Annotated in this window: 56 protein-coding genes, 3 tRNA genes and 1 pseudogene; 28 read left to right on the plus strand and 32 right to left on the minus strand. The window is 70.5% G+C overall.

Translation table 11 applies throughout. The annotated features are described in order from the left end of the window. Positions 1-534: 534 nt before the first annotated feature. Complete coding sequence (locus AB0O15_RS00005) at positions 535-1,002, plus strand: ATP-binding protein (RefSeq protein WP_364311840.1); 468 nt, start codon at positions 535-537, stop codon at positions 1,000-1,002. Between the two features lie 181 nt (positions 1,003-1,183). Here the strand turns inward: AB0O15_RS00005 and AB0O15_RS00010 are convergent, their stop codons facing one another. Beyond that, positions 1,184-2,551 carry an NAD(P)/FAD-dependent oxidoreductase gene (locus AB0O15_RS00010; RefSeq protein ID WP_364311842.1) on the minus strand — a complete coding sequence of 456 codons (1,368 nt, stop codon included), beginning with the start codon at positions 2,549-2,551 and terminating at the stop codon, positions 1,184-1,186. A 23-nt stretch (positions 2,552-2,574) separates the two neighbouring features. Between AB0O15_RS00010 and AB0O15_RS00015 the strand changes: the two genes are divergently transcribed. After that, positions 2,575-3,621 carry a serine hydrolase domain-containing protein gene (locus tag AB0O15_RS00015; RefSeq protein WP_364311845.1) on the plus strand — a complete coding sequence of 349 codons (1,047 nt, stop codon included), beginning with the start codon at positions 2,575-2,577 and terminating at the stop codon, positions 3,619-3,621. Between the two features lie 70 nt (positions 3,622-3,691). Then, positions 3,692-4,531, plus strand: a complete 840-nt coding sequence (locus AB0O15_RS00020; protein WP_364311848.1) for a hypothetical protein — start codon at positions 3,692-3,694, stop codon at positions 4,529-4,531. A 111-nt stretch (positions 4,532-4,642) separates the two neighbouring features. Here the strand turns inward: AB0O15_RS00020 and AB0O15_RS00025 are convergent, their stop codons facing one another. Together AB0O15_RS00025 and AB0O15_RS00030 are read right to left on the minus strand one after the other, a co-directional pair. Next, positions 4,643-5,980, minus strand: coding sequence for a deoxyribodipyrimidine photo-lyase (locus tag AB0O15_RS00025; protein WP_364311850.1), 1,338 nt, complete (start codon positions 5,978-5,980; stop codon positions 4,643-4,645). Further along, complete coding sequence (locus AB0O15_RS00030; RefSeq protein WP_364311852.1) at positions 5,977-6,864, minus strand: phytoene/squalene synthase family protein; 888 nt, start codon at positions 6,862-6,864, stop codon at positions 5,977-5,979. The genes AB0O15_RS00025 and AB0O15_RS00030 overlap by 4 nt, the downstream gene beginning before the upstream one ends. 127 nt (positions 6,865-6,991) lie before the next feature. Here AB0O15_RS00030 and AB0O15_RS00035 point away from each other — a divergent pair, with 127 nt between their 5' ends. The 7 genes from AB0O15_RS00035 to AB0O15_RS00065 all read left to right on the plus strand — a co-directional run bounded on the left by AB0O15_RS00035 (position 6,992) and on the right by AB0O15_RS00065 (position 11,433). Further along, positions 6,992-8,053, plus strand: coding sequence for a polyprenyl synthetase family protein (locus tag AB0O15_RS00035; RefSeq protein ID WP_364316893.1), 1,062 nt, complete (start codon positions 6,992-6,994; stop codon positions 8,051-8,053). Positions 8,054-8,061: 8 nt separating this feature from the next. Next, positions 8,062-9,501: a phytoene desaturase family protein gene (gene crtI / locus AB0O15_RS00040; protein WP_364311855.1), complete on the plus strand. Its 1,440-nt coding sequence runs from the start codon at positions 8,062-8,064 to the stop codon at positions 9,499-9,501. Beyond that, positions 9,498-10,118 (plus strand): isopentenyl-diphosphate Delta-isomerase, encoded by a 621-nt coding sequence (gene idi, locus AB0O15_RS00045; RefSeq protein WP_364311856.1) that lies wholly within the window; start codon positions 9,498-9,500, stop codon positions 10,116-10,118. The genes crtI and idi overlap by 4 nt, the downstream gene beginning before the upstream one ends. Next, positions 10,108-11,046: a MerR family transcriptional regulator gene (locus tag AB0O15_RS00050; RefSeq protein WP_364311859.1), complete on the plus strand. Its 939-nt coding sequence runs from the start codon at positions 10,108-10,110 to the stop codon at positions 11,044-11,046. Before idi ends, AB0O15_RS00050 begins: the two co-directional genes overlap by 11 nt. 135 nt (positions 11,047-11,181) lie before the next feature. After that, a tRNA-Glu gene (locus AB0O15_RS00055) sits at positions 11,182-11,254 on the plus strand. Positions 11,255-11,271: 17 nt separating this feature from the next. Next, a tRNA-Asp gene (locus AB0O15_RS00060) sits at positions 11,272-11,348 on the plus strand. Between the two features lie 11 nt (positions 11,349-11,359). Next, positions 11,360-11,433, plus strand: a tRNA-Phe gene (locus AB0O15_RS00065). 312 nt (positions 11,434-11,745) lie between these two features. Here AB0O15_RS00065 and AB0O15_RS00070 read toward each other — a convergent pair. Continuing rightward, positions 11,746-12,099, minus strand: coding sequence for a hypothetical protein (locus tag AB0O15_RS00070; protein WP_364311862.1), 354 nt, complete (start codon positions 12,097-12,099; stop codon positions 11,746-11,748). A 306-nt stretch (positions 12,100-12,405) separates the two neighbouring features. On the opposite strand from AB0O15_RS00070, the gene AB0O15_RS00075 reads away from it, so the two are divergent. After that, positions 12,406-13,074 carry a hypothetical protein gene (locus tag AB0O15_RS00075; protein WP_364311865.1) on the plus strand — a complete coding sequence of 223 codons (669 nt, stop codon included), beginning with the start codon at positions 12,406-12,408 and terminating at the stop codon, positions 13,072-13,074. A gap of 4 nt (positions 13,075-13,078) precedes the next feature. Here the strand turns inward: AB0O15_RS00075 and AB0O15_RS00080 are convergent, their stop codons facing one another. After that, positions 13,079-13,327: a hypothetical protein gene (locus AB0O15_RS00080; protein ID WP_364311867.1), complete on the minus strand. Its 249-nt coding sequence runs from the start codon at positions 13,325-13,327 to the stop codon at positions 13,079-13,081. A gap of 75 nt (positions 13,328-13,402) precedes the next feature. Between AB0O15_RS00080 and AB0O15_RS00085 the strand changes: the two genes are divergently transcribed. Both AB0O15_RS00085 and AB0O15_RS00090 read left to right on the plus strand, forming a co-directional pair. Beyond that, the gene (locus AB0O15_RS00085; RefSeq protein WP_364311869.1) at positions 13,403-13,795 is read left to right on the plus strand and encodes a hotdog fold thioesterase; all 393 of its coding nucleotides are present in this window, start codon (positions 13,403-13,405) and stop codon (positions 13,793-13,795) included. Between the two features lie 38 nt (positions 13,796-13,833). Continuing rightward, positions 13,834-14,226: a hypothetical protein gene (locus tag AB0O15_RS00090; RefSeq protein WP_364311872.1), complete on the plus strand. Its 393-nt coding sequence runs from the start codon at positions 13,834-13,836 to the stop codon at positions 14,224-14,226. Here the strand turns inward: AB0O15_RS00090 and AB0O15_RS00095 are convergent. The 7 genes from AB0O15_RS00095 to AB0O15_RS00125 form a co-directional block, all read right to left on the minus strand. Then, a complete protein-coding gene (locus AB0O15_RS00095) occupies positions 14,223-14,537 on the minus strand; it encodes a hypothetical protein (RefSeq protein WP_364311874.1) in 315 nt (104 codons plus the stop codon). The two genes, AB0O15_RS00090 and AB0O15_RS00095, sit on opposite strands and share 4 nt — an antisense overlap. A 286-nt stretch (positions 14,538-14,823) precedes the next feature. Continuing rightward, a complete protein-coding gene (locus tag AB0O15_RS00100) occupies positions 14,824-15,258 on the minus strand; it encodes a DUF4429 domain-containing protein (protein WP_364311876.1) in 435 nt (144 codons plus the stop codon). 34 nt (positions 15,259-15,292) lie between these two features. Next, on the minus strand, positions 15,293-15,826 hold the full coding sequence (locus tag AB0O15_RS00105; protein WP_364311878.1) for a TIM barrel protein: 534 nt from the start codon (positions 15,824-15,826) through the stop codon (positions 15,293-15,295). Between the two features lie 8 nt (positions 15,827-15,834). Beyond that, positions 15,835-16,212, minus strand: coding sequence for a phosphotransferase (locus tag AB0O15_RS00110; protein WP_364311880.1), 378 nt, complete (start codon positions 16,210-16,212; stop codon positions 15,835-15,837). A gap of 70 nt (positions 16,213-16,282) precedes the next feature. Then, positions 16,283-16,417 (minus strand): hypothetical protein, encoded by a 135-nt coding sequence (locus tag AB0O15_RS00115; protein WP_364311883.1) that lies wholly within the window; start codon positions 16,415-16,417, stop codon positions 16,283-16,285. Positions 16,418-16,480: 63 nt separating this feature from the next. Further along, on the minus strand, positions 16,481-17,020 hold the full coding sequence (locus AB0O15_RS00120) for an RNA 2'-phosphotransferase (RefSeq protein ID WP_364311886.1): 540 nt from the start codon (positions 17,018-17,020) through the stop codon (positions 16,481-16,483). Next, positions 17,017-17,757 (minus strand): methyltransferase domain-containing protein, encoded by a 741-nt coding sequence (locus AB0O15_RS00125; RefSeq protein ID WP_364316896.1) that lies wholly within the window; start codon positions 17,755-17,757, stop codon positions 17,017-17,019. The genes AB0O15_RS00120 and AB0O15_RS00125 overlap by 4 nt, the downstream gene beginning before the upstream one ends. A 54-nt stretch (positions 17,758-17,811) precedes the next feature. Between AB0O15_RS00125 and AB0O15_RS00130 the strand changes: the two genes are divergently transcribed. Beyond that, positions 17,812-18,192 (plus strand): PPOX class F420-dependent oxidoreductase, encoded by a 381-nt coding sequence (locus AB0O15_RS00130; RefSeq protein WP_364311888.1) that lies wholly within the window; start codon positions 17,812-17,814, stop codon positions 18,190-18,192. A gap of 58 nt (positions 18,193-18,250) precedes the next feature. Here the strand turns inward: AB0O15_RS00130 and AB0O15_RS00135 are convergent, their stop codons facing one another. Both AB0O15_RS00135 and AB0O15_RS00140 read right to left on the minus strand, forming a co-directional pair. Next, positions 18,251-18,460 carry a BldC family transcriptional regulator gene (locus tag AB0O15_RS00135; RefSeq protein ID WP_014687221.1) on the minus strand — a complete coding sequence of 70 codons (210 nt, stop codon included), beginning with the start codon at positions 18,458-18,460 and terminating at the stop codon, positions 18,251-18,253. Positions 18,461-18,732: 272 nt separating this feature from the next. Further along, complete coding sequence (locus AB0O15_RS00140) at positions 18,733-19,572, minus strand: hypothetical protein (protein ID WP_364311890.1); 840 nt, start codon at positions 19,570-19,572, stop codon at positions 18,733-18,735. A 136-nt stretch (positions 19,573-19,708) separates the two neighbouring features. On the opposite strand from AB0O15_RS00140, the gene AB0O15_RS00145 reads away from it, so the two are divergent. After that, positions 19,709-20,788 carry a Glu/Leu/Phe/Val dehydrogenase dimerization domain-containing protein gene (locus tag AB0O15_RS00145; RefSeq protein ID WP_364311893.1) on the plus strand — a complete coding sequence of 360 codons (1,080 nt, stop codon included), beginning with the start codon at positions 19,709-19,711 and terminating at the stop codon, positions 20,786-20,788. A 147-nt stretch (positions 20,789-20,935) separates the two neighbouring features. Next, the gene (locus tag AB0O15_RS00150) at positions 20,936-21,157 is read left to right on the plus strand and encodes a DUF3073 domain-containing protein (RefSeq protein ID WP_364311896.1); all 222 of its coding nucleotides are present in this window, start codon (positions 20,936-20,938) and stop codon (positions 21,155-21,157) included. A gap of 142 nt (positions 21,158-21,299) precedes the next feature. On the opposite strand, the gene amcA is transcribed toward AB0O15_RS00150, so the two are convergent. The 5 genes from amcA to AB0O15_RS00175 all read right to left on the minus strand — a co-directional run bounded on the left by amcA (position 21,300) and on the right by AB0O15_RS00175 (position 26,035). Beyond that, positions 21,300-21,551 carry a multiple cyclophane-containing RiPP AmcA gene (gene amcA / locus AB0O15_RS00155; RefSeq protein WP_364311898.1) on the minus strand — a complete coding sequence of 84 codons (252 nt, stop codon included), beginning with the start codon at positions 21,549-21,551 and terminating at the stop codon, positions 21,300-21,302. After that, positions 21,520-22,623 carry a cyclophane-forming radical SAM peptide maturase AmcB gene (gene amcB / locus AB0O15_RS00160; RefSeq protein ID WP_364311901.1) on the minus strand — a complete coding sequence of 368 codons (1,104 nt, stop codon included), beginning with the start codon at positions 22,621-22,623 and terminating at the stop codon, positions 21,520-21,522. Before amcB ends, amcA begins: the two co-directional genes overlap by 32 nt. Positions 22,624-22,800: 177 nt before the next feature. After that, positions 22,801-23,952, minus strand: a complete 1,152-nt coding sequence (gene purM / locus AB0O15_RS00165) for a phosphoribosylformylglycinamidine cyclo-ligase (protein ID WP_364311904.1) — start codon at positions 23,950-23,952, stop codon at positions 22,801-22,803. A 47-nt stretch (positions 23,953-23,999) separates the two neighbouring features. Beyond that, positions 24,000-25,553, minus strand: a complete 1,554-nt coding sequence (gene purF / locus AB0O15_RS00170; protein WP_364311907.1) for an amidophosphoribosyltransferase — start codon at positions 25,551-25,553, stop codon at positions 24,000-24,002. Positions 25,554-25,672: 119 nt separating this feature from the next. Continuing rightward, on the minus strand, positions 25,673-26,035 hold the full coding sequence (locus AB0O15_RS00175; RefSeq protein ID WP_364311909.1) for a sterol carrier family protein: 363 nt from the start codon (positions 26,033-26,035) through the stop codon (positions 25,673-25,675). 160 nt (positions 26,036-26,195) lie between these two features. On the opposite strand from AB0O15_RS00175, the gene AB0O15_RS00180 reads away from it, so the two are divergent. Then, on the plus strand, positions 26,196-28,121 hold the full coding sequence (locus tag AB0O15_RS00180; protein WP_364311912.1) for a carboxypeptidase-like regulatory domain-containing protein: 1,926 nt from the start codon (positions 26,196-26,198) through the stop codon (positions 28,119-28,121). A gap of 681 nt (positions 28,122-28,802) precedes the next feature. Here the strand turns inward: AB0O15_RS00180 and purL are convergent. From purL to purS, 3 genes and pseudogenes are all read right to left on the minus strand, one after another. Next, positions 28,803-31,145 (minus strand): annotated as a pseudogene (gene purL, locus AB0O15_RS00185) (phosphoribosylformylglycinamidine synthase subunit PurL); the annotation flags it as partial. Continuing rightward, on the minus strand, positions 31,142-31,855 hold the full coding sequence (gene purQ / locus AB0O15_RS00190) for a phosphoribosylformylglycinamidine synthase subunit PurQ (RefSeq protein ID WP_364311915.1): 714 nt from the start codon (positions 31,853-31,855) through the stop codon (positions 31,142-31,144). The pseudogene purL and the gene purQ, both read right to left, overlap by 4 nt. Continuing rightward, the gene (purS, locus tag AB0O15_RS00195; RefSeq protein WP_364311918.1) at positions 31,852-32,112 is read right to left on the minus strand and encodes a phosphoribosylformylglycinamidine synthase subunit PurS; all 261 of its coding nucleotides are present in this window, start codon (positions 32,110-32,112) and stop codon (positions 31,852-31,854) included. The genes purQ and purS overlap by 4 nt, the downstream gene beginning before the upstream one ends. A 286-nt stretch (positions 32,113-32,398) precedes the next feature. On the opposite strand from purS, the gene AB0O15_RS00200 reads away from it, so the two are divergent. After that, complete coding sequence (locus AB0O15_RS00200; protein WP_364311920.1) at positions 32,399-33,085, plus strand: trypsin-like serine protease; 687 nt, start codon at positions 32,399-32,401, stop codon at positions 33,083-33,085. 55 nt (positions 33,086-33,140) lie between these two features. Here AB0O15_RS00200 and purB read toward each other — a convergent pair whose 3' ends face one another. The 3 genes from purB to AB0O15_RS00215 are packed head-to-tail and all read right to left on the minus strand — an operon-like array spanning position 33,141 to position 36,336. Then, positions 33,141-34,562 carry an adenylosuccinate lyase gene (gene purB, locus AB0O15_RS00205; protein WP_364311923.1) on the minus strand — a complete coding sequence of 474 codons (1,422 nt, stop codon included), beginning with the start codon at positions 34,560-34,562 and terminating at the stop codon, positions 33,141-33,143. Then, entirely contained in the window at positions 34,559-35,815 is a 1,257-nt protein-coding gene (locus AB0O15_RS00210) for an MFS transporter (RefSeq protein WP_364311926.1), read from the minus strand. Before AB0O15_RS00210 ends, purB begins: the two co-directional genes overlap by 4 nt. Then, on the minus strand, positions 35,812-36,336 hold the full coding sequence (locus tag AB0O15_RS00215) for a helix-turn-helix domain-containing protein (protein ID WP_364311929.1): 525 nt from the start codon (positions 36,334-36,336) through the stop codon (positions 35,812-35,814). The genes AB0O15_RS00210 and AB0O15_RS00215 overlap by 4 nt, the downstream gene beginning before the upstream one ends. 135 nt (positions 36,337-36,471) lie before the next feature. Between AB0O15_RS00215 and AB0O15_RS00220 the strand changes: the two genes are divergently transcribed. Then, positions 36,472-36,924, plus strand: coding sequence for an SCP2 sterol-binding domain-containing protein (locus tag AB0O15_RS00220; protein WP_364311931.1), 453 nt, complete (start codon positions 36,472-36,474; stop codon positions 36,922-36,924). Positions 36,925-36,959: 35 nt separating this feature from the next. Here AB0O15_RS00220 and purD read toward each other — a convergent pair whose 3' ends face one another. Continuing rightward, positions 36,960-38,207, minus strand: coding sequence for a phosphoribosylamine--glycine ligase (gene purD, locus AB0O15_RS00225; RefSeq protein ID WP_364311934.1), 1,248 nt, complete (start codon positions 38,205-38,207; stop codon positions 36,960-36,962). A gap of 84 nt (positions 38,208-38,291) precedes the next feature. Between purD and AB0O15_RS00230 the strand changes: the two genes are divergently transcribed. From AB0O15_RS00230 to AB0O15_RS00240, 3 genes are read left to right on the plus strand one after another with little or no spacing between them, the layout of a single operon-like run. Then, positions 38,292-39,575: an adenylosuccinate synthase gene (locus tag AB0O15_RS00230; RefSeq protein ID WP_364311936.1), complete on the plus strand. Its 1,284-nt coding sequence runs from the start codon at positions 38,292-38,294 to the stop codon at positions 39,573-39,575. A 29-nt stretch (positions 39,576-39,604) separates the two neighbouring features. Further along, the gene (locus AB0O15_RS00235) at positions 39,605-40,540 is read left to right on the plus strand and encodes a hypothetical protein (protein WP_364316898.1); all 936 of its coding nucleotides are present in this window, start codon (positions 39,605-39,607) and stop codon (positions 40,538-40,540) included. Positions 40,541-40,578: 38 nt separating this feature from the next. Further along, positions 40,579-42,420 carry a chromosome partitioning protein gene (locus AB0O15_RS00240; protein ID WP_364311939.1) on the plus strand — a complete coding sequence of 614 codons (1,842 nt, stop codon included), beginning with the start codon at positions 40,579-40,581 and terminating at the stop codon, positions 42,418-42,420. 72 nt (positions 42,421-42,492) lie between these two features. On the opposite strand, the gene AB0O15_RS00245 is transcribed toward AB0O15_RS00240, so the two are convergent. Continuing rightward, positions 42,493-43,125, minus strand: coding sequence for a TetR/AcrR family transcriptional regulator (locus AB0O15_RS00245; RefSeq protein WP_364311941.1), 633 nt, complete (start codon positions 43,123-43,125; stop codon positions 42,493-42,495). Positions 43,126-43,236: 111 nt separating this feature from the next. On the opposite strand from AB0O15_RS00245, the gene AB0O15_RS00250 reads away from it, so the two are divergent. Beyond that, complete coding sequence (locus AB0O15_RS00250) at positions 43,237-44,259, plus strand: medium chain dehydrogenase/reductase family protein (protein WP_364311943.1); 1,023 nt, start codon at positions 43,237-43,239, stop codon at positions 44,257-44,259. A gap of 86 nt (positions 44,260-44,345) precedes the next feature. Continuing rightward, positions 44,346-45,122 carry an alpha/beta hydrolase gene (locus tag AB0O15_RS00255; RefSeq protein WP_364311946.1) on the plus strand — a complete coding sequence of 259 codons (777 nt, stop codon included), beginning with the start codon at positions 44,346-44,348 and terminating at the stop codon, positions 45,120-45,122. A 28-nt stretch (positions 45,123-45,150) separates the two neighbouring features. Here the strand turns inward: AB0O15_RS00255 and AB0O15_RS00260 are convergent, their stop codons facing one another. Next, a complete protein-coding gene (locus AB0O15_RS00260; protein WP_364311949.1) occupies positions 45,151-45,573 on the minus strand; it encodes a DUF3151 domain-containing protein in 423 nt (140 codons plus the stop codon). A 19-nt stretch (positions 45,574-45,592) separates the two neighbouring features. On the opposite strand from AB0O15_RS00260, the gene AB0O15_RS00265 reads away from it, so the two are divergent. Beyond that, positions 45,593-46,771, plus strand: coding sequence for a hypothetical protein (locus AB0O15_RS00265; RefSeq protein ID WP_364311952.1), 1,179 nt, complete (start codon positions 45,593-45,595; stop codon positions 46,769-46,771). A 69-nt stretch (positions 46,772-46,840) separates the two neighbouring features. On the opposite strand, the gene AB0O15_RS00270 is transcribed toward AB0O15_RS00265, so the two are convergent. Continuing rightward, the gene (locus AB0O15_RS00270) at positions 46,841-47,359 is read right to left on the minus strand and encodes a hypothetical protein (RefSeq protein ID WP_364311954.1); all 519 of its coding nucleotides are present in this window, start codon (positions 47,357-47,359) and stop codon (positions 46,841-46,843) included. Between the two features lie 111 nt (positions 47,360-47,470). After that, positions 47,471-48,496 (minus strand): class II fructose-bisphosphate aldolase, encoded by a 1,026-nt coding sequence (gene fbaA / locus AB0O15_RS00275; protein ID WP_364311956.1) that lies wholly within the window; start codon positions 48,494-48,496, stop codon positions 47,471-47,473. A gap of 210 nt (positions 48,497-48,706) precedes the next feature. Between fbaA and AB0O15_RS00280 the strand changes: the two genes are divergently transcribed. The 3 genes from AB0O15_RS00280 to AB0O15_RS00290 are packed head-to-tail and all read left to right on the plus strand — an operon-like array spanning position 48,707 to position 53,539. Continuing rightward, positions 48,707-50,101 (plus strand): 3' terminal RNA ribose 2'-O-methyltransferase Hen1, encoded by a 1,395-nt coding sequence (locus tag AB0O15_RS00280; protein WP_364311958.1) that lies wholly within the window; start codon positions 48,707-48,709, stop codon positions 50,099-50,101. A 59-nt stretch (positions 50,102-50,160) separates the two neighbouring features. Beyond that, positions 50,161-52,614 carry a polynucleotide kinase-phosphatase gene (locus AB0O15_RS00285; protein ID WP_364311961.1) on the plus strand — a complete coding sequence of 818 codons (2,454 nt, stop codon included), beginning with the start codon at positions 50,161-50,163 and terminating at the stop codon, positions 52,612-52,614. Positions 52,615-52,669: 55 nt separating this feature from the next. Further along, the gene (locus AB0O15_RS00290; protein ID WP_364311963.1) at positions 52,670-53,539 is read left to right on the plus strand and encodes a DedA family protein; all 870 of its coding nucleotides are present in this window, start codon (positions 52,670-52,672) and stop codon (positions 53,537-53,539) included. On the opposite strand, the gene AB0O15_RS00295 is transcribed toward AB0O15_RS00290, so the two are convergent. Together AB0O15_RS00295 and AB0O15_RS00300 are read right to left on the minus strand one after the other, a co-directional pair. After that, on the minus strand, positions 53,510-54,196 hold the full coding sequence (locus AB0O15_RS00295) for a class II aldolase/adducin family protein (RefSeq protein WP_364311966.1): 687 nt from the start codon (positions 54,194-54,196) through the stop codon (positions 53,510-53,512). The genes AB0O15_RS00290 and AB0O15_RS00295 overlap by 30 nt on opposite strands. Positions 54,197-54,286: 90 nt before the next feature. Continuing rightward, the gene (locus tag AB0O15_RS00300) at positions 54,287-54,664 is read right to left on the minus strand and encodes a metalloregulator ArsR/SmtB family transcription factor (RefSeq protein WP_014440216.1); all 378 of its coding nucleotides are present in this window, start codon (positions 54,662-54,664) and stop codon (positions 54,287-54,289) included. Between the last annotated feature and the right edge of the window lie 1,045 nt (positions 54,665-55,709).

The raw sequence follows: 55,709 nt of genomic DNA on the forward strand, positions 1-55,709 counted from the left end.
CCGCCAGCGTTCGTCCTGAGCCAGGATCAAACTCTCCAACAAAATCTAGAGATATTTCAAATCCCAGCAACAAACAATCTTGTTGCCAAAGGAATCGCGAGGCAAAACAAAACCTCGCCATAAATTGGCACTGGCTTATCAAGCACCCTGTTGAGTTCTCAAAGAACAACCACACACCGAAGATTTGCCGCCTTGGTAAGCGGCCCGCCCTCGGGGCACTCGTTCAACTTTACTGTCTCGTCCTGGCCCTGTCAACCGGTATCTCCCGGTTCGTGCCGTTCCGTTCCAGTACGTCCTTCCAACCCGCAGCGCGCAGCAAAGCCCCGCACCGTGAACTAGGAGGACTGGCAGGACGGCCATCGCGACTTGCGCCGCGCTCTCGCCCGTTCCCCTGCCGAGAGAGAACATTACCCGGTCGTCCGCCCGCACTCCAAATCGGGGACCAGTGTTCCTCATAATCGCAGGTCAGCGCCGGGTTTTCCTAAGGTTCACCGGGTCGCATGCCCACGGTGGCCAGCGGGTACTAGCGCTCCCATGGCGGTCTTACCGGAGCAACTGAGCACTCCCTACGTACGGGAGCGTCGTAACCGCCCGCCTTCCGCAGCCGGCTGGACCACCCCACGCGCCTCCCTGGACCTGCCCTTCGGCGTGGGCGATCTCGCCGGCCTGAGGGCGGCCGTGGCCGCACATGTCTCGGAGCTCGGGCTCGAGTCACAGCGCCTGGAGGACGTGGTCCTCGTCGTCCACGAGCTCTGCGGCAACGCGATCAGGGACGGCGGCGGCGCCGGCCACCTGACCCTTCGACGCGAGGGCGCCCGCCTGATCTGCCAGGTCAGAGACAACGGCCCCGGCATGAGCGAGGCCGCCATGGCCGCCGGCGGTCTGCCATCACCCCGTACCCCCGGTGGTCGAGGTTTGTGGTTGGCCCGACGTTTCGCGACGGTACGCATCTCGACCGGCCCCAGCGGCACGACCGTCACCGCCGACCTGTCCCTGCGCTGACCCGCCCACCGCACAGCGTGTGACCACCGCGGCCGGGACGCCCACCTCGGTGGGGGGTGGGTTGCGCTGCGCGACGCGCCGCCTCCTCCCCCACCCCGGCACTGGGTGGGCCTGAGAGTAGGCCGGAAATCGGGTGGGGAAGTCGGTTATCCACAGGGCCTGGGTGGCTGTGGATAAGTGGTCAGGCCAGGGCGCGCAGGGCGTCGCCCAGGCCCCGGTGGAACGTGGGGTACGCCCAGATTGTGCTGCTCAGCGTCGCGATCGGGACCTCGGCGTGGACGGCGACCGACAGTGCCCCGAGCGTTTCGCCGCCGGCCGGACCCGCGGTGGTTCCGCCGATCAGGACTCCTCGTTCGCGGTCGGCGATCAGCTTGATGAAGCCGTCGTTGCCGGGGCCGTGGATGAAGCCACGGGACGTCGAGGGCAGGGCGGCGTGTCCGACCTTGATGTCCACGCCGGCGGCGCGGGCCTGGGCCTCGGTGGGGCCGACCGCTCCGATCTCGGGGTCGGTGAAGGTCACCCGGGGGCGGGCTCGGTAGTCGGCGTCGGGGCCGCCCTGGTCGAGGATGTCCCGGACGGCGATGTCGGCCTCGTACATGGCCATGTGGGTGAAGGCGCCGTTGCCGGTGACGTCGCCGACCGCCCAGACGCCGGCGGCGGCGCGCATGCGGGAGTCGGTGGTGAGGAACCGGGTGGCGGGGTCGAGGCCGATCGCCTGCAGGCCGAGGCTCTGCAGGCGGGCGGCTCGGCCGGTGGCGATGAGCAGGCGGTCGCCGGTGACCACGGTCTCGTCGGAAAGCGTGACCGTGAAGCCGGACGCGTCATGGTGGACGTGCTTCGCGCGTACCCCGGTCAGGACTTTGACCTGGTCTCGGGTCAACGCCTCCAGAGCCGTCTGGGAGGACTCGGGTTCTTCGGCCGACAGGATGCGCGGCGCGCCCTCGATGATGGTTACGGCGACGCCGAAGCGGGCCATGACCTGCGAGAGTTCGACGCCGATGGCGCCGCCGCCGAGGACGATCATGCGGTCGGGGAGGGTGCTGGCCTCGATGGCCTGGCGGTTGGTCCAGTACGGGGTGCCGGCCAAGCCGTCGATCGGCGGGATGACGGCGGACGTGCCGGTGGCGATCACGATGCCGCGGGCCGCGGTGAACTCCTGGTTGTCGACGCGGACGCGGCCGGGGGCGGTCAGGGTGGCAGTTCCGCGTACGAAATGGCCGCCTTTGCCGGTGAACCGGTCGACCGCGACCTTGTCGTCCCAGCTGTCGGTGGCTTCCTCGCGGATGCGGCGGGCGACCGGCGCCCAGTCGGGTCGCACGGTGGCCGACCCGGCGACCTGGGGGATCCGGCGGGCCTCGGCGAGCGCGTTGCCGGCCCGGATCATCATCTTGCTGGGGATGCACCCCCAGTACGGGCATTCGCCGCCGACCAGCGTGTGTTCGATGCCGACGACGTTGAGGCCGGCTTCGGCGAGCCGCCCGGCCACCTCCTCGCCACCGACGCCGAGCCCGACCACGACAACGTCCGCTTCGCGCACCTCAGCAGCCATGGGGCTCAGGTTAGGTTACGGAGATGTCGATCGGAGGCGCGCTGCGAGAGGCGTTCGACCAGGATCCGCGGGGCGGTTCGGCGCTGGCTGTGGTCAAGGACGGGCAGGTCGTGGTCGATCTGCGCGAGGGGTGGCGGGACTCGGCCCGGACCGTGCCCTGGGACGCGGACACGCTGGTCAACGTCTATTCGGTGGGTAAGCCGGTGATCGCGCTGGCGGTGCTGATGCTGGTGGAGCGGGGGCGGGTCGGCCTCGATGACCCGATCGCCCGGCATTGGCCGTCCTTCAAGACCGAGGCTTCGGTACGCCAGGCGCTGACGCACACCGCGGGCCTGCCGGCGTTCCCGGTGCCGCGGCCGGCCGAGTCGTGGGCCGAGTGGGACGTGCTCTGCGCCGACCTGGCCGCCGCGTCGCCGGAGTGGCCGCCGGGCACGGTCGCCGCCGAGCACGCGCTGACCTACGGCCATCTGCTGGGTGAGCTGGTACGCCGGGTCGACGGCCGGTCGCCGGCCCGGTTCGTGGCCGAGGAGATCGCCGGGCCGTTCGGCGCCGACCTGGCCTTCGGGCTGGGCCCCGCCGATCGGGCGCGGTGCGCCGAGCTGGAGTTCGACGCGCCGGACTGGCCGGAGCGCAACGCCGGTGAGCCGGGTTCGGTGAAGGAGCGGGCGGTCGGGAACCCGGCCGGCGCCCGCGACCTGGCCGTGGTGAACGGTGAGCTGTGGCGGTCGGCGACCGTCCCGGCGGTGAACATGCATGCGACGGCGCTGGGTGTGGCCCGGTTCTACGACGAGCTGATGCGCCGGCGGGTGGGGGCGATGATGGCGACGGGGCAGTTCACCGGCGTCGATCGCTTCATCGGCGGCGACCCGTTGACGTGGGGGCTGGGCGTGCAGCTCGAGGCGGACGGGACCTGGGGCATGGGTGGGCTGGGCGGCAACGCGGGCTGGGCCGACCCGGGGCGTGGGCTGGCGGTCGCGTACGTGACCAGGCGGTTGGGCGACTTCGCGACGGTCGACCGGATCGAGGCGGCGCTCAACTCCTCAACCGACCGGTCCGACATCCGATTCTGAACCTCCGCGGAACGACGGAACACCAAGCGCGGGGGGACGATTCATGCGAGGGCGATGGCGGTCCGGGCTGGTGGCAGCCGTGCTCATGATGGTCGCGGCCGCGCTGGCGGTGCCCGAGGTGTCGACCGCGGGCAAGGTCAGGATGACCGCGATGCCAGCGGCGACGCGCGCGATGTGGCTGTGGGGCGACAACCCGGCCACCGAGGTGGTCACCTGGGCGGCGCAGCAGGGCGTGTCCGAGATCTTCGTCCACGTCTCGCCGTCGGTCCTGGTGAACGGCGACCTGGCCCGGCTGCAGGACATGCGTGCGCAGGCCGGGGCCCAGAAGATCAAGTTGTCCGCGCTGGGCGGCGACACGTCCTGGGTCACCGACCACCGGGCGGCCCTGGCCTGGCAGAAGACGGCGCTGAAGACCGGCCTCTTCGCCGGCGTGCACCTGGATGTGGAGCCGTACCTGCTCACCGCCTGGTCGACCGACCAGCAGGCGACGCTGAAGTCGTTCCTGAGCCTGCTGGACAAGATGCGCGCGGCGACCTCGCTGCCGTTCGAGGCGGACGTGCCGTTCTGGTACGGCGAGTACCAGGTCGGCAACAAGAACTTCGCGGACGAGGTGCTGCGCCGGGTCACCGCGGTGACCGTGATGAGCTACCGCGACTCCGGCACCGGACCGAACTCGATCATGGCGGTCGGCGAGGACTGGCTGGACCGCGGCGCGGTGCAGGCCAAGCGGGTACGGCTGGGCGCCGAGACCGAGACGCTGCCGGACTGCGCGCACTGCACCTTCCACGAGGAGGGCGCGACCGTGCTCGCGGCCGAGCTGGCCAAGGTCGACGCCGCGACCCGGACCGAGCCGGCCTTCGGGGGGATCGCCGTGCACCGCTACGGAACCTGGCGCACCCTGCCGCAGTGACTGGGAGCGTTTCCACGCCGGTCGGGTGGGAAATACAGCGCGGGTCCCGCCGGCCGAACGGACGAACGCAACGTCGGCGGGACCCGCTTCCCGCCGGCGAACCGACGGAAACTACGGACGCAACCAGACCGCCTCGTCGCGGTGGGACTCCAGCGGTTCCGGGTAGTCGAGGGCACGCCGCTGGGCGTCGGGCAGGCGCCACGGCTGATGCACCGCCTTGCCCTCGATCGAGGCGAGTTCGGGTACGTAGCGACGAACGTACACGCCGTCAGGGTCGAAGCGCTCGCCCTGACGGATCGGGTTGAAGCGACGGTACGGCTTGGTGTCATTTCCGGTCCCGGCCACCCACTGCCAGTTGCCCGAGTTGTTCGGCACGTCGCCGTCGTTCAGCCAGCGGAAGAACCACGCCACGCCGGGCCGCCAGTCGAGGCCGAGGTGCTTGGTGAGGAACGACGCGGTGATCAGCCGGGCGCGGTTGTGCATGTAGCCCTCGGCGCGCAGCTGGCGCATCCCGGCGTCCACCACCGGCACCCCGGTCAGCCCGTCCTGCCAGTGTTGCAGGGCGTCCGAGTCGTCCCGCCAGCCATGGGATTCGCCGGTTCTCCGGAGCGCCTCGGTGGACAGCTTCGGGAAGGCGTACGCGACCTGGTAGTAGAAGTCGCGCCAGCAGAGCTGCCGGACAAAAGCGTCCGGACCTGGGCCGTTCTGCTTGCGCACGGCGTGGGCGAGCGCGAGCGGAGAGACACAACCGAAGCGGAGGTACGCCGAGAGCCGCGACGTTCCGTCGGCCGGCATGTCGTTGTGCCGATCGTCGTACGGCTCGGTGTGCTCGAGCCAGGTGGTGGCCCGGCGGCGCCCGGCCGTCTCGCCGCCGGGCAGCGCGTCCGGTGACTCACCCGTCGGGATGGGGGGCAACTGGCCGGTCGTGAGGCCGTCCGGCAGCGTGACGCTGCGCGGGGTGGCTACCTCGTCCCGCCACTTCGCCCCAGCCCAGGCGCGGTGATACGGGGAGAACACTTTGTAGTGGTCGTTGCCGCCGCCGGGCTTCACGTCACCGGGATCAATAACGGTCACGCCGGGGAAGAGCCGCAACGAGATCCGGTGCTGGGCCGCCTCCGCCTCGAACTTGTCCTGGCGGCGCCGCGCGTAGGCGCTGACGTCGGAGGTGAGCGCGATGCCCTCGGCGTGCACCTCGCGGGCCAGCTTGATCGTCTCGGCCACCGGGTCGCCGCGCCGGATCACCAGGTCGCCGCCCTTGCCAAGCAGCGTCTCCCGGAGGTCGGCCAGGCACTCGTGCAGGAAGCGGGTGCGGTTGGGTGAGAGACCCTGGAGCCTGGGGTCGAGCACGTAGAGCGGGACGACCCGGTCGAAGTTGGCGCAGGCCGCGGCGAGCGCCGGGTTGTCGCGTACGCGCAGATCACGGGTGAACAGGACTACCGCGGTCTTCACGCGAGCACCTCCACCGGCGTTCCGGGCCTGGTCAAGATCGAGCGGATCGCGACGCTCGCGCGGCGGGGGTTCGGGACCGTAGCCCGGCGGGTGAAGACGTCGTAGTCGGCCGCGACCACCTCGTCGAGGATGCCGCCGTAGAGCCGGAACGCGGTGCGCATGCACGCCTGGGAGGCCGGTTGCAGCATCGGGATGCCGGGCGCCGCCCGCCGGTAGTGGTCCTTGGCGACGCTCACCTCGTACCGGATGAGGTCTTTGATCTTGGGGGTGGCCACCCGCCGCTGGAGCTCCTCGCGGCTCACGCCGAAACGCGCCAGATGGTCGTCGGGGAGGTAGGTGCGGCCGCGGTCGAGGTCCTCGGCGACGTCCCGGATGAAGTTGGTGAGCTGGAAGGCGAGGCCGAGCTGGCGGGCCGGCTCACGGGCGGCGACCGGGTCGGGCGAGCCGAGGATGGGCAGCATCATCGTGCCGATCACCGCGGCCGAGCCCTCCATGTAACCCAGCAGGTCGTCGTAGGTGTCGTAGGACGTGACGGTCAGATCCATCGCCATGCTGCGCAGGAACGCGTCGAAGTCGGCCAGGTCGAGGTCGAAGACCGCGATGGTGTGCAGGACGGCCGGGAGCAGCGGGTCGTCGATCGGCTCGCCGCGCAGGCCGGCCAGGAAGCGCTCGGACCACTCGTTGAGCCGCGCCGCGCGCTCGGCCGGCGGCAGATCCTCGGTGCGGTCGACGATCTCGTCGGCGTACCGCGTGAATCCGTACAGCGCGTGCACATGACGGCGCTTCCACGTGGGTAGCAGGCGAGTGGCGAGGTAGTAGGTGCGCCCGTGGCGTCGATGCAGCTCACGGCAGCGTTCGTAGGAGGCGGACAGGTCGTCGCTCATGGTGTCCATCCTAACGAAATCGACTCAGCAATCGACGCAACTCAGAGTCTACGGTACTGTCCAGCACGTGGCCAATGACACCCTCACGGGACATGCGATCCCCCACCAGAGTTGTGGGGAGCCCGGTCTGCACGCCCAGGTCGAGAGCACGTTGGCCGACTTCCTGGCCACCCAGATCGCCACCCTCGACGCCGTCGACCCGGCCCTCGGCGCGTTCGCGCGCGCCGGCCGTGACCTGGTGCTCGGCGGCGGCAAGCGGCTGCGGCCGACCTTCGCCTACTGGGGCTGGCGCGGCGTCGCCGACCCGGCCGAGCCGCACGAACCACTCGAGCCGATCGTCCCGGCGCTCGCCGCGCTCGAACTCATGCACACCTTCGCCCTCGTGCACGACGACGTGATGGACGAATCGGCCACCCGGCGTGGCGCACCCACCGCCCACCGCATCTTCGCCGCGCGGCACGACCACGATCAGGGGCGCGGCGACGCCGTCAAGTTCGGCGAAACCTCGGCGATCCTGCTCGGCGACCTCTGCCTGGTCTGGGCCGACCAGCTGATGGCCCGGGCCGCGCTGAGCCCGGCCACGCTCTTCGCCGTACGCGGCCGGTATGACCGGATGCGCGTGGAAACCGTGGCGGGACAATACCTCGACGTGCTCGGCGAGACCCGGCCGGACGACTGGTCGCTGGAACGCGCGCTGCTCGTCGCCCGCTACAAGACGGCCAAGTACACCGTGCAGCGGCCGCTCCAGTTCGGGCTCACCCTGGCCGGGGCCGACTCGCGGTCCGACACCGACGCCGCGTACGCCCGATACGGCTCCCGCGTCGGCGAGGCCTTCCAGCTGCGCGACGACCTGCTCAGCGTGTACGGCGACCCGATGGTCACCGGCAAACCGACCGGCGACGACCTGCGTACCGGAAAACCCACCGCCCTGCTCATGCTGGCCCGCCGGTTCGCGACCCCCGCGCAGCTGGCCGAACTCGCACCCGACCGCACCCTCGCCGCCGACGGGGCCCGGATCGAACGGATGGCCTCGGTCATCCAGGAGACCGGGGCGCCCGAACGCGTCGAGGCGCTGATCCGCCGCCGCGTTGACGAAGGGCTGGCCGCATTGCAAGAGGCACCGATCCACCCCGACGCGTGTGACGCGCTGACCCACCTGGCCGTCGCCGCCGCGAACCGACCGGCATGATGAACGCCGTGCGAACCGTGACGGGACCGACCGATCGAGTCGTCGTGGTCGGGGCCGGCCTGGCCGGGCTCTCCTGCGCGCTCTACCTCGCCGCGGCCGGACGCGAGGTGACCGTGGTCGAGCGCGAACTGGTCCCCGGCGGCCGAGCCGGACGGCTGTCGGTCGACGGGTACGACTTCGACACCGGACCGACCGTGCTCACCATGCCGTCGCTGATCGAGGAGCCGCTGAACGCGGTGGGCGAGAACCTCGCCGACTGGCTCGAGCTGACGCCGCTCGACCCGGCCTACCGCGCCTACTATCCGGACGGGTCCACGCTGGACGTGCGGACCGACACGGTCCGGATGGCGGCCGAGGTCTCCCGGGTCTGCGGGCCGCGCGAGGCGGACGGATACCTGCGGTTCGTCGACTACTCGCGCCGGCTGTGGGAGCTGGAACGCGACCACTTCATCGACAAGAACCTCGACACCCCGCTCGACCTGGTCAACCTCAACCTGCTCAAGCTGCTCGGGATGGGTGGCTTCGGCCGGCTGCAACCGAAGATCGACCAGTTCTTCCGCGATCCGCGTACCCGCCGGATCTTCTCCTTCCAAGCCATGTACGCCGGGCTCGCCCCGCAGGACGCGCTCGCCATCTACGCGGTGATCGCCTACCTCGACTCGGTCGCCGGCGTGTACTACCCCAAGGGCGGCATGCACGCCGTGCCCACCGCGCTCGCCGGGGCCGCCGCCAAACACGGGGTGCGATTCCGGTACGGGACGACGGTCGCGTCCGTCGACGTCGCCGGCCGCCGCGCGACCGGAGTCATCACCACCGACGGCGAACGCATCCCGGCCGACGTGGTCGTCCTCAATCCCGACCTGCCGGTGGCCTTCGCGCTGACCGGATCGGCGTACCCGCGCCGGCTCCGCTACTCGCCGTCCTGTGTGGTGCTGCACGTCGGGTCGAAGGCGTCGTACTCGAAGATCGCCCACCACAACATCCACTTCGGGGGCGCCTGGAAGGGCACCTTCGACGAGGTGATCCGGCGCGGTGAGCTGATGAGCGACCCGTCGCTGCTGGTGACCCACCCCACGCCCGACACCTTCTACGTGCTGGCGCCGACGCCGAACCTCGACACCGCCCCGCTCGACTGGGCCCGGCTCGGCCCGGTCTACGCCGACCAGCTGATGGCCGAGCTGGAACGCCGCGGCTACATCGGTTTCCGGGACGGCGTGGAAGTGCTGCGCATCGTGACGCCCGCCGACTGGGAGGCGCAGGGCATGGCGGCCGGCACCCCGTTCGCGGCGGCGCACTCGTTCACCCAGACCGGGCCTTTCCGGCCCGGCAACCTACATCCGAAGCTGGAGAACGTGGTGTTCACCGGGTCGGGCACGCAACCTGGAGTGGGGGTACCGATGGTGCTGATCTCGGGCAAACTCGCGGCCGCACGGGTGGTCGGCGCGTGAACCGGGAGTCACACCTGGTGGAACTGGTCGACGCGGACGGCGCGGCGATCGGGTCGATGACCGTGGACGAGGCGCACCGCGCGCCCGGCCAGCTGCACCGGGCGTTCTCGGTGCTGCTGCGCGACCCCGACGGGCGGGTGCTGCTCCAGCAGCGGGCGGCGGTGAAGACCCGCTTCCCGTTGCGCTGGGGGAACACCGCCTGCGGACATCCCGGGCCCGGCGAAGACCTGGTCGCCGCGGCGGCCCGGCGCCTCGAGGAAGAGATCGGCATCAGCGGGGTCACGCTGTCGGTGGTCGGCGTGTACCCGTACTACGCGGAAGACCCGGCCAGCGGACGCGTCGAATACGAGTACGACCATGTGCTCATCGGCACCGTCCCCGCCGCCGTTCCCACCGGCCCCGACCCGGCCGAAGTGGCCGCGCTGCGCTGGGCGCCGGCCGACGAGCTGCGCGACCAGGTGGCCGCCGACAGCCGCACCTACGTCCCGTGGCTCCGGGGCGTCCTCGGGGTCGCCGCCGACGCCCCCGCCCCTGATTCCCCCGTCCCTGGCTCCTCCGCCCAGCCCATGTCCTCCGTCCCCTCCGCTCCGCAGGGCATGCGGGGCGGTGATGGATGAGGCGCTGACGGCCGGGGCGGTCGCACGCCGCCTCGGCGTCGCCGTCACCACGTTGCGCACCTGGCACCAGCGGTACGGGCTGGGGCCGAGCCAGCACGCGCCCGGACAGCACCGGCGGTACACCTCCGACGACATGGACCGGCTCCAGGTCATGCGTCGCCTCACCGCACAGGGTGTGGCGCCGGCCGAGGCGGCGGCCTGGGCGAGGCGCATGCCCGTACCCATCGAGAACACCGCGCCGGCCGACCCCGCCTGGACCACCGACCCGCCGGAAACAACCGCCCGCGACGGCGGCGGCCACGCCATCCCCGTCGGACGCGCCGGAGCAACCGCCCGGGGCCTGGCCCGCGCCGCCATCCGCCTCGACGCCGCGGCCCAGCGCGACATCCTCGAGATGACCATCTCCCGCCGCGGCGTCGTCCGCGCCTGGGACGAGGTGATCATGCCGGTGCTGTTCGGCATCGGCGAGCGCTACGCCGCCACCCTCAAGTACATCGAGGTCGAACACCTGCTCTCCCGCACGGTCACGGAAACCCTGGGCGCCGTCTCCCGCCCGCCCGTCGGCGTGACCCCCCGCATCCTGCTGACCGCGGCCAACGAGGAACAGCACACCCTCCCGCTCGAGGCCCTGGCCGCGGCCCTGGCCGAAGCCGGCTTCGCCAGCCGCCTGCTGGGCGCCCGGGTACCCCCCGACGCCCTGGCCGGCGCCGTCGAACGCACCGGCCCCACGGTGGTCGTGATCTGGTCACAGACCCCCGGGACCGCCGACACCGCCCACCTCGACCGCCTGCTGACCGGCCCGCACCGCCCCTTCCTGGTGGCCGCCGCCGGCCCCGGCTGGAACAAGCAGGATCTGCCCGCCGAGGTCCCCCTGCTGGGCGGCCTGACCGAGGCCCTCCAGGTCGTAACCGCCGCAGCCGCCGCATAGCCCCAGGTCACAGCGATATCGGATACCGGTTTGGAGGGGAGCATGAGGATCACGTATGCTTTCCAAGCCTCAAGCGGGGGGCTCGGTTGGGGCAAACAACCGGCACCATTGCGGGTATGCAATGATGGCGCAGTTGCCCTCATCGTCTAGTGGCCCAGGACGCCGCCCTTTCAAGGCGGTAGCACGGGTTCGAATCCCGTTGGGGGTACGGCAACTGAATAGCAAGGTCCTGTGGAGCAGTTGGAGTGCTCGCCGCCCTGTCAAGGCGGAGGTCGCGGGTTCAAGTCCCGTCAGGACCGCCAAGTACCATCACGGCCAGGTAGCTCAGTTGGTACGAGCGTCCGACTGAAAATCGGAAGGTCGGCGGTTCGACCCCGCCCCTGGCCACGAGTCGTCCGGCGGTCTCCTGCTCGCATAGTGCGCGAGCCGGTGGCCGCCTCGTTATTTTGCTCCGGGGGCCGAGCCCCCGGAAGCCCCGCGCTGCAATGGTCGCGCCTGGTGGCATTCCCCCGGTTGATTGATCCCGAATCGGGGCTTCGCCTGTTGTGGTTCCGTCGAGCGGCTACCCAGCCTGCGGCCGACCGTGCCACCCGAGTCCTACATTCGCGTTGCGGCCGTACAGCCAGATGCCCGCGATAGTCAGACTTCGCCGTCCGGCCCTTCGCAACGCCGCGCCGGTTGGTTCAGGACGCGTCGGATTTACTTGCCGGAGGTTTCGTCGAGGAGTTGGAGCAGGTCGTAGGCGGCTCGCTCGACGTCCTTGTGGCGCCACTCGGCTGCTCGGTAGACGCAGGCGATCAGGCCGGAGCGGTGGACCCGGCGGAGGTCGCCGTAGGTGAAGGCGTAGCGGGACTTGGTCTCGTCGGTGGCGCCCTCGGTCAGGCCCAGGAACCACTCGGCGTACTGCGCCCACGAATGGTTCTCGAGGTACTTGTTCTCGTCGTCGGCCCGGGGTTGAGAATCGCCCCAGTCGCTGTCGAGGACGTACTGCTTGGCCTCGATCAGTTTGCGGGCGTGGGCGACGCCGGACGGGTTCAGCTCGTACTTGGCCATGGGAACCACGCTAAACCCGGAGTGACCACGCACGCAGAATGAAGGGTGCGCGGCTCCGTTCTGGCCGCGCCAGCGGCCTGGAGCCTCGCGCCCGGCCTCGGCGGGAGCAGCGGTCAGTGCCACCCGCCCAGCTACGACATCCAGCTCTTGATCTTAAAGAGAGCGCCTCGGCGGGAGCTGCGGTCTGTACCCACCACCCAGGTACGAAATGAAGATCTTGAAGTGGGGGAAACGCTGGCCGGTCGGCGGTGGGGTGCGTCCGTTGGGCCGCTGCCGGGAAGCCCGCGCGCGCGATGGAGTGGGGACGTGAACGACGACAAGCGCGCCGTGTGGCCGTGGCTGGTCCTCGTGATCGCGGTGGTGTTCGCGGCGTCGGGGGGCTGGTTCGCCTACCGCAAGATCGCGGTCAAGGACCCGGGGATCGTGGCGTGTGAGGCGATGGCCGCGGGCGACCGGTCGTACGCCGGTCAGGAGCCGGACACGAAGCTGACCGAGCCGGAGTACCGGAAGGTCCGGAAGGTGTTCGCCGATTCGCGCTACGACGACATCCGCGACCACGGCACGAAGCTGATCGACGTGGTGTGGCAGGCCGGCCAGGCGGGCGAGAACAATCTCGTCTACCTGCAGCCGCTGGCCACCCAGCTGACCGGCCTCCAGTCGGCCTGCGCCGATCAGGGCATCTTCATCAACCTGCGGCCGGTGGCCGCGGCGTCGTCCGAGCCCGCGATCGCCGCCTGCGACGACATGTTCCCGGCGGCGGGCCCGATCACCGCGCCCGCCTCGACGAAGGAATGCAAGGGCGCCGACGGAGTGACGATGCTCGTGACCGCGATGTCGTGCACCGACGGTCGCCGGCTGTTCCAGCTGATCGTGCCCGGTGGGACCCAGGCGACCAGCTATGGCTTCGGAGGCGACAAGCCGCACCCGCTCAGCGACGGCACCTACGCCGCGGCGCTGACCGGATGCTTGGACTGACGGGTCAGACCGCCGGCGGCAACCCGCCGTCGCCGTCGACCACCGCGTCGGGCGTGCCGTCCTGGTCGAGGTCGACCATCGTGATGTCGACCTTGCCGTCGCCGTTGGTGTCGAACTGGAACAGGTCGGGCTTGCCGTCGCCGTCGGTGTCGGCAACCCAGACGTCGGGCTTGCCGTCGCCCGTCGTGTCGGTCGCGATCAGGTCGACGCGGTCGTCGCCACGGGTCTCGACGACTTCTTGCGGCTCGGTCATGGGGCCTCCTAGAACGATTCTCCGTCGAACCATAGGGGGCGGACACCACCTGCGCGACCGGTAGCGTCACGGCCTGTGGATAACTACATCGGCCCGGCCGGGGTGCTCGGCGATCGGATGGGCATCGAGTTCCTCGAGGCGTCGCCCGAACGGGTGGTCGCCACGATGCCGGTGGAGGGGAACACCCAGCCGTACTCGCTGCTGCACGGGGGCGCCTCGTGCGTGCTGGCCGAGTCGCTCGGTTCGGTGGGGGCGGCGCTGCACGGGCAGACCGTCGACCGGCCGGTCTCGCTGGGCGTCGACATCAGTGCGACCCATCACAAAGCGGTACGTTCCGGGCTGGTCACCGGCACGGCGACACCGCTGCACCGGGGCCGGACGGTGGCCACCTACGAGATCGTCATCACCGACGAGGCGGGTGACCGGGTGTGCACGGCCAGGCTGACCTGCCTGCTTCGTGCCGCATGATCGCTGCACACCTTGACGGAACCACGTACGTTCTTTCCGTGACCGATGTACCACAGCATGCGCTCGACGACGCTACGCAGGTGCTCCACTGCGCGCTCAGCGGCGACAGTGATGCCGTGGTCGGCACGTTCGACGCCGTGGTCGACCGCTCCGGGGTGGTGGGCGCCTACGACGTGGCCTGGTGTCTGGCCGCGACCATGGTCGGGCAGAACGTGCCGCTCGGCGGCGCCTGGACGCTCGACTTCCCCGGCATCGACGACGCGCGCTACGACAAGCGCTGGGTGGCACGGTTCGTCAGCGCGTACGTCAACGGCGACGTCTCCACCGGCGAGGCCCTGTTCAGCGCCGCGATCACCGACGGCCAGCTGCCCGAGTGCCTGCTGGCGCTGGCCGGCTCGACGATCGCGACATTGCGACACCGCGCGGCCTAGTCGTCGCCGCCCTTGAGGTAGAGGGCCTTCGCGTACTGGACCGCCGCGGCCTGGTTGTACATGGTGGCCTGGCTCATGTACCACCCGTTGTCGGACAGCGCCTTCTTCGCCGCGGTCATGCCCGACCAGCGGATGTCCGCGTCGACCTGGGACAGCCCGCGCGCCTTGAACTGGCGTCGCATCTGCTGCTTGCCGGCTTGGAACGCCTCGGCCGCCTCTTCGGCCTGCTTCATGCAGGCCATGCCCTTCTCGCTCAGGGCCTCCGCGAACGTGTATGCCGCCTGCTCCGCGCCGTTCTTGAACTTCAGCAACGTCGCTCCTCCCTGGATGCCGACCCCGATGTTCTCTGTTGCGATACGTAACCGGAGTCCCGAGCGACGTCCCTGCGCTGAGGATGCAGAAAAGGGCAATTTACCGGCGGTTTCGCGGCCGGCGAAGGTCCATCCAGCGTGAAGAGGAAACTACAGAGAGTCAAAATCAGGATGTCGTATGTAGGTGGGTGGCGCCGACCGTCGCTCCCGCCGAGGCCGGCCACGCGGCTCCTGGCCGCTGACGCGTCCAAAACAGAGCCGCGCGGCCTTCATTCTGCGTGCGTGGTCACCCTCTCAAGAGCTTTGCCTTCTGCTCGTCGAACTCATCGCGGGTCAACAGCTCGAGCTCGACCAGCCGGGCCAGCTTGGTCAACTCGTCGGCGACCGATCCTTCCTCGGCCGGGCGCCGGCCGATGGCTCCCGCCGCGGCGCCGCGGCGGCCGATCGCTTCCGCCACCGCGTCGCGCAGCGCGGCGAATTGCGGCTCCTGGCGTCGGCTGAACACGATGTCGGCGCCGGTCGGGGGCGTTCCACCGGCCGAACGGAACTTGATGAAGCCACTGAGCAGGGAACCGGCGGGGCGCAGCTCGACGTCGGCGATGGCGCTGACCGGGATTCGCTGGTCGAACGGCGTACCGAGAAGGCGGCTCCGGGTGAGGATGATCTCGGCGCCGTCGAAGGTGACCGTGCCGTTCTGGCCGCGCGCTTCCAGATGATTCATCGCGTTCCTCCCCGTCGATGCGCCTCGCCGGACCCTACCGGTCGAGCTGAGCCTTCGCGGTGCGGAACGCCGCGTCGACGGCCTCGGCCAGCGGCGCCCGCCGATGATCGTCGGAGAGGATCTCGACCCCCCACGGCCCGTGCCAGCCGGCCACGCGCAACGCCGTGATGACGCCGGCCAGGTCGAAGGCTCCTTCACCGCACAGGCGCCGCCGGGTGACGGTGTCTTCGAACAGCGTGCCGACCGGTTCGGCGTCCGCGTCGTTGAGCTCGACACCGACGATGAACCGCACCGGGACGTCGGCCAGCTCGGCCGGCGGCGTGTGCGCCCGCTCGGTGTGCCAGACGTCGATGATCAGACCGCCGGCCGGGTGATCCGCCGCGCCGGCGATGGCCAGCCCGTCGTGCACGGTCTTGACGTTGGACCAGGGCAGAAACTCCAGACCGACCCGGGTCCCGGCATCCGCCGCCTGGCCGGCCAGGGTGGCGAACTCGGCCACCCAGTGGTCCGCCGGGTTTCGCCGATCCTGGATCCGCCGCGCCGGGTTCCGCCGCGCCGGGTTCCGCATCGGCTTCCTCAGTGGGCTCCTCGGCGGGCATGCGCGGCCGCCAGGGCCGCGGCAACCTGCGCGCCGACGGTCACCGCAGTCGGATGCGACAGCTCACCCTCGGCCAGCAGCGAGCCCAGCGACCGCCCCGGCACCAGCTCCATCACCACGAACGGCAGCCCGGCCTCGGTCTCGCCGACGTCATACACCTCGGCGACGAACCGGTCCCGAAGCCGCCCGGCCGCCCGGATCCGATCGAGCAGCCGCGCGCGCTGCGCCACCTCCGGTGACAGCACCTTGACCGCGACCTCACGACCAAGAACGTCGTCATATGCCCGCCACACCATCGACGAGCGACCGACGCCGAGCTGGTCCACCAACCGATACCGATCAGCCACCCTGGTCATCGCCACAATTGTCGATGCCGCGACGGCTGGGCCGGTGAGACTTCAGGCGTTCTTTATGAAGACATGAGGGTCAGCGCAGCGGCGTGACGTCGGTGTCGGCGGCGTGCAGCAGCTCGCCGCAGTGGGAGCAGCGGATCTCGGCGACGGTCGGGTGGGCCGCACGAAGGGGATAGGCGCGCCCGGCTGACCACCGGCGAGGAACCACCTGGTGGCGCCGACCGGCTGCCCGTACGAGAACAGCACTGATCTGGTCGTGCCGGGGGAACTTTCAGCGGGAGAGGTACGCGGGCGGCACGGCGTCGGTCAGCCAGACGCCGTTGGCGCTGCGGTAGAAGATGTGGCCGGCCTCGGTCATGGCGGCGGTGTCGACGCGGAGGATGGCCACGTCGGGCGAGCGGCGGGAACCGACCCGGGTGGCGGTGGACGTGTCGGGTGACAGGTGGACGTGCGTGCGGCTGCGCGGGCGCAGGCCCTCGCGCATGATCGGCTCGAGGTTGGCGCTGGGTGTGCCGTGGTAGAGCACCGGCGGCGGGTCGGCGGGGATCAGGTCGAGGTCGACGTTGACCCGGCGGGAGTGGCCCTGGCTGGCGCGGATGCGGTCGTCCTCGATGGCGAAGCGGGACTTGTCGTTGCCGTCGACCACGGCCTCCAGTTCGGAGCGCGTGATGCCCAGGGCCGCGGTCAGCGTGTCGACCGGCACCCAGCCGTTGCGGTCCAGGGTGATGCCCACCGACTCGGGGCGGTGGCGCAGGACCATCGAGACGCGGCGGCTGAGGCGCACCTGATCGCGGGAGAGCGGGGCGCTCATCCGGTCAGCTCCATGACGGCAAGATAGTAGGGGTGGTCCTTGTCGTCGATCGATTTGAGCCGCCACCGGGTGCCGGCCAGCAGCGGCTCGAGTTCGGCGGGCGAGCAGACCAGGTAGTCGAACCAGTCGGTCGCCAGCAGGCGGTAGCGCAGCCGGAGCCGGAGCTGACCGCCGAGGCGGCCCCGTGACCGGTTGCGTTCGTGGTAGCCGAGGTGCACGGGGTCGGTGGTGCCGTACGGGTCGGTGCCCTGGGCGACGATCCGGGCCCCGGGGTTGGCCAGGGACGCCAGCGCGGCCAGCAGCACCGGCGCCCGGTCGGCGCCCTCGATCAGGCCCAGGTTGTTGCCGAGCAGCAGGAATGTGTCATAGCGGGCGGTCGCGCGGGCGTACTCGTCGACGGTGGTGACGACGGTGTCCCGCAGCCCGCGACGGCGCGCGACGGCGACGGCGCCGGGCGACGTGTCCAATCCGGTGACGGCGACGCCGCGGCGCTGGAGCTCGATGGCCACCCGGCCGGCGCCGCAGCCGATGTCGAGCACGTGGCCACGGCACAGGCGCAGGGCCCGGTGGTCGTGCGGCTGCCACTCGGCCGGCTCGGCCAGGTAGTGGTCGGCCGGCGCGCCGTTGATCAGGCCGTCGTCCCGCTCGATCACCTCGATCACGGGCCGGGGCACGCGTCCACCGGCCAGGGGGCGGGGGCCGATGCCGGTACGGACCGCGTACGCGTCCGTGACCATGTCGCCGAACACGTCGCCGATCGGGGGCTGATCCACTCCGCTTACTCTTTAGCCATGGCGACGCTGGAGCAAATCGGCGCGGCGAAATACGCGCTGCTCACCACGTTCCGCAAGGACGGGAGTGCGGTCGGCACGCCGCTCTGGGTGATGCCGGACGGCGCGGAGATCGCCTTCTGGACGCCGAAGAGCACGCACAAGGTGAAGCGGATCCGCAACAACCCCCGGGTCACCGTGCAGGCGTGCGATTTCCGCGGCAACACCACCGGCGACGTGGTCGAGGGTCAGGCCCGGTTCGGCACCAGGGAGGACCGCAAGCGTGTGTCGGCGGAGCTGGGGCGGAAGTATGGCCTGTTCGGCCGGCTGTCCCTGATCGGGAGCCGGATCCGCCGCGGCGCCGAGGGCACCGTGATCATTCTGGTGCACCCGGGAACGTAGAAGGGGCGATCGCCTTCCCCAGCGTTCGCCCCTTGCAACGATCTTCGTCGACGCGGTGTCAGTCGCCTTGACGCTGCGTGGGAATCTGTCCCTGCAGCAGGGCGCGAACCTCCGACTCCCGATAACGACGGTGGCCGCCCAGCGTTCGAATAGCGCTGAGCTTGCCGGCCTTCGCCCACCGGGTGACGGTCTTCGGGTCGACTCGGAACATCGACGCCACCTCGGCCGGCGTTAGTAGCGGCTCTGGGTCGTGCGTACGCGATGCCATCGGTCACTCCTCCACAGGTACCTAAACGACATCGGCCGGGGTCCCGCCGGCCGGTGCGTCTCTCATGGTCCGGCTAGTCCCCGATGTCCGACATGGCCCGAACGGCTGAACGTCCCTAGATAGACGGTTGAAGCTTGTCCGATTTTTCCGTGTTTTCTACGCCAGATAGTGTGCCGTTTGGTCTGATTATCACGCTTCGGCAGCGGCTGATCACGAAGAGTGTTCGCCTTGGGAGCGTTCCCAGCGTCGTCATTTAGCGCCATTTTGGCTGCTCAATTGCATCGTTCCAGAAGCTGGACGGCCCGCCATCGCGCCACGATCTTCTCGTATGCCTCAGTAGCCGCATCGGCGTCGCCTCGGGACAGGGCAGAAAGTCCGGCTGCTACCAATCCGGGTGAATCGTCCTGGGCCAGATCGTCCTCCGGAAGGAGACTGGTCAAACCGCCATAATCCAGCTCCACGACCGACCGCGGATGGAACTCCTCGAGCCACTTGGTGCCCTCTTCCACCGCCTCGGTGATCGGGGCGTCGCCCAGCGACTTGCGCAGCACCGAGACGGCCCGGTGGGCGCGCCGCCGCGCCTTGGAGATCTCGGTGCGGTAGCGCAGGGTGCGGCGGTTGCCGTCCAGCACGATCTCGCGCTCGTCCAGGTCGACGAAGACGAACCAGCGCAGTGGCACGCCCCAGGTGGCGATCTGCTCGTGCACCCGTGGCACGCCGTGCTCCAGCACCTTGGCGCCGCTGCGCCAGTCATCCACGATCGCCTTGGCCTGGCCGGCCAGCACCGGCGGCACGAACGCGTCGGCCAGCACCGACGGCACACCGTCCCGGGCGTTCAGGGCCGCCTCGGCCACCCGCAGGCGCAGGTTCCAGGGGCAGACCAGCAGGGTGTCCGCCCACTCCAGCACGTACGCCTCGTCGGGCAGGTCGGGCAACCGGGTCCAGCCCGCGCCCAGCGCTTCGAGCACGGCCGTGCGCTGCTTGACCGGTCCTTCGGCCAGGCCCAGGGCGCGACCCTCCCGCGCGTACCGGCGCCAGTAAACCTGCCGGTCGCGGTCGAAGGCGGTCAGCGGCTCGTAAACCCGCAGGTACGACGCGAACAGTGACGGCACGCCGCGATCCTTTCACGCAAACCGCCGCACTGACGAGAGGCGCACAAGGTCATAGAGTCGGTCGTGAGGCCTGCACCACCCCGCGGGGCCGCCAAGCAAGCGACCCCACAAGGGTCCACATCCCGAGGAGCATCACATGGGCGTGTTCCACACCGAGGGCACCGACGCCACCGGTCACGAACAGGTCGTCTTCTGCCAGGACCGGCAATCCGGCCTGAAGGCGGTCATCGGCATCTACTCCACCGCGCTCGGTCCGGCCCTCGGCGGGACCAGGTTCTATCCGTACGCCAGCGAGGACGACGCGGTCGCCGATGTGTTGCAGCTGTCCCGGGCCATGGCCTACAAGAACGCGCTGGCCGGGCTCGACCTCGGCGGCGGCAAGGCGGTCATCTGGGGTGACCCGGCCGAGCTGAAGAGCGAGGCGCTACTGCGGGCGTACGGCCGGTTCGTCGAGTCGCTCAACGGTCGGTACTACACCGCCTGCGACGTCGGCACCTACGTCCCGGACATGGACCTGATCGCCCGCGAGACCCGGTACGTCACCGGCCGCAGCGTCGAGCACGGTGGCGCCGGCGACTCGTCGGTGCTCACCGCGTGGGGCGTCTTCCAGGGCATGCGGGCCGCGGCCGAGCACACCTGGGGCAGCCCGACGCTGGCCGGCCGCCGGGTCGGCATCGCCGGGCTGGGCAAGGTCGGCAAGTATCTGGCCGGTCATCTGATCGAGGACGGCGCCGCGGTGGTGGCCACCGACGTCAGCGAGGCGGCGCAGGAGTGGGCGCGGACGACGTACCCCCAGATCGATCTGATGGCCGACACCACAGCGCTGATCACGTCGGAGATCGACGTGTACGCCCCGTGCGCCCTGGGTGGCGCGCTGGACGACGAGACCGTGCCGCTGCTGCGGGCCGAGGTCGTGACCGGCGGGGCGAACAACCAGCTCGCCCACCCCGGCATCGAGAAGCTGCTCGAGGAGCGCGGCATCCTCTACACGCCGGACTACGTGGTGAACGCCGGCGGTGTGATCCAGGTCGCCGACGAGATCGAGGGCTTCAATTTCGAGCGGGCGAAACTGCGCGCCACCGGCATCTTCCAGACCACGCGCCGCATCCTCGAGCTCGCCCGGAACGAGGGTGTGCCACCGGCCCTGGCCGCGGATCGGCTCGCCGAGCGTCGCATGACCGAGGTCGGCAGGTTGCGCAGCGTCTATCTCCGCTGAGACACGCCGCGACGCGCGGTCGTGTCTCACACAACCCGAGGTGCCGAAGGCGGCATCATCCATGTACCGTAAGACCCACGAGAGATGCCTGACGTCATCGGGGCCCGCCTTCGGGCTGCCCCGAATTCTGTGCGAGGGGGTCGAGCCATGGGGCGCGGCCGTGCTAAGGCCAAGCAGACGAAGGTGGCCCGGGAGTTGAAGTACCACTCCCCGAACACCGACCTCACCGCCTTGCAGCGCGAGTTGGCGGGTGCTGGTGGCAAGTCCGACCATCACCTCGACGACGACAACGACGAGTTCGTTGACGACGACGAGGACCATGATGATGCGGACGACCAGGAAGACCGCTGGTCGCCTTCGAGGCGTTGACGGTTGAACCCGGATCGCACAGACGAGAGCACGCGGCTGACCGCGTGCTCCCCTGTGTGATCGGTCAATCGAGCATCCCGTTCTCCACCGGTAACAGGAAACCCCACGCGGGTCATCTCGCGTGGGGTTCCGGTGCCGCCCTTCAGCGTGGCCGGTTGTTCCAGTTGTAGAACGTGGGGATGTTCTCGAAGTGGTTCCAGGCGCACACTGCCGTGCCGCCATCCTGAGCTTCTTCCTGCGCACTTTCGGCCCGTTGGTGCCGGGCCGCCTCGGCCTCGGCCAGCAGCGCGGTCAGGCCGCTGCCGGCGTCCCGGACGCGGGCCGTCACGGGATCGTCGGCCACGCGGTCGGGCTGCACGCCGTCAGACTGCGGTGGGCTCGTGATCTCGGGCATGGTCCAGGACCCCTTCCAAGAGGCGGATCTTGCTGTTCCGGCAGTGATCGGTTTCCGTCACGTCGAACCGGCCGTGCTCGAAGTAGCGGTTGGCGGCGTGGGCGCCCCCACAGAAGCCGAAGTACGGGCAGGTGCGGCGGCATGCCTCCACCCCCTCCAGGAATTCGGCGATCCACGGCGTGCCCGCCGCGCCGGCCAGAATCTGTGCCAGCGGGGTGGTGAGCACGTTGCCGCTGGTGAAGTCGCCGTACCGAGGGTCGTGGAAGCCGGCCAGCTCGGGCGAGAGCAGCACCACCGAGCCGTCGTGCGCGACCGTCGGGATCGGGTCGAGCCGGCGTGGCAGCACGGCGTCCGCGTTGCCGTCCAGCACGGCCGCGGCGTAGCGCAGCGACCACTCGATCTCGCGCAGGTGGATCCGCGGGTCGCGGCGCCAGGCGGCGACCAGCTCCGACCAGAACGCGGTGACGTCGGCGGCCGGGTGCCGGTTGGTGCGCTCGTTCACGCCCTCCTGCTCCTCGACGTTGATGCCGAGGACCTCGCAGCCCAGGTCGAGGAAGTAGTCGTACAGCTCGGTGGCCAGGCCCGGCTCGGGGCGCCCGACGACGCACAGGGCGGAGAACGGGATGTCGCGCCGGCGCAGTACGCGGATGCCACGCGCGATGCGGTCGTAGGCCGGACGGTGACCGCGGGTGACGCGCTCGCCGTTACGGTGCTCGGGGCCGTCGACGCTGACGCTCACCCGTACGTCATGGGCCTGGAAGAAGTCGCACCAGGCGTCGTCGATCAACGTCGCGTTGGTCTGGATGTGGTGCTCGACCGCCGGACCGAACGGCGCGAACAGCGCGGCCAGGTGGTCCCGGCCCGCGGCCAGCGGCTCACCGCCATGCCAGACGATCGAGAAGCGCTGGGTACGCGACCACGGCGCGACCGCCTCGGCCACGGCGGCCGCGACGGCCACCGGCATCCGCTTGTCGTCCTTGCGGAACGGCAGGTAGCAGTAGGCGCAGTCGAGGTTGCAGAGGGTCGTGGGCTGCATGACGACATAGCTGGGCGTGGCGGAAACGCCCTTCATCCCACTCCACGCCATAGCCCACCCCCGGCAACATCGACCAAGGCCAGGCTAAGTCGCCTCGTCCAGGCAGGGAAGATCGGCGGTACCGACAAATCGACAACCGCAGATCATTTCCCGATCTTTCCGGCGGTGTCCGACCTCACAAGAATCGGATGCGACTAACCGGAGTGACAAGAATCAGCCCCGGGTGTACTGGCCCACCATCTGCACCTGGCCGGTGCCGTCGATGATCTCGCCGACCTGCCACGCCTCGATGCCGCGGCCGGTGAGATAGGCCATCGCGCGGTCGGCGTCGTCGGAGGACACCACGGTGAACATGCCCACGCCCATGTTGAACGTGGCCTCCATCTCGTGGTCCTCGATGCGGCCCTTCGCCTGGATCAGGTCGAAGATCGGCTGCGGGCGCCACGAGGCGCGGTCGACCACCGCGTCCACGTGCTCGGGCAGGACCCGGACCAGGTTGCCCGGGATGCCGCCGCCGGTGACGTGGGAGAACGCGCGTACGTCGGTCTCCTCGATCAGGCCGAGGCAGTCCTTCGCGTAGATCTTGGTCGGGGTCAGCAGTTCCTCGCCGAGCGTGCGCTGCGAGCCGAAGTCGTCGACCACCGAGTCGAGCCGCATCCGGCCGGCGCCCAGCAGCACGTGCCGGACCAGCGAGTAGCCGTTGCTGTGCAGGCCGGACGAGCGCATGGCGATCACCGCGTCGCCGATCTCGACCCGCTCGCGGCCGAGGATCTCGCTCTCTTCCACCACACCGACGCCGGTCGCGGAGACGTCGTACTCATCCGGGCGCAGCACGCCGGGGTGTTCCGCGGTCTCGCCGCCGAGCAGCGCGCAGCCGGCGTACCGGCAGCCGTCCGCGATGCCCGCGCCGATCTCGGCCACCTTGTCCGGCACGACCTCGCCGCAGGCGATGTAGTCGAGCAGGAAAAGCGGCTCGGCGCCGCACGCGACCAGGTCGTCGACCACCATCGCGACCAGGTCGATGCCGATCGTGTCGTGGATGTCGAGCTGCTGGGCGATGACCAGCTTGGTTCCCACGCCGTCGGTCGACGAGGCCAGGATCGGGCTCTTGTACTTGGCGGTGTTCAGCCGGAAGAGGCCGGCGAAGCCACCGAGGTCACCCATCACCTCGGGGCGGGTGGTCCGCTTCACCTTCGACTTGAGCAGCTCGACCGCGCGGTCGCCGGCGTGGATCGAGACGCCGGCGTCCGCGTAGGTCACCGTGCGCTTGCGCCCGCCGCGGCCGGAGTTGGCCGTCCAAGGCGTGTGTTCCGACCCCTCGGCGCCGTTCGAGCCGGCACTGCTGCGCTCGGACACGTGCGTCACGGTAATCCCCTTAAGGCTGTGCTACCTGCTGCTGAAGTTTGAGTGTCTTACGGACGCTGCAGCGCGTCGACCACAGAATCGCGCGGGTCGTACTCGGCCTCGAGCTCGGCGACCGCCGCTTCCTGGTCGTCGGGGATCGAGGCGCGCTTACCGACCCCCTCCAGCACGTGCTTGCCGATCAGGTTGCCGGCCGGCAGCTCGATCGGGTAAACCCCGTCGAAGCAGGCCATGCACAGCCGCGACTTGGGCTGCTCGGTCGACGAGATCAGCGCGTCCAGCGAAACGTAGCCCAGCGAGTCGGCGCCGATCGAGCGCCGGATGCCCTCGAGTTCCAGGCCGTTGGCGATCAGCTCGGCCCGGGTGGCGAAGTCGATGCCGTAGAAACAGGGCCACTTCACCGGCGGGGACGAGATGCGTACGTGCACCTCGAGCGCCCCGGCCTCACGGAGCATACGCACCTGGGCACGCTGAGTGTTGCCGCGCACGATCGAGTCGTCGATCACCACGATCCGCTTGCCGCGGACCACCTCGCGCAGCGGGTTCAGCTTCAGCCGGATGCCTAGCTGGCGGATCGTCTGCGAGGGCTGGATGAAGGTGCGGCCCACGTACGCGTTCTTCATGAAACCCGCGCTGTACGGGATGCCGGACTCCTCGGCGTACCCGATCGCGGCCGGGATGCCCGATTCCGGGACGCCGATCACCACGTCGGCCTCGACCGGATGTTCCCGGAACAGGCGACGGCCCACATCGACGCGGGCCGAGTACATGTTGCGGCCGGCGATCGTGGTGTCGGGACGGGCGAGGTAGACGTACTCGAAAAGACAGCCCTTGGGCTCGGGCGCGGCGAACCGCGACGAGCGCAGGCCGTGCTCGTCGATCGCCAGGATCTCGCCCGGCTCCACCTCGCGGACGAAGCTGGCGCCGACGATGTCGAGTGCCGCGGTCTCGCTGGCGATCGCCCAGCCGCGGTACATCCGGCCCAGGACCAGCGGCCGGACACCCTGCGCGTCGCGGGCGGCGTACAGCGTGCCCTCGTCCATGAAGACGAAGCTGAACGCGCCCCGCAGACGCGGGAGCACCTCCATGGCCGCGGCCTCGACCGAGAGGTCGGGCTTGGCCGCCAGGAGAGCGGTCACCAGAGCGGTGTCGGACGTGTGGCCCGGGTCGAGCTCGATACCGAGGTCGGCCACCTCACGCGCCAGCTCGGCCGTGTTGACCAAGTTGCCGTTGTGGGCCAGCGCGATCGTCGTGCCGGCCGTGGTCGCGCGGATCGTCGGCTGTGCGTTCTCCCAGTTCGACCCGCCGGTCGTGGAGTAACGCGCGTGTCCGATGGCCAGGTGGCCCTTGAGGCTGGCGAGGGTCGGCTCGTCGAAGACCTGCGACACGAGGCCGAGGTCTTTGTACACAACCACACCCGAACCGTCACTCACCGCAATGCCGGCGGCCTCCTGGCCGCGGTGCTGGAGTGCGAAGAGCCCGAAATATGTGAGCTTGGCAACCTCTTCCTCGGGAGCCCAGACCCCGAAGACGCCACAGGCATCTTGCGGGCCACGCTCCTGGGGGTCGAGATCGTTGGTCAATCGGCCGTCGCCTCGGGGCACAGACTTTGCTCCCTCGTGCAGATCCGCTTATTCGCCACTGAGTGTACGCGAGGCGCCAGGGCCCGGCCCGGGTCAGCCGTACCCGTCACCAGCTTCGTCGAAGCCTCGTCACGGCTGTGTCACGGGCTTTCCACCGGCAGGAACTCGCTGAGGTCGGTCCGGATGCCGCTCGCGTGGATCTTGCCGGTGGCGACGGCATCCGCCCAGCTCAGGCGTCCGGTGGCGACGAGCAGCCAGGTCATCGGGTCGGTTTCGACCACATTGGGCGGTGTGCCGCGGGTGTGCCTGGGACCGGGAACACACTGAATCGCGCCGAACGGCGGAACCCGGACCTCGACCGATCGGCCCGGCGCGTCTCGCGCCAGCGCCGCCAGCAGGGCTCGGACGGCGTCGCGCAGCACCGTACGGTCGGGTTGGTCGCCGCGATCCAGCGCGTCCAACGCGCTCCGGACGGACTCGGAATTATTGTGCGCAGGGGACACGTCGGGACGATACGACTCGTAACCGAGAGAAGTCCCGGCGGCCCTGGGTCGCGCAATGTACCCGCGACAGGGCATAGTGGCCGACGGTGTAAATCGTCGCCGGATCTACCGGACCTCAACAGGCGGCCGGAGAACCGTGCGACCGGGAGAGGTGGTGGACGTGACGACGCACCTACGAGGCCGAGCGGCCCAGGCCGGTGCGTTATTGGCGCTGGTCGGCGGCATGATCGCGGCGACCGCCTCACCCGCTCTGGCGGCTGGGCTGGAGGCTCAGATCGACAGCGTCCAGACGGAGGTCGAGTCGGGCAAGCAGGTCCAGCTGCGCTACACCGTGCGCAACACCGATGAGATCGATGTGCCCGGCCAGAACAACCAGGTCCGGGTCACCGTCAACAGCGGCGGCATGCAGTGCGGCGGCTGCTCCAACTCGGTCACCCTCAAGGCGGGTAAGGAAGAGTCGCTCACCTCGACGCTGACCGCACCCGACGTGCCCGCCGGGCAGACCCGCACCTTCCGCGTGCAGATCCTGCTGAACAACCGCGCGTCCGGCGCCGCCGAGGAAATCCAGGTCACCGGGCCCGACAAGCCGCAGAACGTGCGGCAGGTCTCCGGCCGGATCAAGGACGACAAGGGCAAGCGGATCAGCGGCGCCCAGGTGATCATGCAGGACAGCGCCGCTCACCGGTACGAGACCACCAGCAACGGCGACGGCGGGTTCGCCTTCAGCTCGTCCGACAACAAGCCGATCGCGCTGGGCACGATCACCGTCGGGGCCGGCAAGGACGGCTACGACCCGGCCACCGTGAACGTGCAGGGCGGCGCGAACAAGACGGTCACGGTCAACCTGACGCTGCCGATCAAGGCCGGCGCCAGCCCGTCCGCGACGCCGTCGGCCACCGAGGAGGCCAGCGCTCCCGCCGATGACGAGGCCACCGACGAAGCGACCGACGACGCCAGCACGCCCCCGCTGAACGCCGACAAGACGGCCGGCGACGACGGCAACGGATCACTGCTCTTCATCATCCTGGGCGGCCTGCTCGTCGCGGCCGGTGTCGGCGCGATCGTGCTGGTCCTGATGCGCCGCCGGAACAGCGGTGGCGGCGACGACAGCGACCCGGACGGCGTGCCCGGTGGTCCCGGTCCCGGCCCGGCGGGTCGCGGCGGGGCGTACGGCAACGACGCCACCCGCGTGGCGGCGCCGGTCGGCGCCCGGGGCGCGGACGCGACAATGGTGGCCGGCGCCGGCGGGATGGCCGACGCGCCGACCGTGCTCCAGCGCGCGGTGCCGCCGGAGGACGAGTTCCCCGACCCCTACGGTGTGCCCGCTCAGCAGACCGGGTACGCCGGCACCGGCGGCGCGCAGCCGTACGGTTCGCCGACGCAGACCTACGGCGCGGCGGCGGCTCCGGCCCAGGGCGGCGGGTACGACGAGCAGTACTACGACGACGGCCAGGCGGCCGGTGGTGGCGGCTACTACGGTGGCCAGCCGCAGCCGGCGCCGCAGCAGCGCTACGACGAGCCGACCGGCATGTACCAGCCGGCCGACTACGCCGACGACTACCAGCAGGCGCCGCCGGGCGCTGGGGGCGCGGCGTACGGGCCGGGCGGGGCTCCACAGCAGCAGTACGGGTCGTGGGACGACGGGGCCCAGGCCGGTGGCAACTACGGCGCCGCGCCCGGCAACGGGTACGACGCCGGCTACGACAACGGGTACGACCCGCGCGGCGCCGGCGCCAATTACGACGCCGGGTACGACAACGGCTACGACCCGCGTGGCGCGGCTGCTGGTGGCGCTCCGGCCGGCGGCGGCACCTACGGTGGTGCGGGTGGCGGCGGATACCAGCAGCCGCAGCAGCCGCAGCAGGCGTACGACGGCGGCTACGACAACGGGTACGACTCCGGTGGCGGCTACGACCAGCGCGGCGGGTACGACCAGGGCGGTGCCCAGGGTGGTGGCCAGGGCGGCTACTACGGTGCCGACCAAGGACAGGGTGGACGGCGTGGTGGGCCGCCTCGGCAGGGGCCGCCGGCGCCGGAAGAGCCCGCTCGTCCGGGTCAGCGGCGGCTGCCGTGGATGGACGACTGAGCAAGCCTGAGTGACGTGAAGGCCGGATCCCCGGGTTGGGGGTCCGGCCTTTTTGCCGCGCTGAGAATGCTGGAAATGGCGACGCCGCCCTCCGATGGAGGGCGGCGCTTGATTGACCGAAGCGCCGCCCTTTTGTCGCGAAGGGCGGCGCTGTGATCGCTACTTGACGTCGGCGGTGGGGAAGTTGTCCGGCGGGGTGGGTGGCTGGGTCTTGGTCCCCTCGGTGGGGACCTGAGCCGTGCCGGTGGCCACCTCGTCGGTCTCGGCCGGCTGCTCGTCGGCGGCGGAAGAAGGGGCCGCGGCGGGAAGGTCCGACTCGGCGAGAACGCCGGCCGGGTCCTTGGCCGCCTGGGACTCGAAGGTGCTGCCGTCCGCGGACTCCTCGACCAACGTCGGCTCGTCGACCGGAGCCGAGCCGGCGGCCGGGTCGTCGGGAGCGTCATCGCCCGACGTCGAGGCGTCGGACGACACGGCAGCCGGCTGGTCGCCCGCCGGGGCCGAGGATCCTTCCGGGCCCGATGAATCCGCCGGCACCGAATAGTCGGCCCCGGCCGAGGCGTCGGTGGCAGCAGTGGCGGCCGGGACGCCGGCAGCGGTCGTAGCGTCGGTTGCCGCCGGGGCGTCGAGCTCCGGGTGAGCGGCGTGTTCCGGGTCGCCGAGGCGGTTGACCAGTTCGGCCGTGCCGCCGAAGAGCCTGGGCAGCGTCTCGGTGTGGGCGGCGCGCAGCTCGTCGAGCTCGATGGTGAACTGGTCGACGATCTCCAGGACCGGCTCGTTCGAGGTGGCGCCGATCGCGGTACACGGCACCCCGAACTCGCGGGCCGCCGCCACGAACGCCTTGTCGTGACCACGCGGCACCGCCACCAGCACCCGGCCGGCCGACTCGCTGAACAGCCAGACGAACGCCGGGTGTTCCTCGGACAGCGTCACCCGCGCGCCGATGTTGCGGCGCAGGCAGCTCTCGGCCAGGACCTGGGACAGGCCACCGTCGGACAGGTCGTGGGCGGCGCTCACGTGGCCGGCCCGGGACGCCCGCGCCAGCAGCTTGCCGAGCGCCTGCTCGTGGGCCAGGTCGACCTGTGGCGGGCGACCGCCCAGGTGCGAGTGTTCCACCCAGGCCCACTCCGAGCCGCTCAGCTCACAGCGGGTCTCGCCGAGCAGGAAGAGCAGGTCACCCTCGGCGGTCGGCGGCGGCGGGAAGCCCATCGGGGTACGCCGGGCGACGTCGTCGAGGATGCCCAGCACACCGACCACCGGCGTCGGGTGGATGGCGGCCGCGCCGGTCTGGTTGTAGAAGCTGACGTTGCCGCCGGTGACCGGGATGCCCAGCTGGAGGCAGCCGTCGGCCAGGCCGCGGACCGCCTCGGCGAACTGCCACATGACGGCCGGGTCTTCCGGCGAGCCGAAGTTGAGGCAGTCGGTGACCGCGGCCGGCTCGGCGCCGGTGACCACCACGTTGCGGTACGCCTCGGCCAGCGCGAGCTTGGCCCCCTCGTACGGATCGAGCCGGGCGTATCGGCCGTTGCCGTCGACCGACAGGGCCACGCCGAGCCCGGTGCGTTCGTCGATGCGCAGCACGCCGGAGTCTTCCGGCTGGGCCAGCACCGTGTTGCCGAGCACGTAGCGGTCGTACTGTTCGGTGACCCAGGTCTTGTCGCAGAGGTTCGGTGACGCCACCATCCGCAGCACCGTGGCCCGCAGCTCGTCGGCCGTGGTCGGCCGGGGCAGCGTCTCGGCCCGGTCGGCCTGCAGCAGGATCAGGTCGGCGGGTTCGCGGATCGGCCGGGCGTAGACCGGGCCGTCGTCGGCCAGCGAACCGGGCGGGACGTCGACGACCAGGTGATCGTTCCAGGTGATGACCAGCCGGCCGGGTACGCCGTTCTCTTCGCTCGGGGTGACCTCGCCGATCGCGGTGGCCCAGACGCCCCACTTCTCGGCGACCGCCAGCACCCGCTCGAGCATCTCGGGCGCCACGATCAGCAGCATCCGCTCCTGGGACTCGCTGGCCAGGATCTCGGTGGGCGACATGGACGCCTCACGCAGCGGTACCCGCTCGAGGTAGACCCGCATGCCGGTGCCGGCCGCCGCCGCGGTCTCGGTGAGCGCGCAGGTCAGGCCGGCGCCGCCGAGGTCCTGGATGCCGACGACCAGACCGGCGTCGTACAGCTCCAGACAGGACTCGATCAGCAGCTTCTCCATGAACGGGTCGCCCACCTGAACCGACGGGCGACGCGTCTCGGCGCCCTCGTCGAAGGTGGCCGACGCCAGCACGGACACGCCGCCGATGCCGTCGCGGCCGGTTCGCGCGCCGAGCAGCACGACGATGTTGCCGACGCCGGCCGCCTCTTTGTGTTGCAGGCGCTCGACCGGCAGCACGCCGATGCTCAGGGCGTTGACCAGCGGGTTGCCCTGGTACGTCGGGTCGAAGACGATCTCGCCGCCGATGTTGGGCAGGCCCAGGCAGTTGCCGTAGCCGCCGATGCCGCCGACCACGCCGGGCAGCACCCGGGCGGTGTCGGGGTGGTCGGCCGCGCCGAAGCGCAGCGGGTCCATCACCGCGATCGGGCGGGCGCCCATCGCCAGAATGTCCCGGACGATGCCGCCGACGCCGGTGGCCGCACCCTGATAGGGCTCGACGAAGCTGGGGTGGTTGTGCGACTCGACCTTGAAGGTCACCGCGAGCTCGTCGGAGATCTGCACGACGCCGGCGTTCTCGCCGATGCCGGCCAGCATGCGGGTGTTCTTCGGCGTCTTCTCACCGAACTGGCGCAGGTGCACCTTGCTCGACTTGTAGGAGCAGTGCTCGCTCCACATGATCGAGTACATGGCCAGCTCGGAGGCCGTGGGACGGCGGCCGAGGATCTGGCGGATGCGGTCGTACTCGTCGTCCTTGAGACCGAGGTCGGTGTGGGGCTGGAGCTCCTCGGGGGTGTCCCGCGCCCGCTCGACGGTGTCGGGGCCGTCACCGAAGGAGTTGATGAGGACATCGGTGGCGGCGAACCCCGACTGTTGCTGGGTCGTCATCGGTCTTGTCCCCCTGCGAGCTGACCGCCCGCGGTCGCCCCGGCCAGGGCCCGCAGGACGGAGGTGAAGAAGCCGAGGCCGTCCAGGGACGGGCCGGTCAGCGCCTCCACGGCGTGTTCCGGGTGGGGCATGATGCCGACCACGTTGCCGGCCTCGTTGGTGATCGCGGCGATGTCGCGCTGCGAGCCGTTCGGGTTGCCACGGGTGTATCGCGCCACCACGCGGCCGTCCGCCTCGAGCTGGTCGAGGGTGTGCTCGTCGGCGACGTAGCAGCCCTCGCCGTTCTTGACCGGGATCAGGATCTCTTGCCCGGCGGTGAAGGCGTTGGTCCAGGCGGTCGAGGCGGACTCGACGCGCAGGAACTGGTCGCGGTTGCGGAAGTGCAGGTGTTGGTTGCGGGTCAGCGCGCCGGGCAGCAGATGGGCCTCGCAGAGGATCTGGAACCCGTTGCAGATGCCCAGGACCGGTAGGCCGCCGCGGGCGGCGTCGGCCAGCGTCTCCATCACCGGGGCGAACCGGGCGATCGCCCCGCAGCGCAGGGCGTCGCCGTAGGAGAAGCCGCCCGGCAGGACGACCGCGTCGACGCCGTGCAGGCCGGCGTCGCCGTGCCAGAGCCGGACCACCTCGGCGCCGGCGATGCGCGCCGCGCGGGCCGCGTCCCCGTCGTCGAGCGAGCCGGGGAAGGTGACCACACCGATACGCATGGTCACGCGACCTCGGCGGGAGCGGACTCGTCCACGATCGAGATGTGGAAGTCTTCGATCACCGGGTTGGCGAGCAGCTTGTCGGCGATCTCACGGGCGGTGTCGAGGTCGGGTTCCTCGGCGAACTCGATCTCGATCCGGCGACCGATCCGGACTGAGGACACACTGTTGACGCCGAGCCGAGGCAGCGCGTTCGCGACCGCCTGGCCCTGCGGATCCAAGATCTCCGGCTTGAGCATGACGTCGACGACGACGCGAGCCACGGGCACTCCTGACTGTGTAGGTGCGCAGTTTGGGTGTGCCCCTGATAAGGGGCGAGCAGCCGAAAGCCTACCCTGTCGGCCTCGCGGCCGGTCGGTCGGCAGGTGTCGACCAGCCGACCCGAAACGCCCTGACCTGCGCGCTCGCCCGGGACGGCCACGACCGGTGTGATGATCGCCAAATCAGGGCGGTCATCACACCGTGATAGGTGTCAATTGAGTTCTAGGCAGGCTCGTTACTGGCAAGTACGTTCCGAGGGACCCCTACCCCCGAAGAAGGAGCCCCGGAATGCGCCCCCGCATCCTCGTCGCTTCGCTGGCCGCCGCGCTCACCAGCGCGTTCGCCATCCCCTCGGCCGCCATCGCGGCCGTCGACCCGGTCACGCCCCAGATCATCGGGGGCGGCACCGTCGCCTCCGCGCCCTGGGCCGCCGCCGTGTTCAGCAACGGCAGCTTCACCTGCTCCGGCACGATCATCTCGGCCAACTACGTGCTCACCGCCCGGCACTGCATCAGCGGCTCGATGTCGGTCCGGGTCGGCAGCGTGAACCGCGGCTCGGGTGGCGTCACGCGTACGGTCTCCTCCACCTCGACCCGCAGCGACCTGGCCCTGATGCGGCTGAGCAGCTCGATCTCCACCACCTACATGCCGCTGAGCAGCGCGTACCCGCCGGTGGGCTCGACGAACTCGATCTACGGCTGGGGCATGACCTGCTACTCGGGCTGTGATGCGTCGTCGGTGCTGAAGACCGCGAGCGTGCGGGTGACCAGCACCAACCAGTCCGACGCGTACGGCGGCCGGGCGATCGGCAGCACCCGGGTCAACGGCAACGCCTGGCGTGGCGACTCGGGTGGCCCGCAGGTCTACAACGGCGCCCAGGTCGGCGTCGCGAGCACCGCCGACGGCACCGCCAACCAGTACTACGGCAGCGTCGCGTACAACCGGGCCTGGATCACCCAGGTCTCCGGGGTCTAGAAGAAAGCTCCGCCGGGGCAGGGTGTGACCCACGATCCGCCCGGTCCCGGCGGCATCACAGGATCGGCGCCGGCCGGTATTCAGCTGCCGCCGGATGTGCCTCGACGATCGACGCGATCCGGGAGGCGACGGTCTTCACCTGTGCATGCGCCGCACCGGTGAAGGCCGTCCGATCCGCCACCAGCGCGTCGATCTCGTCCCGGGAGAGCTGCAGCCGCCCGTCGTCGGCCAGCCGGTCGAACAGGTCGTTGCCGGCCGCGCCCTTCTCGCGCATGGCCAGCGCCACCGCGACCGCGTGCTGCTTGATCACCTCGTGGGCCGTCTCTCGCCCGACACCCTTGCGCACCGAGCCCACCAGGATCTTGGTGGTGGCCAGGAACGGCAGGAAGCGGTCGAGCTCGCGGGCGATCACCGCGGGGTACGCCCCGAACTCGTCGAGCACGGTCAGGAGGGTCTGGAACAGGCCGTCGGTGGCGAAGAACGCGTCGGGCAGAGCCACCCGGCGAACCACCGAACAGGACACATCGCCCTCGTTCCACTGGTCGCCGGCCAGCTCACCGACCATCGACAGGTAGCCGCGGACGATCACGGCCAGCCCGTTGACCCGTTCCGACGAGCGCGTGTTCATCTTGTGCGGCATCGCCGACGAGCCCACCTGGCCCGGCTTGAAGCCCTCGGTGACCAGTTCCTGCCCGACCATCAGCCGGATCGTGGTGGCCAGCGACGACGGACCGGCCACGACCTGGGCCAGGGCCGACACCACGTCGAAGTCGAGCGAGCGCGGATAGACCTGGCCGACCGAGCTGAGCACCCGCTCGAAGCCCAGGTGCTGCGCGACGCTGGCCTCCAGCGAGGCCAGCGCGGCCGGGTCGCCGTCGAGCAGGTCGAGCTGGTCGGCGGCGGTGCCGACCGGACCCTTCAGGCCGCGGAGGGGGTAACGCGCGATCAGATCATCGAGCCGCTCGTACGCGATGAGCAGCTCTTCGGCCGCCGAGGCGAAACGTTTCCCGAGCGTGGTGGCCTGGGCCGCGACGTTGTGCGACCGGCCGGTGATGATCTGGTCGCGGTGTTCGACGGCCAGCGCGGACAGCCGGGCCAGCGTGGCCACGACCCGCTCGCGGATCAGCTCGAGCGAGGCCCGGATCTGCAGCTGTTCGACGTTCTCGGTCAGGTCGCGGGAGGTCATTCCCTTGTGCACCTGCTCGAAGCCGGCGAGCTCGCTGAACTCTTCGATCCGTGCCTTCACGTCGTGGCGGGTGACCCGCTCGCGCCCCGCGATGCTCGCCAGGTCGACCTGGTCGAGCACCCTCTCGTACGCCTCGATCGCGCCCTCGGGCATCTCGACGCCCAGCTCGCCCTGCGCGCGCAGCACCGCCACCCAGAGCCGGCGCTCCATCCGCACCTTCTCCTCCGGCGACCAGAGGGCGACGAGGTCGGCGGACGCGTACCGGGCGGCGAGCACATCGGGGATGATCACGCGACGGATTCTTTCACGGTGGACGGCCCGGGCTCTCCGAGCGCGTGTTCCAGGTGACGAACGTCGCGGCTGCACAGCATGCCGACCACCGCGAGCAGGGTCAGCGCGCACAGCCCGACCAGAGTGGTCTCGATGCCGAAGGCCTCGGCGAACGGCCCGACCGCGACCTGGCCGATGGGCACCGCGAGCAACGAGCCGAGCATGTCGTAGGAGTAGACCCGGGCCAGTTTGTCGCCCGGCACGTGCTCCTGCATCGTGGTCTCCCAGGCGATCCCGAACTGCTCGATCGTCACCCCGGCGATGAAGCCGGCCGCGAGCATCAGCGGGAACACCGGGTGCACGCCGAGGACGAACATCTGCAGACCGACGAACGCCGTCGCCACCACGCCGAAGTAGAGCAGCCGTCGGACCCGCAGGCGCATGGCGATCACCGCGCCGATGATCATCCCGGCCGTCTCCGCGGCGAGCACGAAGCCCCAGCGCTCGCGCCCGAAGGTGTCGTCGGCGACCGCCGGTCCGAGCACACCGAGGCCGCCGGCCAGGGCCGCGTTCACCACACAGAACCCGGCCACGACGGCCCACAGCCAGGTGCGGGAACGGAACTCGACCCAGCCCGTACGCAGATCGCGGAAGATGTTCTGCCTCTCGGCGACCGGGGCGGGCTCGGCGCGCGGCAGTTTGATCAGCCCGTAGAAGATGGCCGCGAGCAGGAAGGTGAGCGCGTCGACGGCGATGCCCCAGCCCGGGCCGGCCGCGGCGGCGATGATGCCACCGATCGGCGCACCCAGGATGTTGGCGGCGTTGAAGAACAGCCGCCCGACCGCGTTGGCCTGCTGACGGAGTTCGGGCGGGACGAGTTGCGGGACGAGGGCCGAGGAGGTCGGCCAGGAGAGCGCGCCGACCATGCCGTTGAACGCGCTGAGCCCGATCAGCAACGGGATGGTGGCCGTGCCGGTGAGGACCAGCGCGGCCACGATCGCCTGGCTGGCGAACGCGGCCAGCGACGAGCCGACCAGCAGGAGGTTCTTGGGCAGCCGGTCGGCGAGGACGCCGCCGAAGAGGACGAACAGGACGTTGACCAGCGTCCGCGCGCCGACCACGAGACCGAGGTCGCGGGGTGAGCCGCTGATGTCGAGAACGGCGAAGGCCAGGGCGATCGGGGCGATGCTGTTGCCGAACGCGCTGGTCACCCGGCCGCCCAGCCAGGTGCGGTAGCCGGCCAGCTTCAACGGGCCGAGCGACTCCCGGATCATGCTTCGGCCTCCATCTCGAACATCGCCACCGTGGTCGAGGTGCGGATGGTTCCGGGCGCACGCGGTGGCTTCGCCGCGAGATGCAGCTCGATCATCAGCTCGGCGATCGACTCCTTGATGCGCTTCCAGCCGGCCGGGTCGATCCAGAGCTCGGCGTCGGCCATCACCTTGGGGCCGTCCCACTTGGCCGCGGTTGTCCGCCGGCTCAGCTCGTTGGCCGCGGTGGTGAAGAGCATCCGATTGCCGTCCGGCGTCTTCGGCAGGCCGCGGTCCTCGCTGGCGAGGTAGCGGTAGCGCTTGGCCACGCCGCCGCGGATCTTCTCCTCGCCGGCCAGCGCGATCATGCCGCCGGCATGCAGGTTGCGCAGGTGGTAGCTGGCGTTGGCGTGGGTCAGGCCGAGTTCACGGGCGACCTCGGCGGCGGTCAGCGACGCGCCGGTCAGTAAGGACATGATCCGCAGGCGTACGGGATGGGCCATCGCGCGGAGCGCGGCTTTGTCGTCCTCTTCCCCCAAAGACATGTTGGGGAGTGTGGCACAACGGCGGGTCGACTGTCCAACGCTTCTTTGGGGGTCGGCAGACTGCGCGGAAATGGCGCGTTCTCGCTAGGGTTACTGGCGAGTAGCGACAGCGATGATCCCGAAAGGTCCGCAACCATGACTGAGTTCACTCCGGAGTCCCTGGCGGCCCTCGGCCCGAAGGAGTTCGCCACGCTGGTCAAGGCCACCCCGGACGCACAGATCGCCGAGGTGATGGGCGGCGAGAACCGCAACAAGATCCTCGACGAGATCTTCAACCGGATGCCCACGCTCTTCCGCGCCGACCGGGCCGGCAGCACCCAGGCGGTGATCCACTGGATCATCACCGGTGGGGCCGGGGGCAGCAGCGACACCTACGAGACGGTGATCGAGAACGGCGCCTGCACGGTCACCAACCAGCCGGCCCGCGAGCCCAAGCTGGCCATGACCATGGACCCGATGACGTTCCTCAAGGTCGTCTCGGGCGACGGCAACCCGATGATGATGTTCATGACCGGCAAGATCAAGGCGAAGGGTGACCTCGCCCTGGCCGCCCAGGTCGCCAAGCTCTTCGACATCCCCAAGGCCTGACCTCCGCCTTGGTCCGACGGGCGTCCCTGATCAGTTCAGGGGCGCCCGTCGAGCTCGCTCCGGGCGGCTTTCAGGGCGATGTCGGTGCGGTGATGGGAGCCGTCCAGGGTGATGTCGCCGACCAGGGCGTAGGCCGCCGCCCGCGCCTCGGCCAGGTCGCCGCCGGCCGCGGTCACCGACAGGACCCGGCCGCCCGCCGAGATCAGGGCGCCGTCGTCGCGGCGGGCCGTGCCCGCGTGGATCACGCCGGGACGCTCGGCGCCGGTGATCACGTCGCCGGTGCGCGGCGGGCCCGGGTAGTTGTGCGAGGCCACCACGACCGTCACCGCGGCGCCCGGGCGCCACTCCAGCGGCGGGTGCTCGGCCAGCGTGCCGGTGGCCGCGGCGTGCAAGAGGCCGGCCAGCGGCGTCGCCAGCAGGGCCAGGACGACCTGGGTCTCCGGGTCACCGAAGCGGGCGTTGAACTCGATCACCTTCGGGCCGGCCGGGGTCAGGGCCAGGCCGACGTAGAGCAGGCCGGCGAACGGCGTACCCCTCGAACGCATCTCGGCCAGCGTGGGCTCGACCGTCTCGCGCATCACCCGCTCGACCAGGTCGGCCGGCGCCCAGGCCAGCGGGGCGTACGCGCCCATGCCGCCGGTGTTCGGCCCGGCGTCGTCGTCACCGACCCGCTTGAAGTCCTGGGCCGGCATCAGCGGCACCGCCGCCACCCCGTCGGTCACCACGAACAGTGACACCTCGGGGCCGGGCAGGAATTCCTCGACGACCACGCGGCCGCAGTCGCGCGCATGGGCCAGCGCCTCGTCCACCGAGGACGTGACCACGACACCCTTGCCGGCGGCCAGGCCGTCGTTCTTCACCACGTACGGCGGCTCGAACTCGCCAAGCGCGGCCCGCGCCTCGTCGACCGTCGAACACGCCCGGTAACGCGCGGTCGGCACCGAAGCCGCAGCCATCACCGACTTGGCGAACTCCTTCGAACCCTCCAGCCGGGCGGCCGCCCCGGACGGCCCGAAGCAGGCGACGCCCTTGGCCCGCACCGCGTCGGCGACCCCGGCCACCAGCGGCGCTTCCGGTCCGATCACCACCAGGTCGGCGGCCACCTCGACGGCCAGCGCCGCCACGGCGGCCGGGTCGGTCGCGGTCACCGGGCGCAGCGTCGCCAGTGGGGCGATGCCGGGGTTGCCGGGAGCGACGATCAGCTGGTCGACGGAGGGGTCGGCGGCGAGGCTCACCGCGAGGGCGTGCTCCCGCCCACCGGACCCGATCAAAAGGACGCGCACAGCAGAGGATCCTACCGAGGGTAAACTTCGGCAGTACCCGGGCATTCCCGCGTACGAGGTACGCGACGGAAGGCGTTCAGAGCTGTGCCAGTGATCGTGTTGGTCGGCGCCCAGTGGGGCGACGAGGGCAAAGGCAAGGCGACCGACCTGCTGGGCGACCGTATCGACTACGTCGTCAAGTTCAACGGCGGCAACAACGCCGGTCACACCGTCGTGATCAATGGCGAGAAGTACGCGCTCCACCTCCTGCCGAGCGGCATCCTGTCACCGGGCGTCACCCCGGTCATCGGCAACGGCGTGGTCATCGACCTGGCCGTGCTGTTCGACGAGATCGACGGGCTCGAAGCACGCGGCTTCGACACGTCCCGCCTCCGGATCAGCTCGAGCGCCCACGTGATCCCGTCGTACAACCGCTCGCTCGACAAGGTCAGCGAGCGCTACCTGGGCGCCCGCCGGATCGGCACCACCGGCCGGGGCATCGGCCCGACGTACGCCGACAAGATGAACCGGCTCGGCGTGCGCGTGCAGGACCTCTTCGACGAGTCGATCCTGCGGCAGAAGGTCGAGGCCGCGCTCTCCTTCAAGAACCAGGTGCTCACCAAGATCTACAACCGGACGGCTATCAAGCCGGCCGAGGTGATCGACGAGCTGCTGTCCTACGTCGAGCGGCTGCGCCCGATGGTTGGCGACACGGCGCTCGAGCTCAACCAGGCCCTGGACGACGGCAAGGTGGTGCTCTGCGAGGCCGGCCAGGCCACGCTGCTCGACGTCGACCATGGCACCTACCCGTTCGTGACCAGCTCGAACGCGACCGCGGGGGGCGCCTGTACCGGCGCCGGCATCCCGCCCACCCGGGTCGACCGGGTGGTCGCCGTGCTCAAGGCGTTCACCTCCCGGGTCGGCGAGGGCCCGTTCCCGACCGAGCTGCACGACAAGTTCGGCGACTACCTGCGTGAGGTCGGCCACGAGTACGGCACGACGACCGGCCGCCCGCGCCGGATCGGCTGGCTCGACCTGGTCATCGGCCGGTACGCGCAACGGATCAACGGTGTCACCGACTTCGCCCTGACCAAACTCGACAATTACGACGAGCTGGACGAGATTCCGGTCTGTGTGGCGTACGAGGTGAACGGCGTGCGCCACGACGACATGCCGCTCAGCCAGTCCGACTTCCACCACGCGACGCCGATCTTCGAGACGCTGCCCGGCTGGAAGGAGAACATCACCGGCTGCCGGCGCTTCGAGGACCTGCCCAAGGACGCGCAACACTTCGTCGAGTTCGTCGAGTCGAAGATCGGCGCGCGGATCTCCATCGTGGGTGTCGGCCCCGGTCGCGAGGCCGTCATCGAACGACACTCGGTGCTCTGATCAGCGTGTATGACGTCGTGCTGCTCAGTCTGGCCGAGGGTGGCGGGGGTTGCGGATCCTCCTGCGACGGGTGCCAGTCGGCGTGCTCACCTCGTACCCCCGTGTTGGTCTGTGCCGACGAGCTCCGCGAAGCCGGCGCGCGCGTCGAGACCGTGGTCGCCGCCTCGGACGCGGAGATCGACGAGGCGCTCGCGCGTTTCGACGGCCCCGCCCGGCCCGACGGCCTGACCTGGCCCTCCTCGGATTCGAAGCATCGGCTGGTGGTCGCCGCGGCCACCGACGGTCAGTTGCGCGCCGTCGTGCGCCGGCTGGTCCGGCGGTACGCTCCCCCGCCCAGCAAACGGCCTGACGACCTGGCCGCCGACCGCACCGTGCCCGACCTCCCGCCGCTGGCGATCCTGCCGCTGGACGCCGCCGCGACCGGTGATCTCGCCGCCCAGCTCGGGCTCCCGCGCACGCCGCGGCAGGTCGCCGAGGCGGTGCTGGGTGACTCGGTGCGCCGCCTCGACCTGCTGCGCAACGACGGCGGGTCGGTCACCATCGACGGCGCGCTGATCGGCGGCGCCGACGACGACGGGCGCGCGGTGCCGTGGCGGGGCCGCATCGAGGTGGACGACGCGGTGCTCTCCGACGGCACCGATCCCATTCTGGTCTGCGCGATCGGCAACGCGGCCGGGTACGCCGAGTTCGACGGCCTGCGGCTGCTCGCCGACGGCGACCCCACCGACGGGCGGGTCGAGGTGGCGGTGGCGGTTCCGGTGATTGCCCGCAAAAGGTTCCGGCCGACGCGGGTACGGGTAGAGGTGCGTCGCGCCCGCGGACGGGCCGTGGCGGTCCTGCCCCGCGACGGCGAGGTGCAGTTCCTCGACGACGGTGTCGGGGGCTCCACCAGCCGAAAGCGATCATGGTGGATCGAGCCGGGCGCATGGGCGGTGTACGCGGCCGGAGCGCCTGTGCGAGGCTGAAACCCAGTACGGGCACTTGACCGGGGGAGGAAGTATCCGTGGAGGACGAGAACGCCGACCGCGTCTACGTCCCGGGCACGAGCAACAGCGCCACGCCTGACCGGGATGTCGAGCCGTTCTGGCCGCCGGAGGAGCTGGACGCTCCGGTGCACGGCGGGCGGCCGGTGCCGCATGAGACGCCTCCTCCCCGGCCGGTGGGCGCGGCCTCCGTGCCGCCGCCGGTCCCGGCCGTCCCGCCGGTTCCGCCAGTCCCGCCGCAGGCCACGCCTGTTCCGCCGCCGCCCGCGCCGGTCTCCACGCCGTCGCCGGCCCCGGTGTCTCCGCCGTCCACGCCGTGGGCGAATCTGGAGGCCGAGCCGCCGGCCGAGGGCAACGGCGCCGACCGATCGGACGGCAAGCCGGCGTCGGATTCGCCGTGGGCCCAGCCGCCTCAGCAGCGGAGTGCCCCGGCCGATCCCGCGCCCACGCACTCACCTACACCGTCCTCTGAGGCCGCTTCGGCTCCGCATGCTGAGGGGCGCGCCCGGGTTGGCGTGCCGCCGCCCCCACCGCCGCAGCCGGCCCCGCCCGGCCCGCAGCCTCAGCCGCAGCGTCCGTCGGCGGAGAACGGCACCGGACCGGTCTACCGGCCGCCGGGCCCGCAGCCGCAGCACCCTGGCCCGCAGCACCCCGGCCCCCAGCATCACCCCGGCCCGCAGCATCACCCCGGCCCCCAGCCCGGCCCGCAGCAGCCCGGCCCGCCGCCGCACCAGCAGCCCGGACCGCCGCCGCACCAGCCGGGTCCGCCGCCGCCTCAGCCCGGCCCGCAGCAGCGCCCCGGACCGCCGCCTCCGCCGGTTCCGCACCAGCAGCAGCGGCCCGGCCCGTACCCGCCTCAGGTCGACCAGCGTCAGCCCCACCAGCCGCCGCCCGAGGACCCGTACCAGCAGGTCCCGTGGGGCACCGACGGCACGCCGACCGCCGAGGAGTTCGCCCGCCGCCGCCTGGCCAAGCCGGCCGAGCCGACCGCGACCATGGGCCCGCGCGCGCTGCTCCAGAAGGGCACGATGGGCCTGGTCCGGATGGCCCCCGGCAAGTACGAGCGGGAGTACAAACAGGACGTCGAGATGGTCCGCCGGAACTTCGGCGGGCTGCGCCAGGTGACCGTGGTCAACCCGAAGGGCGGCGCCGGCAAGACCGTGGCCGTGCTGCTGCTCGCCATGACCTTCGGCCAGAAGCGCGGCGGGTACGTGCTGGCCTGGGACAACAACGAGACCCAGGGCACCCTGGGCATGCGGGCCCAGCAGGACTTCCACGCCCGTACGGTCCGCGACATGATGCGCGACCTGCACCTGTTCCGCGGCTCGCACGGCCGGGTCGGCGACCTGTCCCAGTACGTGCGCGCCCAGGGCGAGGGCATGTTCGACGTGCTCGCCTCGGACGAGTCCGCGACGGCCGGCGAGATGCTCACGGCCAGCGCCTTCGCCGAGATCCGCGAGATCGTCAGCCGCTTCTACAAGCTGATCTTCGTGGACACCGGCAACAACGTCCGGGCGCAGAACTGGCAGGCGTCGATGGACGCCACCGACCAGCTGGTGATCACCATGTCGGCCCGGAACGACTCGGCCGAGACCGCGGCCCGGATGCTCGACCACCTCGAACAGACCGGCCGCCAGCGCCTGGTCCGCCAGGCGATCAGCGTGGTGACCATGCCGACCACCCGCAAGGACATTGACCTGCCGGCCATCCAGCGCCACTTCGCCGCCCGCACCAGGGCGGTCCTGCTGGCGCCGTACGAGAAGGTGATCGACTCCGGCGAGCCGATCCGCTACGGCGCTCTCTCCACCGGCACCAAGGACGCCTGGCTCAAGATCGCCGCCGCGGTCGCCGAGGGCCTCTAGAGAAGGCCCGGCCGGATCGCAGCGGCCGGCAGGTCGAGGCCGGCCCGAGGTGCGTGAGGGCGCTGACCACGCCTAACTCGGGCCGAGGTGGGCGAGGGCGTTGATCATGCGGTCGGCGAGTTCGGGCGGCCAGGGCCAGACGGCCGAGACGCTGCGCTGGTGGGCCAGGCCGTGCAGGCCCAGCCACAGGGCGACGGCGTCGGCGGCCGGGGCGGTGCTGGTGGAGTGGCCCGCGGTCACGCAGGCCTCGAGGATCTCGGCGAGCAGGCCCAGGGTGGCGTCGCCCAGCGCGGCCAGGTCGTCGGCGGTCACCGAGGACTCGCCCAGCGCCGGCTTCCACAGGCCGCCGAACACGCTGCGGTAGCGCTCGGGATGCTTCTCGGCGAAGCCCAGGTAGGCGTGGCTCACGGCGTACAACTGCCGGCGGGGGTCGTCGCCGGCCGCGGCCATCGCGGCCCTCAGCTCGCCCTCCAGCTCGGTCAGCGCCTGCTGCACGACGGCCAGCATGATGGCCGGCTGGTCGGGGAAGTGCCGGTAGATCGACGGGGCGGCGATGCCGACGCGGCGCGCGACCGAGCGCAGGGTGATCGCGCTCTGGTCGCCGGTCTCGTCGAGCAGGTCGACCGCCGCGCCCACGATCTCGTCCCGCAGGCGGGCGCCCTCGCCGCGGCGGTTGCGCGTACGCGCCGTCTCGATGTCTGCCATGCCGTCAGCTTACACATGCAAACTTATCTCCGTTAACCCTTGCATCGGCCGTCCTACGGTCGTATGTTTACGACTGTAAGCATACGAGCGAACAGCGAGGAGTCGAGAGCCATGCAGACCAACGAGATCGTGATGCCGGGCAAGGTCGAGCCGAGCGGCTTCGAGGTCCGGGTCCGCGACCTGCCGGCGCCGGCCCAGGGCCAGGTCACGCTGCGGATGGACGCGACCGGCGTCTCGTTCGCCGAGCAGCAGATGCGCCGCGGCAAGTACTACGACCAGCCGGCGTTCCCGTTCGTGCCGGGCTACGACGTGGTCGGCACCGTCACCGCCGTCGGCCCTGGCGTGGACCCCGCGCTGGTCGGGCGCCGGTTCGCCGCGGTCATCAAGACCGGCGGCTGGGCCAGCCACCTGCAGCTCGACGCGGCCGACCTGGTGCCGGTGCCCGACCAGGTGTCGGCGGCGGCCGCCGAGACCGTGGCGGTCAACGGCGTCACGGCCTGGCAGATGCTCCACCGCAGCGCCCGGGTGCGGCGCGGCGGGACGATCGTCGTGCTGGGCGCCAACGGCGGGGTCGGCTCCACCCTCGTCCAGTTGGCCCGGCACGCCGGGATGACCGTGATCGGCACGGCGTCCGAGCGTCACCACGAGACCCTGCGCCGGCTGGGCGCCATCCCGGTCGACTACCGCGATCCCGAGAAGATGTACCGGCAGATCCGCGAGCTGGCGCCGGACGGGGTGGACGCGGTGTTCGACCACGTCGGCGGGCCCGCCCTGGTCGACTCGTGGGCGCTGCTGCGGCGCGGCGGGACGCTGGTGTCGTACGGCACCGCGGCGACCAAGGACGAGGAGGGCAACGCGCAGCTGCCGGTGCTCAAGTCCTACGGGCGGCTGCTGCTCTGGAACTACCTGCCCAACGGCAAGCGGGCCAACTTCTACAGCTTCTGGGCGGGCCTGCGCTTCCGCGCCTCGTTCCGCCGCCGGCTGGCCGCCGACCTGACCCAGGTGCTCAAGCTGGTGGCCGAGGGGGTCGTCACGCCGCAGATCGCCGCCGAGTTCCCGCTCGCCGACGCCGCGGCCGCCCTGAGCCTGGCCGAGTCCCGCACGGTCTCCGGCAAGGTCGTCATCGTCCCGTGAGAACCCGGCGCGCGCCGTCCGGCCGGGCCCAGACTCCCGTGAGAACCCCGGTGCGCGGCCGGTGGCCGGGTGCCAGACTCCCGCGGGTGGGAGACGAGCAGCGGGACATGCCGGTGACCTCGGCCGACGGAACGCGGCTGGCGGTCCGGCGACGCGGGCGGGGACCGGCGGTGGTGCTGGTGCACGGGTCGGCCGGCGGGCTCGACTCGTGGGACCCGGTCGTGCCCCACCTCGACGAGGACTACGAGCTCTGGGTCTACGCGCGGCGCGGCTACCAGCCCAGCGACCCGGGCCGGCGCTCCAAGACGTACGCGGACGATGTGTCTGATCTCGAAGCCGTCATCGCCGCGACCGGCGGGCCCGCCCACGTGGTCGGCGGATCCTACGGCGCCGTGGTCACCCTGCACGCGGCGCTCCGGCTCGAGACCATGAACAAGATCGCGCTGTTCGAGCCGCCGTTGTTCACCAGCGGCACCGACGCGCTGAAGCCCTACCGGGACCTGCTCGACGCGGGCGACGTGCCCGGGGCGATCCGGCTGTTCGCGGAGCGGGTCGCGCGGGTGCCGGCCGAGATCCTCGCGGCCTTCGACGGTCAGGGTGATCCGGCCGAGGCCGCCGGCAGCCTCCACGACCTCGAGGCGATGGCCGCCGACCGCCCCGACCTCGGGCGCTGGGCCGACGTGAGCCTCCCCACCCTGATCATCCAGGGCGGGGAGACGTGGGCGCCGATGCCGGCCACGATGGACGCGCTGGCCGAGGCGATGCCGAAGGCGACCCGGGTGGTGCTGCCGGGCCAGTCCCACTTCGCCACCCACACCGCCCCGCAGCAGTTCGCCGCCGAAGTGCGGAGGTTCCTGGCCTGAGGACTTAAGGCCTGTTCATGACCCTGCCCTAGGAGAGGGCGTCGGCCGCGGCCGGGTCGCTGTCGCGAAGGAACTGAGCGCAGCGGGCCGCCTCGTCGGCCTCGCCGATCGCGTCGGCCGCCTGGGACAACGCGTGCAGGCAGCGCAGGAAGCCCTGGTTGGGCTCGTGCTTCCAGGGCACCGGGCCCTGGCCCTTCCACCCGTTGCGGCGCAGGGCGTCGAGGCCGCGGTGATATCCGGTGCGGGCGTACGCGTAGGCGGTCACCGGCTGGCCGGCGGTCAGCGCCAGCTCGGCCAGCGCGGCCCAGGCGCCACTGAACGCCGGGAAGCGGGCGGCCACCGCGGCGTACGCCTCCGCGGTGCCGACGGCGCGGGCCTCGGCCAGCGCGGAATCGGCGTCGGCCTGGGCCGGCAGCAGCGTGGCGGGCGGCTCGGGGAGAAGGTTGTGCATGACTCAGTAACCTACCGGCATGCCCGGTGACCCCCTGCAGCCAGTCTTAGGCGGAAATCTTCCGTTCGACGCGACCGCCGACGAGATCGAGTCGCGCGCCGAGTTCGACACCCACCACGCCAAGCGGTCCCTGGCCGGCCTGGTCGTGCTGGGCCTGCGGCTGGACGTCGACCCGCCGGACTTCACCGACGTGGACGTGCGCGAGACGCTGTTCCTGGGCTGCCACATGGCGTCCGACGAGGTGGAGGTCGATCTTACCCGGCGGGGCGCGCATGTGGTGCCGCCGTTCGAGACGCGGCCGTACCCGACGCACCCGGCCCTGCTCTACACGCCTGAGGATCTTGCCGCCGGGTTCACCCAGAACGGCTTCGCCGGCATGTACGACACGAGCGTCTACCAGCACTTCCTCGACCACGGTGGGGCAACGCCGGACATCCGGGAGGCGATCGCGCAGCGGCTGCACGACGCCGGGATCGACAACGCGCTGGGCAAGGCGCTGGCCGGCTGGGCCCGGACGCACGACGCCGAGGCGCCCCGGCCGGTCGGGATCATGGGCGGGCACGCCGAGCCTCGCGGGTCGGCCGCCTATCGGATGGCGGCCGAGTTGTCGTGGCGCCTGGCCGGCGCCGGCCGGTTGATCGTGACCGGCGGCGGGCCGGGGGTGATGGAGGCGGCGAACCTGGGCGCCTACTTCTCCCAGCGCGGTCGGCCGGAGCTGAACGCCGCGATCGACGACCTGAGCAGGGCGCCGGACTTCCACGATCACGACCCGTTCACGGCGGCGGCGATCGCCGTACGGGCGGCGTACCCGGCGGAAGCGGGCCTGACCAACGGCGGCCTCGCCCTGCCCACCTGGCTCTACGGTCACGAGCCGGCGAACCTCTTCGCCGGCCAGATCGGCAAGTATTTCTCCAACGCGGTACGGGAAGACTCGATCCTGCGGCTGTCGCGGGGCGGGATCGTGTTCGCGCCGGGCTGGGCGGGCACGGTCCAGGAGATCTTCCAGGCCGCGACCAAGACCTTCTACCGTACGGATGGTCCGTCCGGCGCCTTCGTCTTCCTGGGCGTCGACCATTGGGCCCAGCTGCCGGTCGAGGCCCTGCTCCGCCCCCTGCTGGCCCGCTCGCCGCACGGCGACCAGTCCGGCCTGATCGTGGTCACCGACTCCTTGGACGAGGCGGTCGCCGCGCTCGCATAGAGAGGCGCGTTCGCGTATAGAGACGCGCTCGCTTAGAGAGGCGCGCTCGCTCAGAGAGGCGCGTGGCCATCAGGCGATGTGGACGCGGCGGTAGGTGTTGGCCACCGGCAGGTCCGAGGCCGGCACGTCGGTCAGCCCGTTCTCGTCCATCGCGTTGTAGATCGCCAGGCGGGCGCCGTCGAAGAGGAACTCGACCGCGTGCAGGATGCGCGGCCGCCACTCGGCCGTCGTCACCAGCTCGATGACGTTGACCGCGCGCAGCACCTTGCCGCGGGCGTTGCGGAGGGCGGCGTGCGGGTCGGGGCGCCAGTCGAAGTGTTCGTACCAGTCGATCGGGACGCGCATGTCGATCTGGTTCCAGGTGATCGCGCACTCGTCGAACTTACGGTGGGTTACCTCGACATGCGTCTTGCCGAACTGCAGGACGACCGGGCCGTCGGCGAACCAGCCGCGCTCGGCGATGTCCCACATCAGCCAGCCGGACTGCAGCGGACGGCCGATGAGCTTGGTGAACCGGTGTCGATGCACGGCGGCGAGGGCCTCGGCGTCGTGGTGCCAGACAGGTTCATAACCTTCGATACCGAGCACGGTCACCTCCATCCATCGGAGACGGAGGACGATCGTACCCATACCCGTGCGTAACCGTGCAACACAGGAATGGCCGGCCTCCCGCGAAGGAGACCGGCCGTGACGGTGCGATTACTTCGAGAGAGTGGTTCCGGTCGAGCGAAGGTTCTCGCACGCCTCGACGACGCGCTGGGCCAGACCGGCCTCGGCCAGCTTGCCCCAGGCCCGCGGGTCGTACGCCTTCTTGTTGCCGACCTCACCGTCGATCTTGAGGACGCCGTCGTAGTTCTTGAACATGTGGTCGGCGACCGGGCGGGTGAACGCGTACTGGGTGTCGGTGTCGACGTTCATCTTCACCACGCCGTAGTCCAGGGCGCCGTGGATCTCCGACAACAGCGAGCCGGACCCACCGTGGAAGACCAGGTCGAACGGCTTCTCCTTGCCGTACTTGGCGCCGACCGCCTCCTGGATCTCCTTCAGGATCTCGGGGCGCAGCTTGACGTTGCCCGGCTTGTAGACGCCGTGCACGTTGCCGAAGGTCAGGGCGGTCATGTACACGCCCTTCTCACCCAGGCCGAGGGCGGCGGCGGTGGCCAGGCCGTCCTCGACGGTCGAGTACAGCTTGTCGTCGATCGCGGCCGAGACGCCGTCTTCCTCGCCGCCGACGACGCCGACCTCGATCTCCAGGATGATGTGGGCCTTCGCACACTCGGCCAGCAGTTCCTCGGCGATCCGCAGGTTCTCGTCGACCGGCACGGCCGAGCCGTCCCACATGTGCGACTGGAACAGCGGCGCCTGACCCCGGTTGACCCGCTCCTGGGAGACGGTCAGCAGCGGGCGGACGTACTTGTCGAGCTTGTCCTTGGGGCAGTGGTCGGTGTGCAGCGCGATGTTGACCGGGTAGTTCTTGGCCACCTCGGTGGCGAACTCGGCCAGCGCGACCGCGCCGGTGACCATGTTCTTGACGGTCGGGCCGGAGACGTACTCGGCGCCGCCGGTGGAGATCTGGACGATGCCGTCGCTGCCGGCCTCGGTGAACCCCTGCAGGGCGGCGTTGAGGGTCTGCGAGGAAGTCACATTGATCGCGGGGTACGCGAACGCGCCGGCCTTGGCGCGGTCGAGCATCTCGCGGTAGACCTCTGGGGACGCGATGGGCATCGGAATTACTCCTTAGATCTTCGCCTGCGGCAGAGGGCAGGACCGCGTCATGGCCGAGCGAAGCGGGGTCATGATCGCGCGTACCGGCTCTTCACTGAGTAGGCACTGTCCTCCAGCCTCGCAGTATTCCGCAGCGATTACGCGGATCGGAAATCGGGGATGGGCTAAAACCGGTCGGCGCGGGGGACGCCACGCTGGGATCATGTCCCGGTGCTACTGACCCTGACCACCACGCACCGCCCGGCCACCGACCTCGGTTACCTGCTGGTGAAGCACCCCGACAAGGTGCATACCGCCGACCTGCCCACCGGTACGGCCTACGTGCTGTACCCGGAGGCGACCGAGGAACGGTGCACGGCGGCGTTGCTGCTGGATGTCGACCCGCAGCGGCTGCGGGGACGGGCCGACGCGTTCGCCCTGGGTCAGTTCGTCAACGACCGGCCGTACGCCGCCTCCAGCCTGCTGGCCGGCGCCCTGAACAAGGTGTTCCGGTCGGCGCTGCGCGGCCGCTCGAAGGACCGGCCCGAGCTGGCCGAGCGGGCGCTGCCGCTGGAACTGCGGGTGCCCGTGCTGCGCGGCACGCCGGAGCTGGCCGAACGGCTGTTCACGCCGCTCGGCTGGCGGGTGGTGGCCACGCCCATCCCGCTGGACGACGTCCCCGAGACACATCCGCTGGCCGGGCCCAGCCCGTACATCGATCTGGTCCTGACCGGGACCATCCGCGTCGCCGACGCGCTGAACCACCTCTATGTCCTGCTCCCGGTCCTGGACGACGCCAAGCACTACTGGGTGGCGCCGGACGAGATCGACAAGCTGCTGCGCTCCGGCGAGGGCTGGCTGGCCGGGCACCCCGAGAAGGTGCTGATCACCCGGCGTTACCTGGCCCACCGGAAATCGATGGCGGCGAGCGCGCTGGAACAGCTCGACCAGGCCGACCCGGACAGCGTGGACGCGCCGGCCGACACGGCCACCGACGAGGAGGCCGAGCTGCCGGTCGCCCGCCGGCAGTCGCTGGCCGAGCAGCGGCGGGACGCGATCGTGGCCGCCCTGCGCGAGGCCGGCGCGGCCCGGGTGCTCGATCTCGGGTGCGGCGGCGGCGCCCTGCTCGGCGCGCTCCTGAAAGACTCGCACTTCGCCGAGATCGTCGGGGTCGACGTCTCGTCGCGGGCGCTCGACCTGGCCGAACGCCGGCTGCGGCTGGACCGGATGCCGGAGCGCAAGCGGGCCCGGCTCAAGCTCTTCCAGTCGGCGCTCACCTACCGTGACGACCGGCTGCGGGGCTACGACGCGGCGGTGCTGATGGAGGTCATCGAACACCTCGATCCGCCCCGGCTGCCCGCGCTGGCGGCGAGCGTCCTCGGCCACGCCCAGCCGGCCACGGTCGTCGTGACCACGCCCAACGCCGAGTACAACGTCCGCTACGAGGGCCTGACCGGCCTGCGCCACTCGGACCACCGCTTCGAGTGGACCCGCGCCGAATTCGGCGAGTGGGCCCGTGCCACCGCCGAGGCCTATGGCTATGCGGTCGAGATGCGCGGCGTCGGCGAGATCGATGAGGCCTTGGGTGCGCCCACCCAGATGGCCATTTTCCGAAAGGCGTCATGACCGAGCGAAGCGAGCGTCATGATCGCGGTCTTTCCTCCTTGATTGGATCGGCACAGACAGTGACCCAGATCGACATCCCTGAGCTCGCCCTCGTGGCGCTGGTCGGCATCTCCGGGTCGGGCAAGTCCACGTTCGCGCGCAAGCACTTCAAGCCGACCCAGGTGCTGTCCTCCGACTACTTCCGCGGCCTGGTCGCCGACGACGAGAACGACCAGTCCGCCTCGTCCGACGCCTTCGAGGCGCTGCACTACATCGCGGGCAAGCGGCTGGCCGCGGGCCGGCTCACCGTGGTCGACGCCACCAACGTGCAGCAGCACGGCCGGGCCGAGCTGGTCAAGGTGGCCAAGGAGCACGACGTGCTGCCGGTCGCGATCGTCCTCGACGTGCCCGAGAAGCTGGCCTGGGAACGCACCGAGGCCCGGCCCGACCGGAACTTCGGCCCGCAGGTGATCAGCCGGATGTCCCGCGACCTGCGGCGCTCGCTCGGCCGGCTGGCCCGCGAGGGCTTCCGCAAGGTGCACGTGCTGCGCGGGCCGGACGAGATCGAGAACGCCACCATCCGGTACGAGAAGCTGTTCAACGACCGGCGTGAGCTGACCGGCCCGTTCGACATCATCGGCGACGTGCACGGCTGCCGGGCCGAGCTCGACCTGCTCCTGGCCAAGCTCGGGTACGTCGTCCAGGACGACCGGGCCCGCCACCCCGAGGGCCGCACCGCGGTCTTCGTCGGCGACCTGGTCGACCGCGGACCCGACTCCCCCGGCGTGCTGCGCCTGGTGATGAACATGGTGGCCGACGGTGACGCGCTCTGCGTCTCGGGCAACCACGAGCAGAAGCTGGCCCGCAAGCTCAACGGCCGCAACGTCCAGCTCACCCACGGCCTGCCCGAGACCCTCGCGCAGCTTGAACTCACCGACGACTCCTTCGTGACCGAGGTGCGTCGCTTCATCGACGGCCTGATCAGCCATTACGTGCTGGACGGCGGCAACCTGGTGGTCGCGCACGCCGGGCTCAAGGAGGCCTACCACGGCCGGGCCTCCGGCCGCGTCCGCTCGTTCGCGCTCTACGGCGAGACCACCGGCGAGACCGACGAGTACGGCCTGCCGGTGCGCTACCCCTGGGCCCGTGACTACCGTGGCCAAGCCGCCGTCGTGTACGGGCACACGCCCACCCCGGTGCCGGAGTGGATCAACAACACCATCTGCCTCGACACCGGCTGCGTCTTCGGCGGCACCCTGACCGCGCTGCGCTGGCCGTCCCGCGAGATCGTGGCGGTGCCGGCCGAGCGCGAGTACTACGCGCCCGCCCGCCCGCTGGTCGCCCCGTCGCGCCCGGCCGACGAACTGGACATCGCCGACGTGACCGGACGCCGGCACATCGACTACGGGTACGGCCGCACGACCATCCCGGCCGAGAACGCGGCGGCCGCGCTGGAGGTGATGGGCCGGTTCGCGATCAACCCGGCCGACCTGGTGTGGCTGCCGCCGACCATGGCGCCCTGCTCGACGTCGACGCTCGACGGTTACCTCGAACACCCGGCGTCGGCCTTCGGCGACCTGCGGGCGGCCGGGGCCAGCCGGGTCGTGTGCGAGGAGAAGCACATGGGCTCGCGGGCCGTGGTCCGGGTGTCCCGTTCCGGCGGTGCGATCTGGACCCGGACCGGGCGGCCGTTCTTCCCCGACTCGACCGAGCTCCTGGGCCGGATCCGGGCCGCCGCCACCCCGCTCTTCGACGAGCTGAACACCGACTGGCTGCTGCTCGACTGTGAGCTGCTGCCCTGGTCGGCCAAGGCCGCGTCGCTGATCCGCACCCGTTACGCCGGGGTCGGCGCGGCTGGGCGTGCGGCCCTGCCCGCCGCGCTGTCGGTGGTCTCGGCCGCTTCCGGGCGCGGGCTCGACGTCGGTGAGCTGCGAGACCGGCTGGCGCTGCGGTCGGCCGAGATCGACGGCTACTCGGCGGCGTACCGGACGTACGCGACCGACGAGCCGGTGACCCTGGCGCCGTTCGCGGTGCTGGCCGGCCAGGGCGTCTCGTACGCCGATCGCGACCACGGCTGGCACCTGGCCATGGCCGACCGGCTCGTCGCCGCCGACCCCGCGCTGTTCACGCCGACCCGGCGGATCGTGGTCGACCTGGGCGACGAGGCGTCGGAGGCGGCCGCGACCGAGTGGTGGCTCGCGCTCACCGAGGCGGGTGGTGAGGGGATGGTCGTCAAGCCGTACGCCGGCCTGAAGGTCACCGACCACCAGGGCCGGCTCGTGCAGCCCGGGGTGAAGTGCCGCGGCCGGGAGTACCTGCGGATCATCTACGGCCCCGAGTACACCCGGCCGGACCAGCTGGGCGGGCTGCGTCGGCGGTCGCTGGGACGTAAGCGCAACCTGGCCCTGCGTGAGCACGGGCTCGGCCTGGCGGCGCTGGACCGGCTGGCCGAAGGGGCCGCCACCTGGCGCATCCATGAGCTGGTCTTCGCCGTTCTGGCCTGCGAGTCCGAGCCGGTCGACCCGAGGTTGTGAACGCTCAGGCCGTACACAGGGAAGTGCCAGATATCTGCCGGTACCCTGGCTCCCCGTGGACTTCCGTGCGTTGGACGAGCAGCTCGCCCTGAACCCCCTCGACCCGAAGGATCTGTTGCAGACCTTCGGGCTCTACGGGGTCTGGGCGATCCTGTTCGCGGAGACCGGCCTGCTGGTCGGCTTCTTCTTCCCCGGCGACTCGCTGCTGTTCCTGGCCGGGGTCGCGGCGTCGCCGGTGGCCGACGCGATGTTCGGCGACGGCACCAAGATCTCCATCGTCGGACTGCTGATCGGCGCCCCGATCTGCGCGATCCTCGGCGCCCAGCTCGGCCATCTCCTCGGCCGCAAGTACGGCCGCAAGATGTTCGAGCGCCCCGACTCGCGGCTGTTCAAGCGCGAGTACGTGGAGAAGGCCGAGTACTACTTCGAGAAGTTCGGCCCGGCCAAGGCCGTGGTGCTCGCCCGCTTCATCCCGATCGTGCGGACGTTCCTCAACCCGGTGGCCGGCACCCTCGGCATGCCGGCCCGGCAGTTCCTGATGTGGAACATCGTCGGCGCCGTCCTCTGGACCGACGGCATCCTGCTGATCGGCTACCTGCTGGCCGGCTCGATCTACAAGGTCGTCGGTGCCCACATCGACCGGTACATCCTGCCCGTGGTCGCGCTGATCGTGCTGATCTCGGTGCTGCCGATCGCGCTCGAGATGCTCCGCGAGCGAAAGGCGAAGAAGCGCCAGGCGGCCGAGGGTGATCCGGAAGCGGTGGCCGGCCCGGCGACCGCGATCGGCGTGGTCGCGGCGGCCACCGTGGTGGGCATCGCCGACTCGATCCACGACGAGATCGAGGAGCACCGGCCACACCCGCCGCACCACGGCGGCGGCGTCTACGGCCAGCGGTCAGATGGTGACGGGGGCGGCCGCCTGTAGGCGGTCGAGAAACTCCTCCGGACACTCCCGCAGGCCGTCCAGGCGGCCGGCGGTCAAGGCGCGGTAGGTCAGCTGCGCGGCCTCGTCCAGGTTGCGGGCACGCTTGTGGGCCAGCTCGACGGTCTCCGCCATCACGACGCACCCGTGCTGGCTGAGCATCAGGCAGTCGGTGCCGTCGGCGGCCATCGCCGCGGTCAGCGCGGCCAGTTCGATGGTGCCGGGGAGCCGGAACGGAACCGTCGAGACCCGGCGCAGGTAGAACGCGTGGTCGGTGGTGACGATCCGGATGTGCTCGCCCAGCGCGTCCAGCAGCAGCGCCGTCTGCGGGTGCAGGTGGACGATCGCCTGAACGTCTTCCCGGGCGCGGTACAGCGCCAGGTGGAGCGCGAGCTCGCTGGTCGGCTCGAGGTGTTGCCGGCCGGACGTTCCGGGCACGAGCCCGACCGTCGCCGGCTCACCGTCCGAGACCCGCACCGCCGTGAAGTCGGTGCGGCTGAGGCGGTCGAGCCAGGCGCCGCTCGCGGTGACCCAGCAGGCGTCCTCGTCCGGGATACGAGCCGACAGGTTGCCGCCCGATCCACAGACCAGGCCGGCCTGGACCACGTCATATCCCACAAACGCGAGCTGATCGCGCAGATCGCCGGGGACGTAGTTCACCCGAATAACTCCTGAGTCCTCGAGCCTGGCGTCACGCCAACGACGTGGTGACGCCAGGCAGAACGCTGCCCTTGTCGGTCAGCTTGGTGCTCAGCGCGCCTTCTTCGTCGCCCGCTTACGCGGCGGGGTCAGCAGATCGGCGATGGTCGCGATCGCGGTCGGGACCAGCCGGTAGTACGCCCACACGCCACGCTTCTCACGCTCGAGCAGCCCTGCCTCGGTGAGGATCCGCAGGTGGTGGCTAACAGTGGGCTGCGAGAGGCCAAGCGGGGCCGTAAGGTCGCAGACGCACGCCTCGCCGTCCGTTGCGGACTGGATGAGGCTGAGCAGCCGCAGCCGTGCGGGGTCGGCGAGTGCTTTGAGCACTCCCGCCAGACGCTCGGCGTCGGCACGTTCAATCGGCTCGCCCGCGAGGGGCGAGATCTGAGGCATTGTCATTTCCGCCAACGCAGTTCCCACGATCTCCATCCTTCCACCAACTGCATCGATTCTCCTGCATGGATGCAGGAACGAACCGGCTGACTTTCAGGCCGTAAGGCCGACATCGAGCACCGGGTTGGTCTATCTGTTCGACTTCCCGTCGCCCCTGCGGGTTCCGTTGGTCGCCCATTCCTCGGCACCGACTTCGGACTCTGCCTCCTGCAACGCCTCAGCAGCCGTCTGGTCGCTGCCCAACGCCGTCAAGCTCTCGATCCCCCACCTCGGAGTGAGACGCTTCACATTGTCGATTCGTCGATCCGTCTGGCCACGTTGCCGTCGGCGGCCCTCCGCCACCCGCGACGTGAAGCTCGGCCGGGTGCTGCGCCGGCACCTTTTGCCGTCCCCTTGCTTCACGACCCGATGAAAGCACGCCACAACACTGTGCAACGACCCTTTAGTCGATGAATTTACGCAGGTCGTAGCGCCCTTCCCTACATCTGAGAGTACTGGCTGCCGGAAACCGGACCGTTCCGCCCCGCCGGGGCGGAAAGGAACAATTGACCCTCGCCAGTACGGCGGGTCTATTGGAAATATTGTTTACTGAATGACCGTCGATTTAGGGCGATCCGTAAGGGATCGACGCTGCTCAAAGCACCTATCCGCGGCTCAGGAGCGAGATCTAACCCTGAACGTCGCTGGGGCGGCAGCGTTCAACGCGCGATAACACCTTTAGCCGTACGTCAGAAAACACCCGCCGATAAGGCCGGTGTGAGGCTGGCCGGACGGCCGTGACCCACCCATCCTCGGTGGTCAACGGTACCCGTTCGGGTGACACACAACCATCAATGTCCCGACACGCAAGGGTGACCGTGCACACCCGGCTTCACCTCGGCGAACGCACAGCCGATTCTCAGCCGGCAACGCTGAGTAACCACTCTCACGGCCGGTCGGCACCGGTTCCGGTCAGTACTCATCGGATTCTGGCCAATCTCACAATCGCGCGGTATGCAGGCAATGGCGCTGGTCGATGGCCTATCCCGCCACTAGATCCGTTAAGGCCTATGCGGTGTGACCGATGTCACGTCCGTTTGCA

This window comes from Actinoplanes sp. NPDC089786 (assembly GCF_040684855.1).
Taxonomy (GTDB): domain Bacteria; phylum Actinomycetota; class Actinomycetes; order Mycobacteriales; family Micromonosporaceae; genus Actinoplanes.

Bases quoted from the DNA above. Each gene is read 5' to 3' on its own strand.
- AB0O15_RS00005 (WP_364311840.1), top strand. From the start codon at position 535: ATGGCGGTCTTACCGGAGCAACTGAGCACTCCCTACGTACGGGAGCGT.
- AB0O15_RS00010 (WP_364311842.1), bottom strand. From the start codon at position 2,551: ATGGCTGCTGAGGTGCGCGAAGCGGACGTTGTCGTGGTCGGGCTCGGC.
- AB0O15_RS00015 (WP_364311845.1), top strand. From the start codon at position 2,575: ATGTCGATCGGAGGCGCGCTGCGAGAGGCGTTCGACCAGGATCCGCGG.
- AB0O15_RS00030 (WP_364311852.1), bottom strand. From the start codon at position 6,864: ATGAGCGACGACCTGTCCGCCTCCTACGAACGCTGCCGTGAGCTGCAT.
- AB0O15_RS00070 (WP_364311862.1), bottom strand. From the start codon at position 12,099: ATGGCCAAGTACGAGCTGAACCCGTCCGGCGTCGCCCACGCCCGCAAA.
- AB0O15_RS00080 (WP_364311867.1), bottom strand. From the start codon at position 13,327: ATGACCGAGCCGCAAGAAGTCGTCGAGACCCGTGGCGACGACCGCGTC.
- AB0O15_RS00100 (WP_364311876.1), bottom strand. From the start codon at position 15,258: ATGAATCATCTGGAAGCGCGCGGCCAGAACGGCACGGTCACCTTCGAC.
- AB0O15_RS00105 (WP_364311878.1), bottom strand. From the start codon at position 15,826: ATGCGGAACCCGGCGCGGCGGAACCCGGCGCGGCGGATCCAGGATCGG.
- AB0O15_RS00110 (WP_364311880.1), bottom strand. From the start codon at position 16,212: ATGACCAGGGTGGCTGATCGGTATCGGTTGGTGGACCAGCTCGGCGTC.
- AB0O15_RS00120 (WP_364311886.1), bottom strand. From the start codon at position 17,020: ATGAGCGCCCCGCTCTCCCGCGATCAGGTGCGCCTCAGCCGCCGCGTC.
- AB0O15_RS00125 (WP_364316896.1), bottom strand. From the start codon at position 17,757: ATGGTCACGGACGCGTACGCGGTCCGTACCGGCATCGGCCCCCGCCCC.
- AB0O15_RS00130 (WP_364311888.1), top strand. From the start codon at position 17,812: ATGGCGACGCTGGAGCAAATCGGCGCGGCGAAATACGCGCTGCTCACC.
- AB0O15_RS00135 (WP_014687221.1), bottom strand. From the start codon at position 18,460: ATGGCATCGCGTACGCACGACCCAGAGCCGCTACTAACGCCGGCCGAG.
- AB0O15_RS00145 (WP_364311893.1), top strand. From the start codon at position 19,709: ATGGGCGTGTTCCACACCGAGGGCACCGACGCCACCGGTCACGAACAG.
- AB0O15_RS00150 (WP_364311896.1), top strand. From the start codon at position 20,936: ATGGGGCGCGGCCGTGCTAAGGCCAAGCAGACGAAGGTGGCCCGGGAG.
- amcA (WP_364311898.1), bottom strand. From the start codon at position 21,551: ATGCCCGAGATCACGAGCCCACCGCAGTCTGACGGCGTGCAGCCCGAC.
- amcB (WP_364311901.1), bottom strand. From the start codon at position 22,623: ATGAAGGGCGTTTCCGCCACGCCCAGCTATGTCGTCATGCAGCCCACG.
- AB0O15_RS00200 (WP_364311920.1), top strand. From the start codon at position 32,399: ATGCGCCCCCGCATCCTCGTCGCTTCGCTGGCCGCCGCGCTCACCAGC.
- AB0O15_RS00210 (WP_364311926.1), bottom strand. From the start codon at position 35,815: ATGATCCGGGAGTCGCTCGGCCCGTTGAAGCTGGCCGGCTACCGCACC.
- AB0O15_RS00215 (WP_364311929.1), bottom strand. From the start codon at position 36,336: ATGTCTTTGGGGGAAGAGGACGACAAAGCCGCGCTCCGCGCGATGGCC.
- AB0O15_RS00220 (WP_364311931.1), top strand. From the start codon at position 36,472: ATGACTGAGTTCACTCCGGAGTCCCTGGCGGCCCTCGGCCCGAAGGAG.
- AB0O15_RS00245 (WP_364311941.1), bottom strand. From the start codon at position 43,125: ATGGCAGACATCGAGACGGCGCGTACGCGCAACCGCCGCGGCGAGGGC.
- AB0O15_RS00250 (WP_364311943.1), top strand. From the start codon at position 43,237: ATGCAGACCAACGAGATCGTGATGCCGGGCAAGGTCGAGCCGAGCGGC.
- AB0O15_RS00260 (WP_364311949.1), bottom strand. From the start codon at position 45,573: ATGCACAACCTTCTCCCCGAGCCGCCCGCCACGCTGCTGCCGGCCCAG.
- AB0O15_RS00265 (WP_364311952.1), top strand. From the start codon at position 45,593: ATGCCCGGTGACCCCCTGCAGCCAGTCTTAGGCGGAAATCTTCCGTTC.
- fbaA (WP_364311956.1), bottom strand. From the start codon at position 48,496: ATGCCCATCGCGTCCCCAGAGGTCTACCGCGAGATGCTCGACCGCGCC.
- AB0O15_RS00300 (WP_014440216.1), bottom strand. From the start codon at position 54,664: ATGGAGATCGTGGGAACTGCGTTGGCGGAAATGACAATGCCTCAGATC.